Here is a 57671-nt window from a genome sequence, read left to right as displayed (position 1 = left end):
AGCCACGACGCGGTTGATCTCGGCGTCGTCGCGCACATGGCCGCCGTTGAAGTCGGTGGCGATGGCGCCGGGCGCCACGGTGTTGGCGGTGATGCGGCGCTGGCTGAGCTCCTTGGCGAGGTAGCGCGTGAACACCTCGATGCCGCCCTTCATCATCGCATAGGCGGCCGAGCCCGGAACCGAGAAGCGCGCCAGCCCGCTCGACACGTTGACGATGCGGCCGCCATCGTTGATCAGCGGCAGCAGCGCCTGGGTTAGGAAGAACACGCCTTTGAGATGGATGTTCATCAGCGTGTCGAATTCCTCTTCCGTGGTCTCGGCGATCGGCTTGCGCAGGCCGGTCCCGGCATTGTTGACGAGATAATCGAAGCGGTCGCGCTGCCAGGTTCCCTGAAGCGTCTTTCTCAATGCAGCGGCGAAAGCCGGGAAGGTGGCAACGGCGCCGGCGTCGAGCTCGAGTGCCGCGGCGCGGCCGCCGGCGGCCTCGATCTCGGCGATCGCCGCCTTCGCCTCGTCGGCGCGCGAGCGGTAGGTGAGGATGACGTCGACGCCTTTGCGGGCGAGGTTGAGCGCGGTGTTGCGGCCGAGGCCGCGGCTGCCGCCGGTGATGAGGGCAATGGGGCGAGTGGTCATGGCAAATCTCCTTTTGGCGATGGAGATCCATATACTCGCGCGAATGACCGATATAATCTGGCTCGGACTGCCAACTCTATTCAGGATTTGCGAACAATCAGCGATGGACAGGTTCGACAGCATGCGGCTCTTCACCCGCGTCGTGGAACGGCGCAGCTTCACGGCGGCCGCCGCCGATCTCGGCTTGCCGCGCTCCAGCGCCACCGCCGCGATCAAGCAGTTGGAGGAGCGGTTGGGCGTGCAGTTGCTTCGCCGCACCACGCGCCACGTCACCACCACGCTCGACGGTGAAGCCTATTACCAGCGTTGCATCGGCATCCTCGCCGACATCGAGGATGCCGAGGGCGGCTTCGGCGCGCATGAGGTGCGCGGACGCCTCAGCGTCGACGTCAACGGCCACATGGCGCGCACCTTCCTGCTGCCGGAACTGCCGGCGCTGCTCGCCAGATATCCGGGCCTGACCGTGCATATCGGCGAAGGAGACCGCCTCGTCGACCTCGTGCGTGAAGGCGTCGATTGCGTCATCCGGGCCGGCACGCTTCCCGACAGCGACATGATCGTGCGGCGTCTCGGCATCGCGCGCGAAATCACCGTCGCCAGCCCCGCCTATCTCGACCGCCACGGCGTGCCGCGCACGCCGGACGACTTGGCTGGCCACATGATGATCGGCTTCGTGTCGTCGCGCACGAGGCAAGTGATGCCGCTGGAATTCACCGTCGACGGCAAGGTTCGCGAGATCGTCCTGCCGTCGCGGGTCACGGTCGCCAGTTCGGACACGAGTGCTGCGCTGGTCCGGCTGGGTTTCGGGCTGTTCCAGGCGCCAAGGCTCCGATATGCGGACGACCTCGAGGCAGGGCGGCTGGTCGAAGTGCTTCCCGATTTTCCGCCGACGCCCACGCCGATCTCGGTGCTCTATCCGCCGAGCCGGCAGTTGTCGCCACGGGTCAGGGTGTTTGTCGATTGGCTGGTGGAGATCCTGGGGCCGAAGCTGGATGCGGGGTAAGTTGGCAATCGCGGAGGGGATCGTATCCAGCGGTCGTCATCCTAGGGCGGAGCAAGGAGCGAAGCGACGCGCGCAGACCCTAGGATCCATGCCGTGACGCCAAGGCGTTGCAAGGATTGCAGAATTCTGCGCCGTTGCGCTCTATAAGGGAGGTCACGGCATGGATCCTCGGGTCAAGCCCGAGGATGACGACCGTTAGGGCATGCCTACAAAAACAGCCGCAACTGCGCGTGGATGATCGACCGGTAATCCTCGATCGTGCGCCGGCCTTCCGCCTCGTCCTGCGTCAGCGCCAGCCGCACGACGCCGCCGGCGAGCTGAAAGATCAGGAACACCACGCGCCCGAACGCCTCGCGCTGTTTAGGCTTCAGCATCGGCGCCACACGGTCGCAGAACATCTTCGCCTGATGCCGCGTCTCGGCGATGTCGAGATGCTGCAGCGCCTTGTCGGCCTGGATCGCGTTCTGCAGATCCTGGATCGCCGGATCCGCCGCGACACGGCCGTAGTAATCGTCGAGCAGCCGATCGGCTGCAGTGGTCACGTCATCCACTCCCCGGATATCGGCGATGATCGCGCCGAAGCGAGCCCGGCTCTCCTCCGAGAAACGCTCGTAGAGCATCGCCAGGATCGCCGACTTGCTTGGAAAATAATGATAGACCGTGGCGATCGGTCCGCCGGCCAGCGCGCCGACTTCCTTCATCGTGACCGCATCTATGCCCTTCTCGCCGATCAGCCGCATGGTCGTGGCGAGGATCGCGTCGATACGCTCGCGGCTGCGCTCTTGCTTGGGCCTGCGTCTGGGTTCAGTCGCCGTTTGCCTTGCTTGCCTCATCTCGCGCGGGCGTCGTGGATTCTCGGTTGACAGGAAACTGATCAAGTATCAGTTTCGTGAATGCTGACAACTTGTCAGTTTTTTCACCGGGCTGCAAGGGAGGGCGCCTCGTGACTGCAACCGATGCCGCGCATGCGGAAAATGTCGACTGGCTGGTCGGCAATCCGACCGGCCTGCAACTCGCCGCGGCGCTCTGGATCGGCTCGGTCGGTCTGCTCATCCTGGGCTTGCAGCCGGTGCTGCTCGGCGCGCTCTACAGCGAAGGTCATGTCACCGGTGACGAGCTGGCACTGGTCGCCACCGCCGAGATGATCGCGATCGCCATCGGCTCGGCGATCGTGGCGATGCTCTTGCCGGCGCGCAACATGCGCTGGAAGAGCGCCGCGCTTTTGGTGCTGCTGGCGCTCGCCAATTTCTGGACCGCCTATACGATGAGCTCCAATGCGCTGATCGGCGCGCGCACCCTGGCAGGCCTCGCGGAGGGTGGCTTGGTCGCCGTGGCGACCGAATTGATCGCCCGCTCGCGCCGGGCCGAGCGCATCGGCGGCTATTTCGTCACGCTGCAGACCTTGGCGCAATGCGCGCTGGCGCTGCTGCTCGCGCTTTATGCCGTGCCTGCCGCGGGCGCGGCCGGCGGCTTCGTCGCGCTTGGCGTTGTCTGCCTGTTGTCGCTCGTCGTCGCGTGGATCGTGCCGGACGACTATGCCGACCTGCCGAAGGACGAGCATTTTGCCAATGTGCTCACCGTGCCGGCGATCACGGCGCTGCTGTCGATCTTCTGCTACTTCATGTTCTTCGGCGCCGTCTGGGCATTTCTGGAGCCGCTCGGCGCCGAGTTCGGCATAGACGGCCGCACCGTCGGCCTGATGGTCTCGGCAAGCCTCGCCGCGCAGGTCATGGGCGCCATGACCGCCACCGTCTTCGAAGCGCGCATCGACTACCGCTTCGCCATCACCGTCATCGGCACCATCGCGACGATCAGCTCGGTGCTGCTCGCTTCCGGCCCTGGGCTTTCGGTCTTCTGGTCGGTGGCGCTGGTGATGGGCTTCATCCTGCTCTTCATCGTGCCCTACCAGATCCGACTGGCGATCACCGCCGACGAGACGCGCAACGCGGTACTGCTTGTGCCGGCGGCGCAGCTCTTCGGCCTCGCTATCGGCCCGGTGGCCGCCTCGCTGCTGATCGACGGCCAAAATTTCCGGCCGGTGCCGGAATTCGCCGCGGCAAGCGCGTTGGCCAGCGTGGCGCTGCTCGGCGTCTTCGTGCTGGTTGCCGGGCGCCGCGTTCCAGCCTGAGCGGGAGGTGACCATGGCAAACGCCTGGAGCAACTGGTCGGGTTTCGTGAACGCCGCGCCGAAGCTGATCGCCACGCCAGCCGATGTCGGCGAGCTGGCCGATCTGGTGCGTTCCGCGCCCGGTCCGCTGCGCGTCGCCGGCGCCGGCCATTCCTTCACGCCGCTGGTGCAGTCCGACGGCACCATCATCTCGCTGGCGAAGATCGAAGGGCTGGTTTCGCATGACGCCGCAGCCAATCGGGCACGCGTGAGGGCAGGCACAAGGCTTGGCGCGCTGATGCACATCCTGCAGGACATCGGCCAGGGCCTGCCCAATATGGGCGACATCGACAAGCAAGCGATCGGCGGCGCGCTGGGCACCGCGACGCATGGTTCCGGCCCGACGCTCGGCGCCTATCATACGCAGCTCGAGACGGTGCAGTTCGTCGACGGGCAAGGCAAGCTGCGCGAATACAGCCGGGCGGGCGACCAGGATATGATCCATGCCACCGGCGTCGCGCTCGGCGCTTTCGGCGTGCTCACCGAAGTGACGATGAACAACATCCCGACCTACCGGCTGCGGCGCCGCAAATGGGTGTTGCCGATCGGCGAAATGCTGCGCGACTTCGAGACGATGATGGGCGCACACCGTTCAGCAGAGTTTTATTACATCCCGTTCTCCGGCCATGCGCAGTTCATCGCCAGCGATCTCAGCGACGCTCGGCCTTCGCCGCGGCCGACCGAGGATGACGAGGAGGGCCTGGCGACATTGCGCAAGCTGCGCATCGTGCTGCGCCGGCTGCCGGCGCTCCGCCGGGCGCTGATCAAGGGTGCGGTCAAGAAGGTACCGGCCGAGGATTATGTGCAGGACTGGCTCAACGTCTACGCCAGCGACCGTCGCACCAAATTCAACGAGATGGAGTATCACCTGCCTTACGAGGACGGTCCCAAGGCGCTGGCCGAGATCATCGCGCTGACCGAAAAGCACTTCCCGGAAGTCTATTTCCCGATGGAAGTGCGTTCGGTCGCCCCGGACGAATTCTGGCTCTCGCCCTTCCACCAGAGGCTGACCTGCTCGATCGCCATTCATCACGACGCGGCGAACGATCCGCTGCCCCTCATGCGCGCGGCCGAGCCGATCTTCCGCAAATATGGCGGGCGGCCGCATTGGGGGAAGATGCACAGCTTGACGGCGGCGGATTTCAAGAAACTCTATCCGCGCTGGGATGACGCAATGGCGGTGCGCCGCGACATCGATCCTGAGAACCGCTTCGTGTCGCCCTATATGGCCGGCCTGTTCGGCATCCAACAATGAGCGCCTATTTCGCCGAGCTGTCGAAGGCGCTCAAGGCCGCCGAAATCTTTCGGCCCTGCCTGGTGCTCGACCGCGACCGGCTGGACGCCAACATCGCGCTGGTGAAGCAGAGGCTGGCGCCGGGTCTTGCCGTGCGGTTGGTCGACAAGTCGCTGCCTTGCCTGCCGCTGCTTTTGCATATCTCCAAGTCGCTCGAAACCGGCCGCTTCATGACCTTCCATCCGCCGGTGACGCAGGCGGTGCTCGACGCCTTTCCCGCGGGCGATCTCCTCTATGGCAAGCCGATGCCGGTGGGTGCTGCGAAAGCGGCGCTGGCTCGAGGCGGCGCCGACTGGTGGTCGCGCGTCTGCTGGCTGATCGACACGCCGGAGCGCCTGTCCGAATACGGTGCGCTCGCCGCAGCGTTCGGCACCGAACTGCGCTTCGCCTTCGAGGTCGATGTCGGCCTGCATCGCGGCGGCTTTTCCAGCCCTGCCGAGATCGGGGCGCTGGCCATACCGAAGGGCCTGCGCTGCGAAGGCATCATGGCCTATGAAGCGCATGCGCCGGAAATTCCCGGGCTGTTCGGCGGCGCGGCCGGCGCGCTGAAAAAGGCCTCGGCGAAGGTTGCCGAGTTCGTCGCGGCCCTCGATGCGGACCAGCGCCGCATCCTCAACATCGGCGGTTCCAAGACGGCGCTGCTGCATGGCGGCGGCGTGGCCAACGAAGTGTCGATCGGCTCGGCCTTCGTGCTGCCCCGAGACTTCGACACGCCCGGCCTCGACGGCTTCCGGCCGGCCGCTTTCATTGCGACGCCGATCCTGAAGGCGCTCGATCCGGCGCTGCCCGGCCCGGCGGCTATCTCCCGCACGCTGCAGGCGCTCGGCCTCTTCCCGAAGAAGGCCTGCTATCTCTATGGCGGCAAGTGGATGGCCGAACCAGTGTTCCCCGCAGGCATGAAGCCGAACGGCCTGATCGGGCTGTCGTCCAACCAGCAGTTCATGGGGCTCCCGGCGGGCGCGGAGGTGAAGCCCGGTGACTACGCCTTCCTGCGGCCGACACAGAGCGAGGCGGTGCTGCAGCATTTCGGCTCGCTCGCGGTGTTTGCCGGTGGGCGGATTGTCGAGTTCTGGCCGGCGCTGCCGATGGGGTAAACGGGCGCGCCAACTGTCTTCGATCCTTCGCGCCCCCCTCTGTCCCGCCGGCCCAAAGAAGCTCGGCACAACCATGTTATTTGACTCAGTCAACTAAATGGTCGATCCTGTCCGCGACAGGAGGAACTCCCCATGACTATCCACGATCACCCCGGCAACAAGCGCATCGATGCCGTGCGCGCCTTCAACCGATTCTACACCCGCCAGATCGGCCTGCTCGACGAAGGCCTCCTGAAGAGCCCGTTCTCGCTGACCGAGGCGCGCGTGCTTTACGAGCTTGCCCATCGCGACGGGCTGGTCGCCAGCGACCTGGTGCGCGACCTCGGCCTCGACCCCGGCTATGTCAGCCGGCTGCTGAAAAAATTCGAGGAGCGCGGCCTGGTCGAACGCGCCGCCACGGAGGCCGACGCGCGGCGGTCCTCGATCGCGCTGACGCCCGCGGGCAGGGAGGCCTTCGCGCCGCTCAACCAGGATTCGCACGACCAGGTGCGCGCGCTGCTCGATCGCCTGGCGCCGACCGATCAGGAGCGGCTGGTCAAGGCGATGCGCACGGTGCAGGACCTGCTCGGCGACAAACCCGAACCCAAAATACCCTATATTCTGCGGCCGCTGCAGGTCGGCGACATCGGCTGGATCACGCATCGCCAGGGCCTCATCTACGCGCAGGACTATGGCTGGGACGCAACCTACGAGGCGCTGGTTGCCGAGATCCTCGGCGAGTTCGTCAAGAACTTCGTTCCGCAATGGGAGAGCAGCTGGATCGCCGAGCGCGAAGGCGAGGTGGTCGGCTCGGTTTTCGTCATGCGCAAGTCGCCCAAGGTGGCGAAGCTCAGGCTGCTCTATGTCGAGCCGTCGGCGCGCGGCCTCGGCATCGGCCGGCGGCTGGTCGACGAGTGCATCGCCTTCTCGCGCGCCAAGGGCTACAAGACGCTGACGCTGTGGACCAACGATATACTGGGCTCGGCCCGCCGCATCTACCAGGCGGTGGGCTTCAAGCTGGCCGAGGAAGAGCGCCACCATTCCTTCGGCAAGGATTTGGTCGGCCAGACGTGGAATTTGGAACTGTAGCGCCTTTTCCTTCTCCCTTGTGGGAGAAGGTGGATCGGCGCGCAGCGCCGAGACGGATGAGGGGTGTTCCAGGGAACGCCAAGCGTCTCACTCCGCTGGAACACTGCTCATCCATCGCCTTCGGCGAGACCTTCTCCCGCAAGGGAGAAGGAGAGGGGCAGCGTCTCAACCTTTGATCGGCACCCAGACCTCCAGTCCGCCATTGCCGCTGCGCGGATCGAATTCGGGGCCGTAACGCTCGAAGTCCGGGGCGTCGGCGATCTCATGTCCGGATGCAGGCAGCCACTTGTTCCAGATGGTGTTGACCGTGCGTCGGATGGTCGAGATGTGCTCGCGATGCGCAAACACGGCATATTTCTGCGCCGGCACTCGAACCCGGTAAAAATCGTTCGGCAGATCGGAGAACTCCGACACCTCGACGCCCGCGACATAGTCGAAATTGCCGGCATCGTCGGCATTGGTGCAAACGCCGTAGGCGACGCCGGGCACCTCGCCGGGAATGTTGCCGATATAGGGTCCGAAGCGCTGCCACAGCATTGGGATGCCGGCGCTGGTTTCGCAGCTGTAGCGCTCGCCGAGCCCGGCGATGAGGAACGGCCGGCTGGTCTCGAAGCGCGGCGGCTCGAGCGCGGTGAGAAGCGAACTGTCCATGAGGATGGGCTCCACGAGGTCGAGGTTTTGGGTCGAGCCTCCAGCGCGCACCAGTTCCGGCGTGGTGCCGAACTGGTCGCGGAAGGCCCGCGTGAAAGCCTCATGCGAGCCGTAGCCGGCATCGAGCGCGACCGCCAGGATGTCGCTCGCGCCGCCGGCGAGCTTGCGCGCCGCTTCGCTGAGCCGCCGCGCCCGCATATAGCCCATGACCGACCGGCCGGTGGCGGCGCCGAAGGCGCGCGTCACATGGAAGCGCGACACGCCGCTGCTTGCCGCGACATCGTCGAGCGAAATCGCATCCGGCAGATGGCTTTCGACAAACCACAGCGCTTTCTCGGTCGGGTTCATACGGCTCCTCTTCGCATTGGCCGGATCATGGTGCCGTCTCTCGGAGCACTCAGTTTGATCGAAATTGCGCATCCCGCAATCCATTCGCCGATCGACACGGTTTGCGCGTGGACCACGGCACAGGCGCTAAGCGCTTGCGTCGATTTGGAAAATTCCCCCCAATAATAGTCAGCTCGGCGTTCGATCGCTCAATTGACCGCCGCAAAGGCTGCGGCATAGGTAGCGGCTGCGCAAAAGGATCGGATAATCGGTGAGTGGCCGCTGCCACGAGCCAACCTCCTGATGTGCTGGGTTTGCAAGACGCTGCATCAATGCAGCGCCTTGGCGTCTGTGGGGCGCACAGCATCGAGAAGTTTGGGTTGCGCCAGGTCCAGGGACAGGCGTGGGGGTGACTTGTGACGTTCAATTTTGCCGAAACTGTTGCGCATTGTGCGCCGTCCCGAGGGCGTGCGTGCAAGGGATTGGCCATTCTGACCGCCAGGTTCTGCGTTGGGCTGCTGATCGGTCTGGCGCTTTGGGTGGCAACCGTAGTTGAAAGCCGCGCCCAGTCGAGCACTCCATCGATCACTGTCACCTCGCGCCCGGCCCAGTTCCGCTTCGTTGGACAGGTGATGAAGCTGACCTTCACAGCCTATTCCGGCAACAGGGTGTTCACGACCGCGACGGTCGACCCGCGTGGTCTCGGTCCGAATGTGCCGGACTGCGAGAGCCCGCCGCAGCAAACCGGCGCCACCTTCACCTGCACCTCGACCTATACCGTGACCCCGCTCAACATGGCGTCGGGTTCGTTTTCCGGCGCGCCGATCCTCAAATGGACCGCACCCAGCGGCAGCAGGACCGGCGCCAACTTCACCGTGCCGCTGGCCCCGCCGGACACCAACCCGCCGAACCTTATCCTGCCGTCCAACATCACCGTCGGCACAGACACCGGCAAGCCGACAGCCGTCGTCAACTACGCCGTCAGCGCTGTCGATCCCGAGGACGATGTCGCGGATCTGCTGTTGACCGGCGGGCTCGCCTCCGGCGGCACCTTTCCGCTCGGCGTCACCACGGTCAGTTACTCAGCGACCGATCCGTCCGGCAACGTCACCAACGGTTCCTTCACGGTCACCGTCGAGGATCGTGAAGCCCCGGTGGTGAGCCTTCCCACCGACATCAGCGACAACGCGCCAGCCGGTGCGACGGGCCAGGCCGTGACCTTCACGGCGACCGCCGCCGACAATGCCGACCCGAATCCGACCGTCTCTTGCGCGCCGGCCTCGGGCAGCACCTTCGCCATCGGGGAGACCACGGTGAGCTGCACGGCCAAGGACGTTGCGGGCAACACCAGCGCGGCCAAGACCTTCAAGATCACCATCAACGACGTGACCCCGCCTGCATTGAGCGTGCCTGCCGACATCGCTGCAAACACCGATCCCGGCAAGCCGACGGCAACGGTCACCTACAGCGCGACGGCCACCGATGCCGGCGATCCAGCGCCCGTTGTCAGCTGCCTGCCGGCCTCCGGGAGCGCCTTCGCCACGGGCGAAACCACCGTTTCCTGCACCGCCAGGGACGCCAGCAACAACATTGCCGGCCCAGCGACCTTCAAGGTGGCGGTCAGCGACCACGAAGCGCCGGTGGTGACACCGCCTGCGGACATCACCGTCGGCACCGATGCCGGCGTCGCGACCGCTGTCGTCACCTATCCCAATGCCACGGCCAAGGACAATGTCGACGGCGATGGCACCGTCACGCCGGTCGTCGCCTCGGGCAGCCTGCCTTCCGGCAGCATCTTCCCGCTGGGCACAACCACCGTCTTCTTCGATGCCACAGACGCCGCCGGCAACACCGGTACGGCAAGCTTCAAGATAACGGTCAACGACACGGAGGCGCCGACGCTGAGCCTGCCCGCCAACATTGTCGTCGCCACCGATCCCGGCAAGGCCGGCGCCATTGTGACCTACAGTGTGTCGGCGACCGACGTTGTTGATGGTGCCGTCACGCCCACCCAGACGAGCGGGCTTGCTTCCGGCGCCGAGTTTCCGGCCGGCACGACAACCGTCACCTTCACCGCCACCGACAAGCAAGGCAACACCAGCTCGGGATCGTTCACCGTCACCGTGCAGGACCGTGAGGCTCCGGTGGTGAATGTTCCCGCCAACGTCACCGTCAACACCGAGACCGGCAAGAACACCGCCACTGTGACCTACAACGTCTCGGCCACCGACGCCGCTGGTGGTGCTGTCACGCTCACCCAGACAGCGGGGCTGGCTTCCGGCGCCAGCTTTCCGGTCGGCACGACAACCGTCACCTGGACGGCCACCGACAGTACGGGCAATGTCGGTTCTGGGTCCTTCATCGTTACCGTCGTCGACGCCGAAGCACCGGAGCTGACAGTGCCGGCCAACATCGTCGTCGACAGCGATCCCGGCAAGGCCAGCGCCACCGTGACCTACAGCGTGTCGGCGACCGACGCGGTGGACGGCGCGGTGACACCCGTGCAGATTGCGGGGCTTGCTTCCGGCGCCAGCTTTCCGGTCGGCACGACAACGGTGACCTTCAGGGCGACCGACAGCCGGGGCAACGCCAGCGATCCGAAGTCTTTCACCGTCACGGTGACCGATAACCAGGCGCCGGCGCTGAACGTGCCAGCCAACATCAGCGTTTCCACCGATGCCGGCAAGCCGACAGCCAAGGTAACCTACAATGTGTCGGCGACAGATCTGGTCGGCGGCGACGTGCAGCCGCAACTGGTCGCTGGCCTTGCCTCCGGCAGCGATTTCCCGATAGGCACCACGACCGTGACCTACAGGGCCATTGACCAGCAAGGCAATGCGAGCGCCGAACGATCGTTCACCGTTACCGTCGCCGATGGCGAGCCGCCGGTGCTGACCGTGCCGACCAACATCACCGTCACGGTGGCCTATGGCGAGACCTCGGGCACGGCGAATTGGGCGCCGCCGACCGCCACCGACAATTCGCAGGGCACAGTCAGCACGACCCAGATTGCGGGCCTTGCCTCCGGCAGCAGCTTCCCGCTCGGCACCACGACCAACACCTTCGAGGCCAGGGACGCCGCCGGCAACACCGCCACGGCCTCGTTCACGGTGACTGTCAGCACAACGCAGCCCGGCAACGTCACCTTCCTGGTCAACTCGCCTGCCGACGGCAGCTTCGGTTTCTCCTCGCCCGAGCCGGCGCTCAATGTGGCGGTCAACAGCAGCGGCGGCCATGGCTCTTCCGGCGCCATCGCACTGGCGCCGGGCACCTACGCGTTCAGCTTCACGGCGCCGAACGGCGTCGACATCGCCTCGGCTCAGTGTTCGGACCCGGGCTCGGCCATCAACGCGGCCAGCAAGAGTGGCAAGCTGAAGGTGGTCCCGGGCGGCAACATAAGCTGCACGATCTCGACCAGCGATTCCGCCGACAAGGCGGTGGCGCTGATCGGCTCGTTCCTGGAAAGCAGGTCCGACATCATCATCGCCAACCAGCCCGACATCGACCGCCGCATCGAACGGCTGACCGGCGCTTATTCGGGCAATGGCGGCATGACCGCCTTCGGCATGCCGATCGGCGGCAGCCAGTTGCCGATCGGCCTGCAGATCGCTGCCGACCGCACCACCTTCGGCTACAGCCTGCAGCGGGCGCAGATGAGCGAGCAGGCCAATGAAGGCACAGACCAGACGAGCGCCGTGGAATCCGGAACCGGCGCGCCCGGCACGCAACTGCCGCTCAGCGCTTACTCCGGCCGATTGCCTTCGGCCAATGCGCCATTCCAGCATGCATTCGGTCCGGACACTGCCGGCTCTGTTGCTGGCACCGAGGCGCCGTCCGACCCGATGGCCCGGCGTTTCGATGTCTGGACGGAAGGCACGATCGGCCGTTTCAAGTCGGGCAGCGGCGACGGCAGCTTCGGCATCGCCCATGCCGGCGTCGACTATCTGCTGAGCCCGGCCGTGCTGGTCGGCCTCAGCCTTCAGGTCGACTGGCTGGACCAGGATCGCGAAGACGGCGCCGCCGTCACCGGCGTCGGCTATCTTGTCGGCCCCTATGCCACGGTGCGGCTCTCCGACCATTTCTATCTCGACGCGCGCGCCGGCTGGGGTCAATCGTTCAACCAGGTCTCGCCGCTTGGGACCTTCAATGACAAGTTCGACGGTAATCGCTGGCTGGCCACCGCAGCATTGATCGGCAGCTTCGACATCGAACGCTGGAAGATCAAGCCTGAAGCGCGGGTGACGATGTTCGAGGAAAAGACCGATGCCTATGTTGACGGTCTCGGCGTCGATGTGCCGTCTGTCGACGTGCGCACTGGCCAGTTCGCCTTCGGCCCCAGCATCAGCACGGACATGCAGTTGGAGGGCGGCCTGGTGATGACACCGTTCGTCGACCTGCAAGGCATCTGGACCTTCATGCAGAACAATACCGCGACAGCGGCGACGGAAACGCCCGGACTGGCCGAGACCGGCTTGCGCGGGCGGGCCGAAACCGGCGTCGCGCTTTCAGCGGGCAACGGCATGTCGATCAACGCCTCGGCCTTCTATGACGGCCTGGGCAGCAGCAGCTACAGCGCCTTGGGTGGCAAGCTGGGGCTGAGCCACAGGTTCTGAGGGCCGACGACCGGATCACTACAAGCCTCGATCAATCCCGACGCGGGCTTGCCCGTCAGGCAAACCGGATTGAATCCCGACCGGCAAATTCGAAAGCCTTGCGCCTGTTGCCGTGACTTGTCGCTTTGCATTTGGCGGGGCAGCGATCCACTGCGCTGGAAGCCGGTTTGATCGAAATTGCGCAGTGCGCAATAATAGCAACGTGCATGCCGGGTTGAGTGGGATCGACTTGGCATTAGCGGCACGCGGGAAGGGGTGTCCCGATGACGACGGCGACGGCCGATCAGGTCTTCCGGTTTGGCGGGTTCACGCTCGACCTCGCCAAGGGAACGCTGCGCGGCATCAACGAGCCGCTGTTCCTGCGGCCGAAAGCCTACGCGCTGCTTTCGCATCTCGCCCGCAATATGGGCCGCGTCGTGCCGAAGTCGGAGCTGATGGATGTCGTCTGGCCCGGCGTCTATGTCACCGAGGATTCGCTCACCCAGTCGGTGCGCGAGATCCGCAAGGTGCTGGGCGAGGACATGGTGCGCACCGTCTCCAAGCGCGGCTATATGCTTGCCGCGGAAGCCGAAGCGGCGCCCGAGATCAGCAGCCAGCCGATCGTGGCGGTGGTGCGCTTCCGCAACGAGAGCGGCGATCCGGCCGACGAGGCGATGGTCGACGGCTTTGCCGAGGATCTCATTAACGGCGTGGCGCGCTTTGGCACCGTGACGGTGCTGGCGCGCAATTCGAGTTTTTCCTTCGCCTCTTTCGGCCGCGCCGAATGGCCGCAGATCCGCGCCCGCATCGGCGCAGACTATCTGGTCGAAGGATCGCTGCGCCGCCAGGGCGAGCATGTCGTGGTGGCCGTCAGCCTCGTCGACATCGCGAGCGCCAGCCAGCTCTGGGGCGACCGCTACCAGTCGCAGGGCGCCGGCCTGTTCGAGATCGAGCGCGACATAGTCGAGCAGATCGTCAGCCGCCTGGTGACGCGGGTCACCAACGCCGGCCTCGAGCAGGCCTCGCGCAAGCCGGTGACCAGCCTTGCCGCCTACGAGCTCCTGCTGCGCGGCTTCGCGCTGCTGCGCGATCCCGCTCAGACCGACCAGCGCGGCGCCGAGGCCTTGTTCGAGGCGGCGATCGCAAAGGATCCGAATTACGGGCTTGCCTATTCCTATCTCGCTTTGGCGCGCTCCCTGGACGGCGAGTTCGGGCGCGCCAGCGATGCTGTCCTGGAAAATGCGCGCGACCTTGCCGACAAAGGGCTGGCGCTGTCGCCCGACCAGCCGACCGGCCACCGCGTGCAGTCGCTGATCCGCCTCTATATGCGCGATCACGAGGCGGCCGAGCATCACATGCGCATCGCCTTGCAGCTCAACCCTTATGACGCCGACAGCATCGAGCAGATGGGCATGCTGCTCACCATGCGCGGCCGGCCGCTCGAAGCGCTGACCTGGCTGGCGCGCGGCATCCGCATCGATCCGTTGCATCCGCACTGGTACCAGTTCGACCGCGCCCTGGCGCTTTACATGATGGGGGAGTACCGGCAGGCGGCGGAAGCGCTGGAGCTCGCGACGCGCCCGGCGCCCTGGATCAGGACGAGGCTGGCCGCCTGCTATGCCCAGATGGGCGACAGGGACAAGGCGCGGCGGCAGATCGCCCTCATCGAGGAGGGCGCTTCCTTCTCGCCGCTCGACTATGCGCTGCACGGCGTGCCGTTCGAAAATCCGGCCGATGCCGAGCATCTCTGCGAAGGCGTCAGGCTTGCCGTCGGCTAAAACATCTCGCCCCGGAAGTGTGCAGCGGTTCTGGGATATCAAAATAAAAACTTAAAGCGCGTCGCCTGAATCCTGTTCAGCGCGACGCGCATTGGGCTGTGCCCGAGCCGCCTCAATCGACGACGACCACGATGTAGCGGCCTTGATAGGGCCGGTAGTAGGTCCGGCCGCAGCGCCAGACGTCGAAGCCGTTGACCTTGGTGCGAACGCAGCCTGCCGGCAGCGTGGCGACCCAGGCGGTGGTGTGCCTCAGCACACGCCATGTCGTGGCGCGCCGGGCGACGCCCGCGGCGCTGTGCGGTGTCCAGGGCGCCCCGATGCGGGCTTCGGCGGTACCGACCAGCGACAGGGCCGGCACGGCCGTGCCGACGATCTCGACGGCGGCGAGGCCGATCCCGAGCAACGCAGCGGCCGAGCGCATTTTCCTGAAAGATTTCACAGGCATTTTCGTTTCTCCTGAGGTTGGTGTTCAGTTCTAGTGGGAGGATGAAGCGGCCAGCCGGGTCGAACCCGTCAGCGCCGCCAGGTGAGCAACCACGAACAGCCAGTGCGCCGCGGTTGTGACGTAGCCGACGACGAGCACGTCGGCAGCGATGAAGAACTGCCAGAACAGAAGGTTTGCCGTTCCGAGCAGCACATGCACGGCAGCCAGCACGGCGTGCCAGTTGCGGGAGTAGGCGATGCGCCAGAGCGTCACGCCGATGATCAGGGCCAGCCCGTGCGCCTCGATGAAGCCGATGCCGGTGCCGGGTGCGTTGTTGAGCAGCACGGCTTCAGCCCCGCGCCCGAAGAACGAGCCGGCAATGTCGGTGGCGAGCCCGCCTGCGGAAGCAAGGACCAGGAAGCCGGCATTCACGCGAACGAGAAGATTTCCAAAGAAGGGTGTCATGATCGTTCCTTTCCGTTTTGGGTGATAAAGGTCGCCACGGCGGCGTTTGGCCGCCGTGGCTGCTGGGAGGGGGCGGCGCTCAGGCCACCAGCGGCTGGGGCTCGGTGGCGGCCGCTGTCGGTTCGGCCGCGGGAGTGCTCTCGGCCGGCGCCTTGATCCCGAACCAGGTGACGTAGAGCGTCGGCAGGAAGACCAGCGTCAGCACGGTCGCCACCAAGAGGCCGCCCATCACCGCATAGGCCATCGGCCCCCAGAACACCGTCGGCGCGATCGGGATCATGCCGAGTATGGCGGCCGCCGCCGTCAGCAGGATCGGCCGCAACCGATGCGTGGTGGCGCTGATCACCGCGGCCCATGGTTCCTCGCCGGCGGCGATGTGCTGGTCGATCTGCGCGATCAGGATCACCGAGTTGCGGATCACCATGCCGATCAGCGACATCACGCCGAGGATCGCGACGAAGCCCATCGGCGCCCCCGAGAGGAGCAGCGCGCCGGCGACGCCGATGATCGCAAGCGGAGCGGTGAGCAGCACCAGCACCAGGCGCTGGAAGCTCATCAGCTGCACCATCAGCACGGTGGCCATGATGAACAGCATCAGCGGGAACACCACGAAGATGCTGGCCTGCGCCTTGGCGCTGTCCTCGATCACGCCGCCCTGCTCGACGCTGTAGCGCGCCGGCAGTTCCGCCTTGAAGGCGGCGATGGCGCTCTCCAGCCGCCGCGTGACCAGCGTGGCATTTTCGCCGGGCGCGACATCGGCCTGCACGGTCACGGTCGGCAGCCGGCCGCGGCGCCAGATCAGCGGCGGCTCGGTCTGGTAGGTGAGCTTCGCCACCTGTTCCAGCGGCACCCGCCGTCCGCCGGACGCGCTGATCGTCAGGCCGCGCAGCGTGTCGATGCTGGCGCGTTCGGTTTCCACCGCGCGGGCAACGATGTCGACGAGGTAGATGTCGTCGCGCATCTGCGTGATCTTCGAGCCGGAGAGCACCGCGTTGATCGTCTCCGACAGCTGCTGCGAGGAGATGCCCAGCGCGCGCGCCCGGTCCTGGTCGACGTCGACCTTGATCACCTTGGCCGGCTCGTTCCAGTCGTAGTTGATGTTGCGCACCGAGGCGTCGCTGCCCAGCACCTGCGCGAACTGCTGCGCCAGGCCGCGCGTCTTGTCCGGATCCGGACCGCTGACGCGGAACTTCAGCGGCCAGCCGACCGGCGGGCCGAGCTCCAGCGGCGTGACGCGCGCCATGACGTCGTCGAAGCCGGTCGACAGCTGCTTCTCCAGCCGGTCGATCACCGCCTGGCGCACGGCGTGGCCCTTGGTAACAACCACCGCCTGGGCGAAGAAGTCGTTGGCGAGCTGTGCGTCGAGCGGCAGGTAGAAGCGGACCGCGCCCTGGCCGACATAGAAGCTCCAGTGGTCGATATCTGGATCGGCGGCGAGCAGCTTCTCGACGCGCTCGACCACGGCATCCGTCGACTTGATCGAAGCGGTGCGCGGCAAGGTGAGGTCGAGCATGACCTCGGGCCGGTCGGACTTCGGGAAGAACTCCTGGCCGACGAAGCCCATCGCCACGACGGAGAGCGCGAACAGTCCGGCCGTCGCCGACAGCACCAGCCACTTCGCCCGCATCGCCATCTCGAGCAGCGCCTGGAAACCGCGGCCGATGCGCGAGGGCTGATGGCTGCCACCATGACCCTTGATGCGATCGGGCAGCAGGAAGACGCCGGTGAGCGGTGTGAACAGCACCGCGACCACCCAGGAGACGACGAGCGCGATCGCCACGACAGCGAACAGCGAGAAGCAGTATTCGCCGGCGCCGCTCTTGGCGAAGCCGACCGGCACGAAGCCGGCGATCGTCACCAGGGTGCCGGTGAGCATCGGGAAGGCGGTGGAGGTATAGGCATAGGTGGCGGCCGAGATCTTGTCGTAGCCTTCCTCCATGCGCGAGATCATCATCTCGACCGCGATCATCGCATCGTCGACCAGCAGGCCGAGCGCGATGATCAGCGCGCCGAGCGAGATGCGCTGCAGCGAGATGCCGAAATACTCCATGGTGACGAAGGTGATCGCCAGCACCAGCGGGATGGCGACCGCCACGACGACGCCGGGACGCCAGCCGAGCGCCAGCAGCGAGACGGCGAGCACGATGGCGATCGCCTCGCCGAGGCTCTTGGTGAACTCGCCGACGGATTCTTCCACCACATGCGACTGGTCGGCGACCAGGCCGAGCTCGGCGCCGAGCGGCAGCTCGGCCTGCATCTCATGCATCTTCTCCTTGACGGTCTCGCCCAGCGCCAGCGCGTCGCCGCCCGAAGTCATCGAGATGGCGATGCCGACCGCAGGCTTGCCGTTGAAGCGGAACATCGGCTGCGGCGGGTCGGAATAGGCGCGCTTGACCTCGGCGACGTCGCCCAGCCGGAAGTAATGGCCGTTGGCGTAGAAGTTGATCTCCTTGAGGCTTTCCTCGGAGGTGAAGCTGCCGGACACGCGGATGGCGATGCGCTCGGGGCCGGCATCGACCGTGCCGCTCGGCGTCAGCGCGTTCTGCGCCTGCAGCGCCTGCGACAGCGTGCCGACATCGAGGCCGAGCGCCGCCACCTTCTGCGTCGAGAATTCGAGATAGATCTTCTCGTCCTGCTGGCCGATGAGGTCGACCTTGGCCACGTCCTTCACCGTCAGCAGCCCGGCGCGCAGGCTGGTGCCGAGATCCTTCAACTCGCGATGGCTGAGGCTGTCGGAGGTGAGCGCGTAGATCAGCGAATAGGTGTCGCCGAACTCGTCATTGTAGAACGGGCCCTGCACGCCGGACGGCAGCGTCGGCTTGATGTCGTCGAGCTTCTTGCGCACCTGGTACCAGAGCGGCTGCACCTGGTCCGCGGCCACCGTGTCCTTGAGGTTGACGAAGACGACGGATTCGCCGGGCTTAGTGTAGCTCTTGACGTAGTCGAGGTCCGGCAGCTCCTCGAGCTTCTTCTCGATGCGATCGGTGATCTGCTCCACCGTGTCGCTGGTGCTGGCCCCCGGCCACATCGTCTTCACCACCATGGTCTTGATGGTGAAGGGCGGGTCCTCCTCGCGGCCGAGGCCGCCATAGGCGTAGAGGCCGGCAAGGGCGGCCGCGATCATCAGGTAGACGATGAAGCTGCGGTGCCGCAGCGCCCATTCGGAAAGATTGAAGCTGGTCATGATGTGGTTCCTTTTCAGGGCGCGCGCAAGCGCGCTCCGCCGGCGCCTGCCGGCTGGCCAAAACAAATGACGGTTTGGGTTCGGTCAGCGCCCGCCGCTTGGCGGGCACTGTCGCAATTCAGGCCAGGCTGTGCATGGTGCCCGGCACACGGTAAGGCGCGCGCTCGGCGGTTCTCGGCCTGATGGCGAGGCCCGCGAGATAGCGCTGGAAGGCGGCTGCCTCCTGGACTGGCGAGGCGAGCGCGACATGGCCGTCCGGCCTCACCAGATAGGCTGCGTCGCGCTGCAGGCCGGCTTTCCCGGCTGCGTCTGTCCAGGCGAAGGCATGCACTGCAATTCCTGTCGGTGCGAGCATCGCCCGGAAATCGCAATTGACCTCGCCATAGACATGGACCTGCCAGTCGAGCGAGCGCAGCGGCTCGAAATTGTCGCCGCCCGCGCCCATGACGTTGCCGGCGACATAGGGCAGACGATCGCCGCCGCTGACCTTGCCCGCCATGCCCGAGCTGATCGGCCCGGCGCGGTACTCGATCGCCGTCTGCGAGATCACGCCGAAGAATGCGCGCGACCCGAACGATGTGTGGAGCCCGATGTTCATGACCTTCGGCATCACGTAACGCCGGAACAGGCCGACCAGCCGCGAGCGGTTGGTGATGAAGCGGAACACCTTGTCGGTGCTTTCGATCAGCTTGTGAGCAAAGGCGATGCGCTCCGGCTCGTAGCTGTCGAGGAGGCGCGGATCGGCACGGCCCTGCACCACGGCGCCTAGCTTCCACGCGAGGTTCACAGCATCGCCCATGCCGGTGTTCATGCCCTGGCCGCCGGCCGGGCTATGGATGTGTCCGGCATCGCCGACGAGGAACACGCGGCCGGCGCGGAAGCGCTCGGCGACGCGATGATGGACGCGATAGGTCGAGAACCAGTTGACCTCCTCGACCGTGACGCCGGTGTCGCGCTCGACATCGGCGCGGATCGCCTCGAAGCTGATCGTCTCGTCGGCCTCATGCGCCTTCGGCACGATGCCAATGAGGCGCAGCGAGCCCGACTGCCGGACCGGCATCACGATAGCGAAGCCATAGGTGCTGATGGTCGTGTCCATGCCATTGCGGGTGACGTTGCCCGTGCCCTTCACGTCGGCGACGTAGAAGGCCTGCTCGTAGGTACCGCCCGGAAAGCCAATGTTCAGCCCATGGCGTACCGTGCTGCGGGCGCCGTCGCAGCCGGCGAGATAGGCTGCGCTGACGGTCTCCGTCTTGCCGTTCCGCGCAAGGGTCGCGATGACCGCGTCACCCTTGTCCTGGAAGGCGACGAGCTCCGTACCGCGCTCGACCTCGACGCCGGCGCGTTCCAGATGCGTGATCAGCACGCGTTCATGGATATCCTGCGGCAGCGCGAAGGCGAAGGAGTAGGGGCTGATGCCGCGGCCAAAATCGGAAAGCGGCAGCCGCGCTGCGACGCCGGCCGGCGTATGCAACGTAAGCCTTTCCAGCCGGATGCCCTCGGCAAGGATGTCCTCGACAATGCCGATCTGGCGATGGAACTCCAGCGTGCGCGCCTGGACGGCGAGCGCGCGCGAGGTTTCACCCGGACCGGTGGCCTTGTCGAAGATGCGGACCGGGACGCCGAGCCTGGTCAGCCAGAGAGCGAGCGTCAGCCCGGTCGGGCCGGCGCCGGCAATCAAGACCTTTGTCTTGGACATGGTCATTTTTCCTCTCCTTCAACGATACGCACTTTTTCGTGTTCCCGCAGCCGGTTCACGCCGGCGGTGACGACCAGGTCGCCTTTGGCGAGCCCGCCGCTGACCACGACACGGTCGGTCTCGTAGCGGGCGACCGTGACCGGCTTGAGCTCCACCGCCGACGAGGCGGACACGACCCACACGGCCGGCTTGCCGTCCTTGTCGAACAGCGCGCTGCCCGGCAGCACCATGACCGGCGCGCCGCCCATCTCGGCGCGGCCGGCGACGCTTGCGCCGAAGCGCATCTCGTTGGGCGCATTCTCGATCGAGACCTTTACCTGGAAGGTGCGGGTCGCGGCGTCGGCCATAGGCGCGATCTCGCGGATGCTGCCGACCGCGGTGATCGCCGGATTGCTGAGCAGCGAGACAGTCACTTTTGGCGGGTGCTTCGTATCGGGTGCGTTGGCGAAGACCGCTTCGGCGATCGAGAACACGGCGTCGCGGCTCTCCGGATCGGCAACCCGCACCACCATCTGTCCGACATTGACCGACTGGCCGGCTTCGGCTCCGGTGGCGGTGACGATGCCGTCGAATTCCGCATGCAGCTCGGTATAGCCGAGCTGGTCCTTGGCCATGTCGAAGGCGATGTTCGCCGACTTGAGCTTGGCCTGCGCCGAACGCAGATTCTTCAGTGTCGCGTCATAATTGGCGCGGGTGGTAAAACCCTTGGCGAGCAGGGCGCCGATGCGGGCCTCCGCGGCTTTTGCCTCGACAAGCACGGCCTGTGCCGCCGCGACCTCGGCCTCGGCGCTGGCGAGCCGGTTGCGATAGTCCTGGTCTTCGATGCGGGCGAGCACCTCGCCCTTCTTCACCGTCGAGCCGATCTCGGCGACGCGTTCGAGCAGCTTGCCCGATATGCGGAAGCCGAGGTCGCTTTCGAGCCTCGGCCGTATCTCGCCGATGGCGATACGGGTATCCGCGCTGAGCATCGGGACCGCCGCGACGGCCTTGACAAGCTTCGTCTCGGCCGCGGCCGGCTTCACGTTCGAGGCCTCGCTTCTGGCGCCGTGCCAGACCATGGCGCCGCCGCAGGCAAGAACGGCGATCGATCCGGCGACAAGGCGGCGCCGCAGCGGCCTGTTATGAAAAAGTGCAATCATGTTGTCTCCATGACCAAGGTTGCGGCCGCGCGGGGAGGATGCGGCGACCGGGAAATCAATTGGCTGGAGGAAATCGGGCTTCGCTGCCTGTCTTTCGCCAGCCCGATCTTCTTGGCGCTTCCGGCTCCGGAAATCCCGAACGGTTTCTGAAAATTTTCCGATGTTTGGGTGAGGCGGCCTTGGAATGGCGCAGGGAAGACGCCGATGCGCGGACGCTCAAACCGTCCAGAAATAGCGCACCAGATGGAAGAAGATCGGCGCGGCGAAGACCAGGCTGTCGGTGCGGTCGAGCATGCCGCCATGGCCCTCGATCAGATGCCCCCAATCCTTCACGCCCTGGTCGCGCTTGATTGCGGAAGCGACCAGCCCGCCGAGGAATCCCATCGTGCAGGCGACGAAGGCGACGGCCGAGGCCTGCAATGGCGAGAACGGCGTGATGAAGGCGAGCAGCGCGCCGAGCAGGCTCGAGGCGACGAGCCCGCCGATCAGCCCCTCCCAGGTCTTCGACGGCGAGACCTTTGGCGAGAAGCGGTGCTTTCCGAACAGCTTGCCGAAGATGTACTGCAGCACGTCGCTGCCCTGCACGACGATGATCAGGAAGGCGACGAGCAGCAGGTTGCGGCCCTCGAAGCCGGGCACGTTCAGCGTCAGCAGCGCAGGGACGTGGCTGACGCAATAGACCGCGATCATGATCGCCCATTGCTGCGCCGAGACGCGCTCCAGGAAGCGCTCGGTATCGCCGTGCAGCGCCGTGATCGCCGGCATCAGCAGGAAGCAGTAGACCGGGATGAAGATCACGAACAGCCCGTACCAGGCCGTCCACACCAGCCAGTATTGGACCGGAATGACGATGCCGAACATGCCGAGCAGAACCCAATGGTCGCTGCGGCGGCTGTGCGTCAAGGTCACGAACTCGCGCAGCGCCGCGAACGAGATCAGCGCGAACAGGATGGTCATGCCGTAGCGGCCGAAGAAGAAGGCGACCGTCATCAGCGCCACCATGACCCACCAGGCATTGATGCGCTGGGTGAGGTTGGTCAGCGTCGCGCTGAGCGGCTTCGGCGCCCGCGCCGACAGCACGGCGGCGGTGGCGCTGGCCGTGGTCAGCACCACGAAAAGGCCGATGATCAGGATGCTGATTTCGTGGCGCATCATTCGTCTCGATCAGGACGGGGATTGAGGGCCAGAAGTTCGGCCCGGGCGCGTTCGAGGAAGGCGCGGCGTTCCTCGCCCGGCGCTACCGCCACCGGCGCGCCGAAGACGACGCGGCAAAGCAGCGGCACCGGCAGGAACTGGCCCTTGGGCAACACGCGCGACATGTTCTCGATCCAGCACGGGATCAGCTCCACTTCCGGCCGCGCCATCGACAGATTGTAGAGCCCGGAGCGGAACGGCAGCAGCTCGTCGCTCATGTTGCGCGTGCCTTCCGGGAAGATGATCAGCGAATGACCCCGGTCGAGGACGGAAAGCATGACGGAGATCGGGTTCTCTTCCGGCCTCGTCCATTGCCGGCTGATCAGCACGGAGGACAGCATGTCCTCGGCGATGAAGCGGCGCAGCCGCGACTTTCGCCAATATTCGGCGGCGGCGACCGCATGTGTGGTGGCGCGTTCTCTTTCGCTGAGGCAGGCCGACAAAAGGATGAAATCGCCATGGCTGGTGTGGTTGGCGAAATAGATGCGCTGCCGGTCCGATGGCTGGCAACCGCTCCAGATCGGACGCACGCCGGTCACCGCCCGGGCCAGCGCCGACAGGCCGACCGAGGTCGCCGTCTGCAGCAGGGGGAAGGTCCGGAGCGACAGCCTGTTCATCCCGGCATCCAGAATCCGGCTGTCAGGAACGCGATGACGAAGATCGCGAAGGCGATGCGCTGCCGGGCAAGCAGGCGGCGCGTTCCGGCGATGCGGTCGTCGAGGGGGCGCGGAGACGAGGAGGCGGGCTTGAGCCGCATGCGCGCCAGGACGTCGTCGACAGCGGCGCATCCCGAACGCTCATCGTCATGGCTCGCCATCAGCCGGAACAGCAGCGCGTCGAAGGCGAGAAGCGCCGAAAACCCAAGCACCACGACGGCGCTTGCCGCCGCGACCAGCAGCGCCAGCACCGCGATCGGCGCCTGGAGCGCGCCGCGCGCCGAGGCGACCAAAGGCCAGAAGCCGTCGCAGACGAGCACGATCGCGGCCGGCCACGCGGCGTGCTTGATCAGCATGGCGGCAAAGGCGGCTGTCCGCTGCTGGTAGGTCTCGTCCGTCATGCCGGCTCATCCAGCCCGACGCGAAGATGCACCGGTCGTCCGGACGCGGCGAGCTGCTTGCGCGCGTGGGATGGCGTGTGCGAGCGGCCGGTCGCGACGAGCCATCCGGCGACGACGGTGGCGCTGCGCTGGAAGCCGAGCGCGCAGCAGACCAGCACCGTGCCATGCCGGCGCGCCGGCTCGATCGCGGCCACCGCTTGGTCGAGCGTATCCGCCGGCGGCGGCAGCAGATCGAGCATGCCGAAGCTTTGCCAGCGGCCCGGCGCGTCGCCCGGTCGCTCAAGCTCGGCGGCGAGATCGATCACCGTGCCGAAGCCGTCAGCCTCGGCGGCGTTCGGGAACCGCCCAAGGAAGACGCCGTCGCTGACCGCCACGACCGGCGGCAGCTTGCGCGTCCAGGCCCAGACATTGACCTTGGCGCCCAGACGATAGGGCCAAAGCAGGATGCGGCTTGCCAGCAACACACGGCCATCCGCGGTCTTCTGGAACACTTTCGCGCCGGCGCCGGCATAGGCGAAGGCGACGATGGCCAGCGCCAGCGAAGGCCATAGAAGCAACAAGGCGAGGGCGGAGAAGAAGGCGCCGGCCGCAGCGCCCGTTAGCGCCAGAGCGGCGCCCAGCGCGTAGTATAGCGCAAGCCGCAGTGCCTTGCCGTCGGTAGTCAGGCGGAAACCGGCGAACGGCAGCTCGCCCCGTGCCGGAAAGAGCCACAGGGCGAAGAAGCCGAGCAGCGCGCCGGTCGGGATGTCGATGAAATGATGCTGCCAGGTGGTCAGCACCGAGGCGCCGATCAGAAAGCACCAGCCGTGCCAGAGCCCCAGCAAAGGACCGGCGAGGCGCTGGCGCCAATGATCCCAGATGATCACCAACAGCGCGATATGCAGCGACGGCGCCTGGTTGAACGGCTTGTCGAAGCCGCCGAGCACCGCAAACAGGAAACCCGGCAGGCCGCTCGTTTCCGGCCGCACGAATGTGGCGGTCAGCGGAAACAGGATGAAGCAGGCGACGGCGATGATCTGCGCGGTGAGGTAGCGGCCGGCCAGCCGGTCGACGCCCTGGCGGCTGTCGTTGAGCAGGAGCGACAGTCCGTAGAACAGGTTGATCGACCAGTAGGGCACGATCGTCCAGGCGACGAACGGAACATGGTGTTCCCAGGAGAACACGATGCTGCCGACATGGTCGCGCGTCGAGGCGAGCCAATTGGCGAAGCCGTAGGTCGAATAGAAGAAAGGCGCAAGGCATGCGAGCCACAGCGCTGCGCGCAGGACGACACGCCCATAGGGCTCGGCGCTGGGTGAAAGTGGCGGGGGCTCGGCACTGGAAGGCATGCGGCGGTGGTCCTAAAGCCGCCTTGCCAGCGAGACGGTGAAGATGCCCCATTGGTCGATGCGCTGGTCGAGCTTCTCGAAGCCTGCCGCCTCGACCAGCTGATCCATCTCGCCTTGCGTGCGCCGCCGCATCACCCAGGCCTGGCCGCCGCGATGCGAGGTCAGGCTGCGCGCGATCATTTCGAGCTGCGGGTGCCAGGGCTGGTTGGTGTAAATGAGCAGGCTGCCCGGCTGCATGGCGCGGGCAAGGCCACCGAGCGAGCGCGCAATCAGCGCATTGTCGGAGAAGAGCTCGTAAAGGCCGGAGACGATGGCGAGGTCCGGCGCCGGATCGAGCGCGGCGAGCCCGTCGCCGTCGAAGGCGTCGGCGCGCTGGAACGATACGCTGGCCGGCAATTGCCGCTCGGCGATCAGCTTGCGGCCGCGCTCGACATTGAGGTCGGAATAGTCGCGCAGCCGAACGCTGGTCGGTTGCTCCCGGCTCATGTCGATCGCATCGAGGACGTAGCGACCGTGACCAGACGCAATGTCCAGGATGTTGGTCGGCCGCCCAGCGGCCTTCAGCATTGCCAGCGCCGAGCCGATCAGCTCTTCGATGTGAAGCTTGCGCTGGCGGATGCCGCGCCAGCCGATGGCGTCGAGGAAGGTCCGGTCGACCATGCGGCCGATCGGCCCCAGGCCGCGCGGCTCGTTCTCATAGACATAGTCGAGCGTCGAACCGGAATCGAAGCCGGTGGTGACGCCGACCTTCATGCCTTGCGAGAACCAGCTGCCGATGCGGATGAAGGCGCGGCTCATCGCCCAGTAGAGGCCCCTGGGCGAAAGCAGATCGAGCGGCGAGGCGAGGCGGTCGGCCTCGTCGCGCGTGTAGCCGGCGATGTCCGCCTGCTTCAGGTCGACAGCTTCCGCGGGTGCCGCGAACTGCGCTTCAAGGAACGGCCGGATCAGGTCGAGCGCCTTGGCGCGGTCGCGCTCGCCCAGCGTATCGTGGAAGAAGCCCGGCAGCACGTGGCGCTCCTTCGCGCGGCTGCCGAGATTGACGAAGAACTCGTGCTGCGGCGCGTGCCGCACCACCCAGTCGCTGCCCGACAGAAGAAGCTGCGTCGGCACGGTGATGGCGCGCGCATCGGCAACGATGCGCGCCGCGTGCTGATAGAGCTCGACCAGAATGTTCGAGGCGATCGGCCTTGTGATCAGCTTGTCGTTTTCGAAGGAAGCGATGCGCACAGGGTCATGAGTGAGAAGGTTCGCCTTGACGTAGGAATTGACGAAGAAGCGCCCCTTGATCTTTTGCCACAGCGCGATGCCTTCCTTGGCGAAAGGGACATAGAGTTTCACCGAGAAGGCGGGCGAGGCGAGCACCATGGCGCGCAGCTTGGGCGCATAGTCGTGCACCCACGCGGCCGCCAGCACCGCGCCGAAGGACTGCGCGATCAACGCGATGTCCTGCGCGGCAAAACCGTCCCTGGCGGCGATCTCGCGCATGAAACAGTCGATATCGCGCACCAGCGCGGCGAAAGACGGAGCGTAGCCGCGCTCGCCGGCGGAGCGGCCGTTGCCGCGCGCATCCCAGGCATAGAAGGCGTAGTCGGGCAGGCTGAGTTCGTCGACGAGATGCGCCATGCGGCCGCCATGCTCGTGCCCGCGATGGAAGAGCACGACCGCGCCCTTGGTCGTGGCCTGCATCGCCGGCCAGTAGCGGTAAAAGATCTGCGTGCCGTCATGGCTGCGGAAGGTGCGTTCCTGCGCCTGCCGCGCAAGTCCGTCCGCCGGCGCGCTGGCGACCTGTTCGTGAAGCATGGTGGTTCCCCCGGACGGCATGGCGAGTCTCGGTGCTCAGCCGGTGCTGCCAATAAGACCGGCGCGTATCCGGTTTATGGCGGTCAGCAGCGAAAGCGTAGCCATGGCCGGAAACACAAACGGCGCGATTGCCTCCGGCCAGAGCCCGGCCGCGGCGAGCACGGCGACCACGCCGAGCGCCAGCGCCCTGTCGCTCTTGCCGAACGGCCCGGCATAGTTTCGCCCGATCCCGGCGGCGATGCCGAGCACGCCGGCGAACTCGGTGAGCGCCGCGGCGATGGCAAAGGCGACGACGCCCCAGGCGCCGAATTGGGAGAGGGCGGCAAACGGCAGGATCAGCGCAAGGTCGGAGACGACATCGCAGATCTCGTTGAGGTACATGCCGAGCGTCGAAGCCTGGCCATGTTCCCGTGCCAGCATGCCGTCAATGGCGTTGAGCGCCATGCGCAGGAAAAGCACCAGGGGGATGAGGAAGAGCAGCGGGCTCCAATCGGGGAGGATCGCGATCGCCGATCCAGCCGCGATGGACAGCAGCGCAGCCGCGATCGTTATGCCGTTGGCGGTCATGCCCGATGCAGCCAACCTGTTGACCAGCGGCCGCAACCTGTCCTGGAAAGCCGGCTTCAGCGCATAGAGCGTCGGCATTGCGATGATCCCCCGATCCTCGCCGCCAGATGTATCACAAACATGCCGAACGGCACCAGCACAGCTGCTAAAACACATTGGATGCCAGGCGGTTGGCACTGTGCCATGCACCCATTGCCTGAAGACGACGCCGGAGCCGGCGCTCTGTGGCGCTCTCATGCCCGCCTTGGCGAGCTTCGACCATGCAGCCCTGGCATGGCCGCATGCGGTTGCCGGCTCCTGGAACAACGCATGCCACTTGAATAGTAAGCACGCTTATTATATATGCCGCTCATGGTTTCAGACGGCATCGACAGATTGGGATTTTTGATCCACGACGTGCAGCGCCTCATGCGCAAGCGCTTCGAGGCGCGCGCCAGCGGGTTGGGCCTTTCCTCGGCGCAATGGCGGCTTCTCGTCCGCGTCGCCAAGGAGGCCGGTGTCGCGCAGGCGCGGCTTGCCGAGCTGCTCGAGATCGAGCCGATCAGCGTCTCTCGCCTCGTCGACCGGATGGAGGAGGGCGGCTGGATCGAGCGTCGCGCCGACGCGGCCGACCGGCGTGTGCGCATGATCTTCCCGACCGAAAAGGCCAACGCAGCCTACGCCGATGTCAAAAGCCTTGCCGGCGAGGTCTATGAGGAATCGCTCATCGGCGTGTCGCCGGAAGACCGTCGCATCCTGATCCAGGTGCTTGACACCATCGTGCAGAATTTGACGGACGGCGAGACGTCGTCCCTCGAAAAGATCAAGAATTCGGAAGGGCGGGCAGCATGAACGCGGCAGCCAAGAAAGCAGACGACAACGTCACCAAGCTCGAGATGGAAGCGCCGACGAAGCCGGACGCTGCGCCAGTCTCCGCGGCAGCGGAGCCGCAGCCCGCACCGGCAGCACCGAGGAAGAAGCGCCGCACCGGCCGTTTCCTTTTGATGGTCGCCCTGCCGCTGGCGTTGCTCGCCGGCGGCGCCTATGTTTGGGTCACCGGCGGTCGCTACCAGGAGACCGAGAACGCCAACCTGCAGCAGGCCCGGATTTCGATCGCCTCCGACACGGCCGGCCGCATCGTCCAGGTCGGCATTGCCGACAACCAGACGGTCAAGGCGGGCGACCTTCTCTTCGTCATCGATCCCGAGCCTTACAAGATCGCGCTGGCCCAGGCCGACGCGGCTGTCGCCGCCGCGCGGCTCAATGTCGAGCAGCTGCGCGCCGCCTACAGCCAGGCGATGGCGCAGCAGAAGTCGGCCAAGAGCGAGGTCGACTATGCGCAGTCGCAATATGACCGCGCCGCCGATCTCGCTGAGAAGGGCATCAATGCCAAGTCGTCGCTGGACGAGGCCCGCAACGACCTCGACAAGGCCAAGCAGCAGCTTGCGGTCGCCGAGCAGGGCATCATCAGCGCCAAGGCGGCGCTTGGCGGCAACCCCGACATCGAGACCGACAAGCATCCGAGCGTGATGTCGGCGCTCGCCGCGCGCGACAAGGCCGCCTACAACCTCTCGCAGACCACGGTGAAGGCGCCATCGGACGGCATCGTCTACCAGGCCTCGTCCTTCAAGATCGGCCAGTATGTCTCCGTCGGCACGCCGCTGTTCGCGCTGGTCGAGACGGATGACACCTGGATCGACGCCAATTTCAAGGAAACCCAGCTGACCCATATGAAGCCGGGCCAGAAGGCCGAGATCGTAGTCGACACCTATCCGGGCCGGACCTTCGAGGCGACCGTCAAGGCGATCGGCGCCGGCACCGGCGCCGAGTTCTCGCTGTTGCCCGCCCAGAACGCCACCGGCAACTGGGTCAAGGTCACCCAGCGCATTCCCGTGCGCCTGGAACTGACCGACCCCGACGCCAAGATGGCGCTGCGCACCGGCATGAGCGCGACGGTCACCGTCGATACCGGCGTCGCGCGTGGCCTGCCGTCGATCTTCGGTCACGCCACGGCCGGCGAGCACGCGCAATAACGCAAGGTGAAGCCCGCGGGCATGAGCGGCCGCAAGGGAATGCTCTGAAGGGATGGAGGGAAAGCCAAGCGTTTGAGGCGAGCCGCGTCGCGGCTTTGATCGAAGTTGAAGCTTTCGACACCGACCTGTCGGTCCTCAGGTTTCCGGGCGGCAGGTATCCGCTCCAACAGAGACTTCCGGTCGATGTAACCCCCACATCGGTCCTCGCGTCCCACCGCGACGAGGGTCTCAAAGGAAGGCCTCGCCGCCCGGAAACCCAATGTACCCGTTTTTGTTACCTGCTGGAAGTTCAGCACCATGAGCACGCCCGAACCCTTCAAGGAAGTACCGCACCGCGGCCTGATCACGGTCGCGCTGATGCTGGCGACGGTCATGCAGGCGCTCGACACCACGATCGCCAATGTCGCGCTGCCGACCATGACCGGCGACCTCGGCGCCTCGCCCGACAACATCAACTGGGTGCTGACCTCCTATATCGTCGCCGCCGCCATCATGACGCCGGTCACCGGCTGGCTCGCCGACCGCCTCGGCCGCAAGGAGCTGTTCCTGGCCTCCGTCGTCGGCTTCACCATCTTCTCCATGCTTTGCGGCATGGCGTGGAGCCTCGAGACGATGGTGCTCTTCCGCCTGCTGCAGGGTGTGTTCGGAGCGGCGATCGTGCCGCTGTCGCAGACCTTCCTGCTCGATATCAATCCCCGCGAACGCCATGGCCAGGCCATGGCCATTTGGGGCGCCGGCATCATGCTGGGACCGATCCTCGGCCCGACGCTCGGCGGCTGGCTGACCGAGAATTTCAACTGGCGCTGGGTGTTCTTCATCAACCTGCCGGTCGGCATCCTCGCCTTCATCGGCATGGCCGCCTATCTGCCTGTCGTCGCCAAGCGCGTGCGCAGCTTCGATTTCTTCGGCTTCGCCATGATCTCGCTCGGCGTCGGCGCGCTGCAGCTGATGCTCGACCGCGGCGGCGAGGTCGACTGGTTCTCCTCGACAGAGATCTGGATCGAGCTTGCGCTGTCGATCACCGGCTTCTGGGTGTTCATCATCCACACGGTGACGTCCGAACGTCCCTTCATCGATCCAAAGATATTCCTCGACCGCAATTTCGTGACCGGGCTCGGCTTCATCTTCGTCATGGGCGTGCTGATCCTGGCTTCGATGTCGCTGCTGCCGCCGATGCTTGCCAACATCTTCGGCTACCCGACCGTCACCATCGGCGTGGTGCTCGGCCCGCGCGGTATCGGCACGATGATTTCGATGCTGTTCGTCGGCCGCATCATGCACAGGATCGACGCGCGTATTCTGGTCGCGATCGGCTTCCTGCTCACCGCGCAGTCGCTCTACACCATGGCGAGCTTCACGCCGCAGATGGACAACTGGCTGATCATCTCTTCGGGCGTCATCCAGGGTCTCGGCATGGGCATGGTGTTCGTGCCGCTCTCGGCCGTCGCCTTCGCCACGCTCGACGCGCGCTACCGCACCGACGCCACCTCGCTGTTCAGCCTTGTGCGCAATCTCGGCTCGTCGATCGGCGTGTCGGTGGTTGCGGCGCTGATGGTGCAGAACACGCAGGTCAACCACAGCGAGCTCGGGGCCTTCATCAACCCCTACAACCCCAACCTATGGGCAGCCTCGCCCGCGGCGGCGAGCGGTGATCCCATGGCCCTTTCGCAGGTCGACAGGCTGGTCAACGTTCAGGCGATGATGATCTCCTACATCAACGACTTCAAACTCCTGATGGTGATGACGCTGCTTGCCGTTCCGTTCGTCATCCTGCTGCGCAAGCCGAAGGCCGCGCCCGCGGGCGGCGCGCCGGCCGCGCATATGGATTGATGTTTTGGTGGCGGTCTCCGTGCCAGTCCCAATCACGCTGACATTGCGGCCATAAATGCAGCTCGGTTATGTCCGCCGAATTGATCGCTAAGCGGGCGGCGGCGAACGCAACTGGTTGTCGCTGAGTGTGCAATCGCTACATGCATTGCGGTCCGCAGAGGAGCGTTCCGCTCCTGGTGAAGCCGCTCTGAGGCCACGCCAACGATCGCCCGGCGACGCGCGCCGGCTGGTCAGAATGGATAGCCGCCGGGGTAACGTCCGGCCTGCGGATCAGTGTCCCTGGATGCAAAGAGCACGCGGGCTTTTCCGGAGGCGGCGCTTCAGTTTAACGGCCCAGCACCAGTGCCCAGTAGCGCAGGCTGGGATCGCGGCCGTCGCGCACGTAAGCCAACCCGAAGCGGCTGAAGTCCGGGTCGAGCATGTTGCGCCGGTGGCCGTCCGAATGCATCCAGATGTCGAACAGCTTTTGCAGGTCGAAACGTCCCTCGGCGATGTTTTCGCCCGCGGCGCCACGCACGCCGTTGCCCTTCATGCGCGAGGCGAAATCCTTGCCCCAGCCGGTCGTGTGGCTCATGCGGGCGCGCGACGCCATATAGCCGGCCTGCTGCAGCGCCGCCTGCTCGAGCTGTGCGTCCGGAATGAGCGCCGGCAGTCCGGCCGATGTGCGGATAGTGCTCAACGTGCCTGTGGCGGAAGACGACACGCCGGCGGCTTCGCCGGTCGGCAGCTGGACGCTGGTGCAGGCGGCAATGCCGCCGAGCGCCGCAAGGCCGACGGTCTTGAGCAATGTGCGTCTGTCGAGATGGGGGGAATCGGTGGTCAGGCTGGTCATCCGGCCTCTGATACCAGCGATCGTGGCTTTTGCCGGGCAGCCGATGAAAATCGCGTTATGCGGCGACATCCTCCGGGAGATCGGTTATCATCCCGGCGTTCTAGAAGTGGCAGCCACGGGCGGGCCACCCAGGCGGTGACCGCCCCCCGAGCGATACGGAGGACGGTTATGGCTGGTTTTCATGTCATGGCGGACGCGCAAGGGCTGCGTGTGCAGCCCACGGTGCGCCACATCACCACGTCGGATCTATGGGACGCGCTAAGGCTCGGCGCCGAGGATTTCTGGGCCAAGCCTTCGCACTACGTGTTCCTGTGCCTGATCTATCCGGTCGTCGGCCTGATCCTGACGCGGTGGACCTCCGGCTCGAGTGCAATCCAGCTCGTCTATCCGCTGATGTCGGGCTTCGCGTTGATCGGCCCCTTTGCGGCGATCGGCCTCTACGAGATCAGCCGCCGGCGCGAGCTCGGCATGAGCAGCCGCTGGCACCATGCGCTCGACGTGCGCCGTTCGCCGGCGCTGCCCTCGATCGCGGCGATCGGCGTCCTGCTTTTCGCGCTCTTCCTTCTGTGGCTGTTCACCGCGCAGTCGATCTACACCAGCCTGTTCGGCGCCGAGCCGCCGGCCTCCGTCGGAACCTTCCTGAGCGACGTGCTGACGACCGGCAAGGGCTGGACGCTGATCCTGCTCGGCAACGCTGCCGGCCTCGTCTTCGCGATCGTGGTGCTCGCCACCACCGTGATTGCCTTCCCGCTGCTGCTCGACCGCGATGTCGGCGCCGTCTCGGCGATCGAGACTTCGGCGCGCGCCGTAATAGTCAACCCGCTGCAGATGGCGCTCTGGGGCCTGACGGTCGCGGTGCTGCTGGTGATCGGCTCGATCCCGCTGTTTGCCGGCCTTGCCGTCGTCATGCCGGTCCTCGGCCACGCGACCTGGCATCTCTATCGCAAGGTAGTGGAGCCGCAGGATATCCGGCCCATCCGCCGGCCGATGTAGGCCGCGCCGGCTCGAACAAAGCAGACGTCCCGAAGCGGTTTACCGAGCCTGGTTCATGAAGATGTTCTTGAGGTCGCTCAAGGGGGCGGCTTTCGTGGCCGGGCTTTGGGTTGTCGGCTGCATTGATACTACGCGTGCCAACGCTGACGAGTTGGTGCATTTTGAAAGCGCGGCCGTGAAGCCGACGCCGTTTCAGGAGCGCATTGCGCAACAAAACGGGCGAGCGCTCCAGGCCATTCCTGGCACGCCATTGAATGGGTATCTGACGCGACCGCCGGGTGAGGGGCCGTTCCCGGCGGTCGTCGTTCTCCATGGATGTTCGGGCCTATTCCCAACTGTAGAGAAAACCTGGTCGCAGCGGCTGTCTTCCTGGGGTTACGTCGTACTCGTTGTCGACAGCTTCAGCACGCGCGGTATTCGCGAGACGTGTGATCACGGCCTGCTCACCGATGGCAGCCTGTTTGCTGATCGCGTTTATGACGCCTACGGCGCTTTGGAGTTCCTGTCCAAATTGAGTTTCGTCGACCCGCAGCGCACAGCGTTGATGGGGTTCTCCGCCGGTGGGATCGCAACGCTCGAGGCCGTGCAACTTGGCGGCGCCGAGCGGCTGATGGATCGCAAGTTCAAGGCGGCTGTCGCTTACTATCCGAATTGTTCGGCTACGAATGGCGACGTGGCGGTCCCGACATTGATCCTGATCGGCGAGCTCGACGATTGGACCCCCGCCAAAAATTGCCGGGAAATGATGGCGCAGCGCAGCGGCAAGGGCAGCGCCGTGCAGCTTGATGTCTTCAAGGGCGCTCGCCACGCCTTTGCCTCCCCGTCATTCAAGACGGGCACCGAGCAGTATGGCCACCGGGTGGAGTACAACGCAGCTGCGGCCGAAAAATCGGCAAGCGACGTCCACACGTTTTTGAAGCAGGCCTTCAGCGGATAACAGCCATAGCCCTGATCATCCGATCTCAGCGCTGCGCCTCGGTCGCCATCTTCAAAGCCAGCGCCGTCAGCACCGTGCCCATCATCCAGCGCTGGACGACCAGCCAGAACGGCCGTCCGGCGAGGAAGGTGGCGATCGAGCCCGCTGTCACCGCGATGATGGCGTTGACGGTCAGGCTGATCGAGATCTGCGTCACGCCGAGCACCAGAAGCTGCGACAGCACATGGCCCTTGGCCGGGTTGATGAACTGCGGCAAGAGCGACAGATAGAGCACCGCCACCTTCGGATTGAGCAGGTTGGTCATCAGCCCCATGACGAACAGCTTGCGCGGCCTGTCCTTCGGCAGCTCGCGCACCTGGAATGGCGAGCGGCCGCCGGGCCTTAGCGCCTGCCAGGCGAGCCACAGCAGGTAGAGCGCGCCGGCAAAGCGCAGCGCGTCATAGGCATAAGGCACGGCGAAGATCAGCGCGGTGATGCCAAAGGCCGCGGACACCACATAGAACAGGAAGCCCAGCGCCACGCCGCCCAGCGAGATCAGCCCGGCCCTCGGCCCTTGCGACAACGAGCGCGAGATCAGATAGATCATGTTCGGGCCGGGTGTGAGCACCATGCCGAGGCAGATCAGCGCGAAGGTCAGATGGTTGGCGGCGTCGGGCATGGCTTGATCTCCAGCACCTGCGGCAGAGAAGGTCCGATGCCGGCGGGTACGGACATGTGCCTTGTGCCGCGCACGAGCGCAAGGGACTTGCCGGCGCCGTTCGTTGCGCCAGGTCGGGCAGTGCCGCGGGCTTTGGTAGCCTCTCTACTCACCGACGATCGAGGCTGCCGGACGAGGCGAGGTTATAGGATCGGCATGACGAAGGACGATCTTCCACGCGCCTTTCTCCCGCCGAAATATAGTGGTGGTTCGAAGTGCGATCGGAATCAGCTTGTCGCTGCCGCCGACCTTGGATCGGACCCGCTCGATCTCGATGATGTAACCCAAGTCGGTCGTTGCGTACTCGGAAATTCGGTCGAAGCCGATAACCTCTCCGTCTCGGTAGTTGGTAGCGGCACGGTCCATCGTTTCGGCAGCCTTCTTCCATCCTTTTGCCGGCGGGCCGAATGGATTGGCGATGACGACGTCATCCCGTTGTGAGAAGAGACTTTTCAATGGTTCGGGATTGCCCTTGACGAAGGCATCCAAGGCTAAATGATCCTGCTCGATGAGTTTCGCGAGGTCTGACAGCATCTCAGCATCCTCCGATGAAGGGGAAAGAGAATACTATCTGAAATCAAGCCCCTGATCCTGCCTTTTCGCTTCTTGGCGCGCCGGCGTCAGTTTATGTCCCTTACCCCACCACGCGCAAATTCGATAGCTCGTTCGCAATCTCCTTGAAATTGTCGGACAGCGTCGCGCCGGTTGCATTCCAGAAAAGCTTGGCGGGCTTGCTGGGGTCGGCGGGATCCTTGCGGAAGCGGGAGTCGGATGAGCAGGTCTTCAGGGCGTCCATCGCCTGCTTGTCGCCGGCGTCGGTCGCGGACATGTCGAGCGCAACCGTCATCACCATGATGTTGGCCGCCTTGGCATGGTCGCAGAGCTTGGCCATCTGCTCGTTGAGCGCGTTGGTGTAGTTACCCGAGGAATAGTTGAACTGGCCGATGTCGCTGGAGGTGCCGCCGAACAGGCGGGTGACCGAGGTGCCTTTGTAGCCGACGCCGGTATAGCCGTAGGCCGCATAGGTCGATTTGTTGCCGGCCGGATCGGAGTTCACCGTCGAATAGGTGTTCTCGCCGTCGGTAAGCACGATGACGACCTTGTCGTTGCCGCGTTCGGTCTCCGGCCGCCCTTCGGTGAACGGCGCCCCGCTGGAAACGGTGCGCCAGCCCCAGGCCATGCCTTCCGGCACGTTGGTGTTGCCGTTGGGCTGCATCAGGTCGACAGCCGCCTTGATGGCCGCCAGCCCGTCCGCAGTGGTGACGTCGGTGAGCGGCGTGACCGGCGTCGTGGTGCAGCTATAGTTGGGACCGGCGCCCGTTGCCAGCACCGGCGCATTGATCGGCCGCGGCATGAAATATTTGGCCATGTTGGATTGGCGCGTCTTGCCGGTGGTGCTCGACGGATCGTCGTTCCACCAGCTGTTGGCGGCGCCGTAGGTCGCGGGGTTCGGCTCGTCGGGATCCTGCGTCACCTTCCAGTGGTTGCCGGGTTCGTCGGGCGCGAACATCGGCACGAACATGGTCGCCGGGTCGCCGACCCCGATGCCGGTGTTGTTCGGCCCGCCGGACGCAGGCGTATCGTCGACATTGTAAGGGTAGGGACGCACTTCGACGCAGCCCTGCCAGCTCGCGAACGGGCCGTAGGTGTCATTGTAGTCGTATTCGTTGTGGCTTCGCTTGCAGGTGTTGTTGGACCGGTATTCGTCGCAGACGACGCGCTTGCTGCCGACGATGCGCTCGTGGCTGGTGACCACCTTCATGTCGCGATAGAGCGAAAAGCGGGTCAGTGCCTGGCCTTCCTCGGTTCCCCAGCCGGTGCCGTTCTTGTACCAGATGCCGTTGATCTTCTGGGCGTTCTTGTCGGCGGCGTTGAGTGTCGACCAGTCGAAATTCTCGTTGGCGATCGGCGACAGCCCGTAGACATCCATCCAGGAGGCGTTGTCGTTGTCCGGCCCGACATTGACCGAAGCCGCGAAGGGCACCAGGCTGAACTGGACCGGCTTGTCGATCTGCTTGATCTGCGCCGCCTGCTGCGCAAGCGTGTCGACCAACTGCTTGGCGGCCTGTTTGAGCAGGTCGATGCGCTTCTGCCCCGTGCCGGATCCTTTCGTCGACATCGAGCCCGAATTGTCGAGCACCATCGCCACTTCCAGTGTGTTCTTCAAGCGCACCTGTGACTTCATCTCGAGCTCAACGGGCTTTTTCGCGTCGACTTCGTCGACGCCGACGAGCATTGCCGAAGCCGGATAGAAATAGGGATGGTAGGTAAGCGTGGCGCTCATTGTCAGCAAGCCGCCGCCGGCCTGGCTGGTGGGCAGGGTGATGTTGAGCGCTACGTCCGCGGGGTCGATGGTGTTGAGGTTGGCGTTGAAGAAGTCGACCGCATAGGCCTTGATCTGGTCGTCAGTGGCGCCCTCCGCCAACCGCCTCGCGGCGGCAAAGTTCGCCGCATCGAGCGCATTCAGCACCATCTGCTTTTGGCGGTTGAGTTCGGTGAAATCGACTGCGATTGCCAGGGCGCCCATCAGCGGCACCATGGCGATCGCCGTCACCAGGGCATAATTGCCACGCCGGTCGCGGCAAAAGCGAAGCCAGAATTCGCGCATCTTCGGCAAGCGGCCCTGCATGTGCTTCACTGCGTCATCACCGTCTCGGATGGCCGTTTGTTGAAGGCGCATTTGCCGGTCACGGTGTAGAAGAAGTCGGCATTGGAGACCGGCGCCGGCACCGCGTTGCCACCGTCCTCCCATGCCTGGTAGCTGGTCTCGCCGCAAGGCACGACGCTAAAGATGTCGACCTTCTGCCCGGTCGCGATCTCGGGCATATCGGTCTGGCTGGTGCCGATATAGAGCCGGTTCGAGGTGGTGGCATCATTCGACTGCAGCGTCTGCGGATTGCCCGAGGGCACCTTCATCTGCAGATAAAGCTGGTTCATCTGGCTGACGTCGATGGCGGCGCCAGGGCCATTGGCCGGGTAGGTGGTGGTCGTGCAGGTGGTGTTGAAGTAGATCGTCTTGTTGGTTCTGGTGTCCTTGGTGCTGCCGGGGATCGATCCCGCCACCGGATTGGTGAACGCGGTGGTCGAGCCTGTCGTCGTGCACGCCTGCTGCTGGACCTTCGTCTCTGTGCTTCCATTCACCGTGTAGACGGTAGTGGTTCCATAGCCCTTCGGCTCGCCCACCGTGTAGGTGTTTTTGCCGGATGTGTAGCTGAATTTGTAGTTGCTGTAGGTGTAGTCGATCCTCATCAGACTCTGTGCGTTCGTCTGGCCGAACTGGGTGCCGTAGAGATACATGGTCTTGTTCCAGTAGCCCGACACTTTCGACACCTTGAAATCGGCCTGCACCAGCGCTGGCGTCTTGCGCACCGAGGAGCCGACGCCGATCTGCACGGAATCGATCTTCGCTATTCCCATGAAAGTGGTCGGCATCGGATAGCTTGCTGTGGCGCTGAAGGCCGCCGTGCCGTCGGCGGCGACATCGACGCTCTTCAACGTCACTGTTCCCAGCCCGCTATTGGCCGCATAGGCATCCTGCAACGCCGCCTGGCGGGCTGCCTTCGTGGTCGTGGTGTCCATGGTGGTGATCGATAGGATCGCGGCGTCTAGCGCGCTTTGCATGTTGCTCCTAGTCGTCACCGCCGAGGTGTAGTCGACGGAGAAGCCGATTGCGAGCAGCAGCGACATCATTACCATGACAACGATAGGCATGAGTGAGCCGTCGCCGGAGCGAAGGAATTGCCTGATCGTTCCAGCGGCTCTGCGGGCCGGCGGGGCGTAGTTGCCCCGCTTGTCGCCTATAAATCTGCCGATCATTGCGCTCAGCCCCCGCAAAAGACCCATACCGGTATACGACCATGGTCCTAGTTCGGTGCTACCATGGTCATATATCCTTAAATTTCAGCTTGCTCGAAACGTTCAAGCACGCACCGCCATTTTGACGGCGCGTTAACCCTGCGCTTCCGAGCGGGCGTGCTCGCGGCTCGTCCCGGCGGTGATGGCGAAAGCTGGTGACAGGATGGAGCGCTTCGGTTATGCGGGACCGGCCATGGCGGCCTCCGAACCAAAAAGGATGGCTGTCGCGGCTTTGCCTAGACCAGTCTCAGGATAACGGCATGGCGGATTCGCCAAACATCATCGCTTCGCTCACCGATCTGACGGAAAACTACGCGGCCATCCTGTGCGACGTATGGGGCGTGGTGCACAATGGCGAATGGCACTTCCCCGTCGCCGCGGAGGCGCTTGCCCGGGCGCGCGCGGCAAAAGTGCCGGTAGTGCTGATCACCAATTCGCCGCGGCGCAGCGCCGACGTCGTTGCGCAGATGCATGCGATCGGCGTTCCGGCAGATGCCTATGACCGTGTCGTCACCTCGGGCGACGTCACGCGCGACTTGATCGCCGAGGGTCCGAGAAAGATCTTCCACATCGGGCCCGAGCGCGACTTCACCCTCTATGACGGCTTGGACGTCGAACTCGTGGAGGAATTCGAAGCGTCCGGCGTCGTCTGCACCGGGTTCTACGACGACGAGGTGGACAAGCCCGCCGAATACGCGGAACTGCTGCAGCGGCTGCGTGCCCGCAACCTGCCCTTCATCTGCGCCAACCCCGACATTCTGGTCGAGCGCGGCGAGCGCACCATCTGGTGTGCCGGCGCGCTGGCGCGCGACTACGCGCAGCTTGGCGGCCGCACGCTGATCGCCGGCAAGCCTTTCGCGCCGATCTACAACCTCGCCATGAAGGAGGTCGCCGGGCTGCTCGGCCGCGCGGTCGAGCGCAAACAGGTTCTCGCTATCGGCGATGGCATGATGACCGACGTCAAGGGTGCCGCCGACAACGGGTTCGACGTGCTCTATGTCTCGGGCGGTATTCATGCGCGCGACTATGGCGACCCGCTGCGGCCGGATCCCGAAAGGCTGGCGGGATTCCTCACGACGCACGGTTATCGCCCGGTCGCCGTCATCGCGCGGCTGCAATAGGCGGGAAGCCGGACCATGACGGGCGCCCCGACATCACGCAGGTCGACATGACGCACGATTTCGAACGCATTTCGGCGGTCACGCCGTTGCCCGGGCATCTGCGCGGCGGCGTCGTGGCGATCGGCAATTTCGACGGCGTCCACCGCGGCCATCTGTCGGTGCTGGAGCGGGCGCTGGCCGAAGCCGGCCGCCGCGGCGTGCCGGCCCTGGTGCTTACCTTCGAGCCGCATCCGCGCAAGGTGTTCAGACCGGACGTGCCGCTCTTCGTGCTGACGCCGCCGCCGATGAAGGCGCGGCTCCTGGCCAGGCTCGGCTTTGCCGCCCTCGTCGAGCAGCCGTTCACGCGCGACTTCGCCTCGCTCTCGGCCGAGGCATTTGTGACCGATGTGCTGGAAAACAGGCTGGGCGTCAGCCATGCCGTCACCGGTTTCGACTTCCACTTCGGCAAGGACCGCCAGGGCGGCCCGGCCTTCCTGATGGCGGCAGGCGAGCGCCACGGCTTCGGCGTCACGCTGGTCGACGCCTTCCGCGACGAAGGTGCCGAGGTGGTCTCGTCGAGCCGCATCCGCGCCCTGCTTTGCGAAGGCAAGGTCGGGGAAGCAGCCGGCCTGCTCGGCTATCGCTTCACCATCGAGAGCGAGGTGATCGCCGGCCAGCAGCTCGGCCGCACGCTTGGCTTTCCAACCGCCAATATGAAGCTTTCGCCGGAAGCCACTCTGAAGGAAGGCATTTACGCCGTCCGCTTGCGCCGCGCCGATGGCACGCTCCATGACGGCGTCGCCAGCTTCGGCCGCCGGCCGACCGTCGACGATAATGGCGCGCCGCTGCTCGAAACCTATGTCTTCGACTTCTCCGGCGATCTCTACGGCGAGATCTGCCAGGTGTCGTTCTTCAGCTATCTGCGCCCCGAGCTCAAATTCGATGGGCTCGATGCGCTGGTCGTGCAGATGAAGCGCGACGAGGCCGGGGCGAGGGCGCTGCTTGCAGGTGTGCGTCCGCTGTCGGAGCTGGACGCCGCCATCTGCTTCTGAGGTCTGGCAGGCGCGGTGGCGAAGAGAAGCCTCAAAGCGCCTGCGTCCGGCTAGCAGATTGCAAACCTTGGCGATTGGCGAAACGCCCTCTCATGTCGTCATCCCAGGGTCTTCGCGACGGAGCTTCGCTCCTGCTTCGCCCTGGGATGACGATGTTGGGCAGGCTTCGGCCGATCGCGAAGGTCGAGTACCCTACCGCTTGAGCGCCAGCCCGGTGGCAATGAAACTCCAGCCTTGGAAGATCAGGTCGACGGCCAGGAACATGCCGAGCACCCACAGGCTGTTGACCGGCCAGCCCATGGCGATGATCAGGCCAAGCAGGATGGTGATGATCGCGGCTGCCAGCAGCCATCCCCAGCCTTGCTGCGGCCGGTGGTTCCAGGCGACCCAGGCCCTCAGCAGCCCGGAAGCAATGAGCGCGACGGCGAGCAGAAACGTCAGCACTGCCGAGGCGAGAAGCGGGTTGTAGAAGGCGAAAAAGCCGGCGACGGCATAGAGCAGGCCGCTGAGCAACCAGTAGAAGAAGCGCCCCCAGGTCTTGACGCCGAAAGCATGGATGATCTCGATGACGCCCGCCATCAGCATCAGCCAGCCGACGACATAGACCGAAGCGACGGTGGCGATGAAGAGATTGCCGAAGGCGATGCCGCCGAAAATCAGCAGCAGCACGCCGAGCGCCACGAACCATCCCCATTTGTCGCGCGTGCGTCCGATCGCGTCTTCCAGGGTATTGCCTTGCAAGCTCATGGCTTCGTCTCCCTGCAGAGTTCGCCGCGCATCCTGCGGTTGAAGGAAGGTAATCCCGATGTGATCACCCGTCCAGCGCGGTGGCTATTGCCAAGATGCACCGAAGCTGGTGTCATTTGACTTTGCGCAATGGAGGTACGGCGATGAAGCGATCCTATGGGCTCGCCCTGTTTTCCTCGGCTCTCGCCCTGTCCACTGTCGCTTCGCCTCCCGCCTTCGCGGCGCAGCCCCGCGATCCGCCGGACGGCATCGCCAAGATAGAGACGGTGGTCGTCATCTTCGCCGAGAACCGCGCCTTCGATAATCTCTATGGCCATTTTCCGGGTGCCGAGGGCATCGACAAGGCGAGCAAGGAAAGCTTGCAGCAGCGCGACCGTGACGGCTCGGTCCTGTCAGAGCTGCCGCCGGTCTGGGACGGGCTGACCGCCAAGGGCGTCACGCCGCCGGTGACGCAGGCAATGACCGAGCACCTTCCGAACGAACCGTTCACGGTGAACGACCCAAAAGGGTTCAACGTGCCGCTCAGCGTCGTGACGCATGATCTGTGGCATCGCTTTTACCAGAACCAGATGCAGATCAACGGTGGCAAGAACGACATGTTCGTCGCCTGGGCCGATTCAGGCGCCATGCCGATGAGCAACTGGGACGCCTCCAAGACCGATATGTGGGCCATTGCGCAAAAATACGTGCTCGCTGACCATTTCTTCATGGGCGGCTTCGGCGGCTCCTTCTTCAATCACCAGTGGCTGATCTGCGCCTGCGCGCCGTACTACGCGAATGCCGACAAGAGCCCGGCCAAGCCGTCGATCGCGGTGACGGACGCTAGCGGCACAGCGCTGAAGATCGCCGACAATTCGCCGAAATCGGCGCGCGACGGGATCCCGAAATTCGTCTCCGACGGCAACCTGACGCCGGATTTCTACGCGGTGAACACCATGCAGCCGCCATACCAGCCGAGCGGCAACGATCCGGCGCCCGGCGGCGATCGGCTGCTCGCGGATCCTACCAAGCCCACCACGCTGCCGCCGCAGACGGAACCGACCATCGGCGACATGCTCAGCCTCAAGCACATAAACTGGGCGTGGTATTCCGGAGCCTGGCAGTACACGCTCGACCACGGCAACAAAACACCGATCCCGAACTTCCAATATCATCATCAGCCGTTCAACTATTACGCCAATTACGCTCCGGGCACCGAGGCCAGGCGCGAACATCTGCGCGACGCCGGGTTGGCTGGCGCGAGCTTCATCCAGGCCATCGACGACGGCGCCCTGCCGCAGGTCTCTTTCTATAAGCCGCAGGGCAATCTCAACGAGCACTCCGGCTATGCCGACATCCAGGCCGGCGACCGCCATATCGCCGACGTCGTGGCTCATCTGGAAAAGAGCCCGCAATGGCCGCACATGCTGGTCGTCGTCACCTATGATGAGAACGGCGGCATCTGGGATCACGTCGCACCGCCCAAGGGCGACCGCTGGGGACCGGGCACGCGCATTCCCGCGATCATCATTTCGCCTTTCGCCAAGCGCGGCTATGTCGATCATACCCCTTACGACACGACGTCGATCCTGCGCTTCATCACCGAGCGTTTCGAATTGCCGGTCCTGCACGGCATCGTGGTTCGCGACAAGGCCGTGGCCGCGCATGGCGAGCCGCCGCTCGGCGATCTTTCCGGCGGGCTCGACCTGAATTGAGGGCGCGTTTTCGGAGGACCAACATGGACGCCGACCGGATCGTCGCGCTGGTCACGGCTGCCGGCATCGAGCTCACCGACCGTCGCCGCAACGCCAAAGGTGATGGTTGGTCGCTTAGCTTCTCCAGCGGCGCCACCGTTGAGGTGGGTGACGACGGATCGGCACGCGTCGCGGGGAAGGGCTCGAAGGCCGTGGCCAAGCTGCTGGACATGTCGCACGCGCCGCGCGGCAGCTAAGCCGGGCGGCCGATCTCCATGCTGGCGGTCCGCGCCGTCTCTGTTACGGATCTTAAGTCAAAATTTACCGCACTGACGCCATGCCTTCTGCGCTGCCCGGTGTTCCTGCCGGCCTGTTTCGCGTAAGGGTTGACGATGCGTATTGTCGGGACGATTCCGCTGGTTCTCGCCTCTGGCCTGATGGCCGTCACCTGTGCCCAGGCCGACGAGGGGAGCTGGATTTCCGGCGACTGGTACCTGACGCTCGGCGCCACCGGTCTCGTTGCCCCGAATTTCGAGGGCGGCAAGAAATATATGCTGAGCGCCCAGCCCATCATCTCGCTCGGCAAGGCAGGGCCGGAGGCGCGTTTCACCTCGCGCAACGACAACATCTCGCTGGCGCTGATCGACGACGGCAGCGTGCGCGCCGGCTTGACCGGCAAGTTCCTGTTCTCGCGTTCCAGCAAGGACGAATTGCAAGGCCTTGATCCGGTGCGCTGGGGCGGCGAGGTCGGCGGCTTCTTCGAATTCTATCCGCTGGATTGGGTGCGGGCCCGGGCGGAGCTCAGACACGGCATCCGCTCCCACAACGGTTTCGTCGCCGACATCGCGGCCGACGCCTTCTACGACGTCACCCCGACCGTCCGCATATCCGGCGGCCCCCGTGTCTCCTTCGCCTCGGCCGGCTATTTCGACGCCTATTACGGCGTCAACGCCACGGAAGCTGCGGACTCGGGCCTCAGCGAATACCATCCGGGCGGCGGGCTGAAGTCGACCGGGCTCGGCGGCGCGATCACCTGGAAAGTGACCGAGCCGATGACGGCCAGCGTCTTCACCGAATATTCCCGCCTGATGGGGCCGGCGGCCGATTCCAGTCTGGTCAAGGAGCGCGGCGACCGCGATCAGTGGACCGTTGGCGTGTCGACCACCTACCGTTTCAATTTCTCGATGTAAGTCAAAATACAGGCGCTTTGGCTTGAAATCCGCGCTTTATTCCTGCCGCGGCATCCGCTAAAAGCCACGCCATGACGAGCTTTTCGCGCCTTTTTGCGATCGCGATACGAATTACGGGCCCGGTGTTCCGGGTGGCCTGAGCGCCGCCGGAGCCGCCGGGACTTTTGCGCGCGGCCCCCTCGCGCTTTTTCCAGATCATGATAGTTCAACGCCCGAGCTATTTTGCCAACGGGCAATGCACATGGCAGACCAATGACCGACACCCCCGTGACCGATACTGCTGAAACCATCGACTATTCCAAAACGCTTTACCTGCCGCAGACCAATTTCCCGATGCGCGCCGGCCTGCCCGAGAAGGAGCCCGGCCTGGTCAGGCGCTGGCAGGACATGGAGCTTTACCGCAAGCTGCGCGATGAAGCCGCCGGCCGAGAGAAATTCGTGCTGCATGACGGGCCGCCCTATGCCAATGGCAACATCCATATCGGCCACGCCCTGAACAAGATCCTCAAGGACGTCATCAACCGCTCCTTCCAGATGCGCGGCTACGACGCCAATTACGTGCCTGGCTGGGACTGCCATGGCCTGCCGATCGAGTGGAAGATCGAGGAACAGTACCGGGCCAAGGGCAAGAACAAGGACGAGGTGCCGGTCAACGAGTTCCGCAGGGAATGCCGCGATTTCGCCGCCCATTGGATCAAGGTGCAGGGCGACGAGTTCCAGCGGCTGGGCGTCATCGGCGATTTCGACAATCCCTATACGACCATGGCCTATCACGCCGAGGCGCGGATCGCCGGCGAGCTTTTGAAATTCGCCATGTCCGGCCAGCTCTATCGCGGCTCGAAGCCGGTGATGTGGAGCGTGGTCGAGCGCACCGCGCTCGCCGAGGCCGAGGTCGAATACCAGGACTATGAGAGCGACACGATCTGGGCGAAGTTCCCGGTGGCGAGCCTTGCCCGGCCGGTCGACGCCGCCGATGCCGCGCCGGCGCTGAATGGGACGGCACTCGACCTGCTGGAGGCGCATGTCGTCATCTGGACGACGACGCCCTGGACGCTGCCCGGCAATCGCGCTGTCAGCTTTTCGCCGCGCGTCGCCTATGGCCTCTACGAAGTGACCGCGGCCGAGAACAGCTTCGGGCCGCAGCCCGGCGAGAAGCTGATCTTCGCCGACGCGCTGGCGGAGGACGCCGCTTCCAAAGCCAAGGTCACCTTGAACCGGCTTCACAACGTCTCCCCTGAACAGCTTGCAAGTCTTACGCTTTCGCATCCTTTCAGAGGACTGGGCGGCGGCTACGAGTTCCCCGTGCCGATGATTGCCGGCGAGCATGTCACCGACGATGCCGGCACCGGCTTCGTGCACACCGCGCCCAGCCACGGCCGCGAGGACTTCGATGCCTGGACGGATGCGGTGGCCGAACTCATCAAGCGCGGCGTTGACACCTCGATCCCGTTCCCGGTCGACGATGCCGGCTTCTTCACCAAGGACGCGCCGGGCTTCGGCCCGGACCGCGAGGACGGCCCCGCGCGCGTCATCGACGACAACGGCAAGAAGGGCAACGCGAACCAGGCGGTGATCGAGGAGCTGATCAAGCGCACCGCGCTGTTCGCGCGCGGCCGGCTGAAGCACAGCTATCCGCATTCCTGGCGCTCGAAGAAGCCCGTCATCTTCCGCAACACGCCGCAATGGTTCGTCTATATGGACAAGGACCTCGGCGACGGCACGACGCTGCGCAGCCGCGCGCTGCAGGCGATCGACGACACGCGCTTCGTGCCGGCGGCCGGCCAGAACCGCATCCGCGCCATGATCGAGGAGCGCCCCGACTGGGTTCTGTCGCGCCAGCGTGCCTGGGGCGTGCCGATCGCCGTCTTCGCCGATGCCGACGGCAATGTGCTGAAGGACGAGGCGGTCAACCAGCGCATCATGGACGCCTTCGAGCAGGAGGGCGCCGACGCCTGGTTCGCGCCGGACGCCAAGGAGCGCTTCCTCGGCAACCACGACGCCTCGAAATGGCATCAGGTGACGGACATCCTCGACGTCTGGTTCGATTCCGGCTCGACGCATGTCTTCACGCTTGAGGATCGGCCCGACCTCAAATGGCCGGCCGACGTCTATCTCGAAGGCTCCGACCAGCATCGCGGCTGGTTCCACTCCTCGCTGCTCGAAAGCTGCGGGACGAGGGGCAGGGCGCCTTACGAGACGGTCATCACCCATGGCTTCACCATGGACGAGGAAGGCCGCAAGATGTCGAAGTCGCTCGGCAACACGGTCGTGCCGCAGGACGTGATAAAACAGTCCGGCGCCGATATCCTGCGGCTCTGGGTGGTGACAACCGACTATTGGGAAGACCAGCGGCTCGGCAAGAACGTGCTGCAGACCAATATTGATGCCTACCGCAAGCTGAGGAACACCATTCGCTGGATGCTGGGCACGCTCGCCCATGACGACGGCGAGGACGTGCCGCTGGACAAGATGCCGGAGCTGGAGCGGCTGATGCTGCACCGGCTGTCCGAACTCGACGAGGCGGTGCGCCAGGGCTACGACGCCTTCGAGTTCAAGCGCATCACCCGCGCGCTGCTCGACTTCATGGTGGTGGAGCTTTCGGCCTTCTATTTCGACATCCGCAAGGACGCGCTCTACTGCGACGCGCCGTCCAGCTTGCGCCGCAAGGCGGCAGTGCAGGTCGTGCGCCATCTCTTCGAATGCCTGGTGAAGTGGCTGGCACCGATGCTGCCTTTCACGATGGAAGAGGCCTGGCTCGACCGTCACCCCGAAGCCGCCTCGGTGCATCTCGACCAGTTCCCGGCCATTCCGGATAACTGGAAGAACGAGGCGCTGGCCGAGAAATGGCGCAAGGTCCGGCAGGTGCGCCGCGTCGTCACCGGCGCGCTCGAGATCGCGCGCGCCGATAAACTGATCGGCTCCTCGCTGGAAGCCGTGCCGGTGGTCACCATCGACGATGCGGCGCTGGAAGCAGCCATCGCCGATGTCGACATGGCCGAGATGGCGATCACCAGCGATCTGGTCATCAGGCATGGCAAGGCGCCGCAAGGCGCTTTCACGCTGGATGACGTCAAGGGCGTCGCGGTCGTCGTCGAGAAGGCCGAGGATCGCGGTCTGGTCAAATGCGCGCGCTCCTGGCGCTACACGGCCGATGTCGGGCAGGATCCGGAATTTCGCGATGTCTCGGCCCGCGATGCTGCCGTGCTGCGTGAACTGAGGGCGCTCGGGCGTTTGTAGGTGCATGCCGCCCAAAAGTGTGCAGCGGTTTTGGGCTAGCGATTTGCACCCATCAAATAAGTGCAAAAGTGCCACGCCGGGCGGCGCAAATTCGCCCGCGCGTTGCCCTTGACAAGCGGTTGAGGTAAACACGCGACACTCCGGCAGACAAATTGTCGCCGGATTTCCATCGCAAACGCGGGGAAGAAGGGGACCGCGCCCCTGTGGCCGGTGGCGACCGAAAGGCTTTAAAGTGGGACTTTTTGGCATGACCGAAAGAACGTTTGCGCGCGCCGCGCTGCTGGCGCCGCTTGTGGCATCGGCCATAGCCATGTCGGGCTGCGTCGGCTCTCCGACCTACGGAACCGACAAGACCGCCGCCGAGCAACTCGCCGACGACGTTTCGGGCGCCGTCGCGATCACGCCGAAGCGCCGCGATCCTATCGACTATAAGCCGCGCCCGGACCTGGTGAAGCCCGCGCCGGGACAGAAGGAAACTCTGCCGCCACCGCAGCAAAGCATCCAGACGGCGAGCGCCGACTGGCCCGAATCGCCCGAGGCGCGCCGCGCCCGCATTCGCGCCGACGCGACCGCCCACCAGAACGACCCGAACTACCAGCCGGAAGCGGTCGAGGACGTTCAGACCGACCCGGTGGCGGTGAAGAAGGCTTTGGCCGATTCTGCATCCAGCCATCCGCCGCGCTGGTCGCCGGACGATTCCAGCGCGACCCGAACCGCCGAGATCCAGCGCCGCCTAGCGGAGCAGAAGCAGGGCAATCCCAATGTCCGCAAGTATTTGAGCGAGCCGCCGCTTGCCTATCGTCAGGCCGCCGACACCGCGCCGCAAAACGAGCTCGGCGAGGACGAGTACAAGAAGGAGCGCCGGCTCAAGGCGCAGGCGGAAGGCAAGAAGGGCGGCGGCTGGTTCGACTGGCTGGGGCTGTAAGTGGCGAATAGCGAATAGCGAATAGCGAATAGCGAATAGGTCTCTGTTGCTCACTACTCACGACCTGCTTCTTTGCTACTCACTGCTTGCGTCAACCATTCACCATTCACTGCCATTCCGCCTCTCGCGAAAGAACTCCTTCAGGATGAGGGCCGCTTCGCTTTCGCCCAAGCCGGAATAGACGTCCGGCGCGTGGTGGCAGGTGGGCGAGGCGAAGAAGCGCACGCCGTTGACCACCGCGCCGCCCTTCTCGTCGGCCGCGCCGAAATAGAGCCGGCGGAGTCTCGCGAACGAAATGGCGCCGGCGCACATGGCGCAGGGCTCGAGCGTCACATAGAGATCGTGACCGGTAAGCCGCTCGCTGGCGAGTTGCCGGCAGGCTTCGCGGATCGCCAGCATCTCGGCATGCGCAGTCGGATCGGCCAGCTCGCGCGTGCGGTTGCCGGCCTTGGCCACGACAATGTTGCCGTTGGCGATCACCGCGCCGACCGGCACTTCGCCCCGGCTTGCGGCCGCTTCGGCTTCCTTGAGCGCCAAAGCCATGAAATCCGGCCGCTTCACGCGCTTTGCATTCCGATTACTCCTCGCCACCCGACGGTGATCCTGTTATCTAGCGCGTGACCCTGAAAACCGGAATCGGTTTTTGCCGCGCTGCTGCATGCGCAAATCAAGATGACACTGCTTGCATAACGCGTCCGACCTGGCGCGTGCGCCGCGGCAGTCCAAGAAGAGCAAGATCCATATGGACGACGACAAGAAATCATCACGCAAAGGGCCGGGCAAAGGCGGATCGAAACCGACGCCGCGCGGCGACAAGCCGTTCCGCCAGGGAGCGCGTTCGCAGGGCAAGCCCTTCGAGAAGCGCGATGGCGCGCGCAAGCCTTACACGCAGCGTGACGACAGGCCGATGGCCGCCGATGGCGAGCGCCCCGCGCGCGATTTCAAGCGCAGCTACAAGCCGCGCGCCGTCGAGGGCGCGGAACGCGGAGAACGACCGTTCCGCAAAGGACCGCGCCCCGAGGGAAAGCCGTTCGAAAAGCGCGATGGCGCCCGCAAGCCCTATACGCCACGTGGCGATCGGCCAGCGGCCGCGGAAGGCGAGCGCCGCGATTTCAAACGCAGCTACAAGCCTCGTGACGGGGGCGAAGGTGGAGAGCGTGGCGAACGACCGTTCCGCAAAGGTCCGCCGCGCGACGGCAAACCCTTCGACAAGCGCGAAGGCCGCAAGCCCTACACGCCGCGCGGCGACCGGCCGATGGCCGCCGAAGGCGAACGCGCCGAACGGCGCTTCGATCGCCCCAAGCGCGAGTTCGGCGATCGGCCCAAGCGGGATTTCGGCGATCGGCCCAAGCGCGACTTGGCCGACCGGCCGCAGCGCGAAGACGGAGGCGACTTCGCGCAGCGCCCGAAGCGGGATTTCGCCGATCGAGCGCCGCGCGACAGCGCCGCGAGAAAGCCGGAAGGCGGCTTCAAGCCGCGCCCGCGGCCCTCGGAAGCAGCGCCGGAGGCCGGCGAGCGCATCGCCAAGCGGCTGGCGCGCGCCGGCATCGCCTCGCGCCGCGACGCCGAGGAACTGATCGCCGCCGGCCGCGTCAAGGTCAACGGCAAGGTGCTGTCGTCGCCGGCCTTCAACGTCATGCCCGACGACGTCATCCATCTCGACGGCACGGAGATCCCGCCGATCGAGCGCACAAGGCTGTTCCTGTTCCACAAGCCGGCAGGCGTGGTCACCACCAACCGCGATCCGGAAGGCCGCAAGACCGTCTTCGACGTGCTGCCGGCCGATCTGCCGCGGCTGATGACCGTCGGCCGCCTCGACATCAACACCGAAGGGCTGCTGCTGCTGACCAATGACGGCGGGCTGTCGCGGGTGCTCGAACTGCCGGCCACCGGCTGGCTACGGCGCTATCGCGTGCGCGTCCACGGCAAGGTCGAGGAGAGCAAGCTCACCGCCTTGCGCGACGGCATTGCCGTCGACGGCGTCTTCTACGGCTCGGTCGAGGCCTCGCTCGACCGCGAGCAGGGCAGCAATGCCTGGCTGACGATCGGCCTGCGCGAAGGCAAGAACCGCGAGGTCAAGAACATCCTCGGCGCGTTGGGGCTGGAGGTGACGCGGCTGATCCGCATCTCCTACGGGCCGTTCCAGCTCAACGAGCTGCCCGAGGGCCACGTGCTGGAAATCAAGGGCCGCACGCTGCGCGAGCAGCTCGGCGAGCGGCTGGTTGAAGAGTCCGGCGCCAATTTCGACGCCGAGATCCAAAAACCGTTCTCCAACAAGCCGGTGCGACGCAGCGAGCCGCGCCGCGATGAGGACGAGCGGCCGAAATTCACGCGCGAGGGCGACCGCCGGCCGATCGGCGAGGGCGGGCTGATCAAGGCCCGCAAGCGCCGTGAGGGCAGCCGCGACGAGGCGCTGAGCAAGCTTTCGACGAAGCCCGAGCGAGCCTTCGGCGAACGCGGTCCCCAGTCTCGCTTCGACAAGTCTGGCTTCGACAAATCCGAGCGCGGCTTCGGCAAGTCCGAGCGGGGCTTCGGCGGCAAGGCCGGCGGCAAGAAAGGCGAACCGCGGCCGATCGAACCGCCCGGCCAGCGCAAGGCCAATGTCTGGATGGCGCCGGGCGCGCGTCCCATCGGCAAAGGCAGGGCGGAGGCCGACGCCGCGAAGGCCGCGGAAGCGAAGGCGCGGAAGGCGTCGTTCAGGCCGGGCGGCAAGGGCAAGCCGTTCGGCAAGCCAAGAGACGATCGGCCGGAGGGAAGCGGCGGCGAACGGCCGCGCGGTCCGAAGGGGCCGAGGGGTGGCAATGCGGATCGTCGGCGGTGAGTTTCGCGGGCGTCCGCTGGCGACGCCCCGTTCCAATGCCATCCGTCCGACCACCGATCGCACCCGCGAGGCGGTGTTCAACGTGCTGGCGCATCGCTATGCCGAAAAGCTCGAAGGCGGCCGTGTGCTCGATCTCTTCGCCGGCACCGGCGCGCTCGGGCTGGAGGCGCTGTCGCGCGGCGCCTCCTACTGCGTCTTCATCGAGGAATCGGCGGAAGGGCGCGGGCTGATCCGCGACAATGTCGAGGCCTTCGGGCTCACCGGCCGGACCAAAATCTTCCGCCGCGACGCGAGCCATTTGGGCGAAGCCGGCACGCTGTCGCCTTTCGGCCTGGTCTTTGCCGACCCGCCCTATGGCAAGGGCCTCGGCGAGCGCGCGCTGCGCTCGGCAAAGGCCGGCGGCTGGCTGCTGCCCGGCGCGCTCTGCGTGGTCGAGGAGGCGGCGTCCGCGCCGTTCGAACCGGGCGCCGGTTTTTCCGTGGTGGACGAGCGCGGCTATGGCGACACGGTGATCCGGTTTGTCGAGGTGGGGTGAGGGGCACGTCCCTTCTCCCGCAAGGGAAAAGGAAATGACGCACGCGCCTCGAAAATGACGAACAAATCACTTTGCCTCGCCATGGAACCTTTTCTATCGTCGCGCGACCGAAACCGGAGCATTTGATGACATTGAACACCAGAGGCCTGCGCGCAGCATTCCTTGCCGGCGCGCTGGCGTTCGCGGCGCAGGCTCCGGCACGCGCCGCCGACGAAGCCGCGGTCAAGGATTTCCTGCTCGAGAACGGCCTGGAAGTCGTCGTCATTCCGGACCATCGCGCCCCGATCGTCACTCATATGGTATGGTACAAGATCGGCAGCGCCGACGAGCCGCCCGGCAAATCCGGCATCGCGCATTTCTTTGAGCATCTGATGTTCAAGGCTACGAGCAACAACGCAGCCGGCGAGTTCGACCGCGCCGTGGCCGACATCGGCGGCTCGAACAACGCCTTCACCTCCTACGACTACACCGTCTTCCATGAGACGGTGCCGCCTTCGGCGCTCGAGGAGATGATGGGGTTCGAGGCCGACCGCATGCGCAACCTCGTCCTCACCGACGATGTCATCAAGACCGAGCGCGACGTTATCCTGGAAGAGCGCCGCTCGCGCATCGACAACGATCCGCAGGCAGTGCTGGACGAGGAGGTCGACGCGACGCTCTGGCAGAACCAGCCCTACCGCATTCCGGTGATCGGCTGGATGCAGGAGATGGAGCAATTGAACCGCGAGGATGCCAAGGCGTTCTACGACACCTACTACCGGCCGAACAACGCCGTGGTGATCGTCGCCGGCGACGTCGATCCGGACGCGGTGAAGGCAATGGCCGAAAGGACTTACGGAAAGGTGGCGCGCGGGCCGGACCTGCGGCCGCGCATCCGCCCGGTCGAGCCGGAGCAGAACACCAAGCGCACCGTGACGCTGACCGATGCGCGCGTCTCGGTGCCGAGCTTTTCCACGCAATGGGTGGTCCCGTCCTATCACACCGCCAAGCCCGGCGAGGCGGAGGCGCTCGATCTCCTGGCCGAAATCCTGGGCGGCGACAACCGCAGCCGCCTCTACCAGCAGCTGGTGGTGAAGCAGGGCATCGCCTCCGGGGCCGGCGCCTTCTTTCAGGGCACCATGCTCGACGCCACCAACTTCACCGTCTATGGCTCGCCGCGCGGCGACGCCAAGCTTTCCGAAGTCGAAGCGGCGGTCGATGCCGAGGTCGCGCGCATTGCCAAGGACGGCGTGACCGGTGACGAGCTGGAGCGGGCCAAGACCCGCTATGTCCGTTCGATGGTCTTTGCTCGCGACAAGCAGGACGACATGGCCAATATGTACGGCTCGACGCTCGCCACCGGCGGCAACGTGAAGGATGTCGAGGAATGGCCCGACCGCATCCGGAAGGTCACTGCCGCAGAGGTCAAGGCCGCGGCCGCCCGCTACCTGGTGCTCGACCGCTCGACGACCGGCTATCTCCTGCCGCAACAACAGGCGGGGAATTGATGATGAGCATGGAACGCGGACGAATGGGCGCTTCTTCCCTTCTCCCCTTGTGGGGTCCGAAGGACGGGGCGAGACCCGTGGCTCGCCCCCGGGCGGTGGACGCGAAGCGGCCGGATGAGGGGCGCCCCAGCTGGGCGATATGCTCCTCCGTCTCGGCGCTGTGCGCCGATCCACCTTCTCCCACAAGGGGAGAAGGGGGGGTCTACCGTATCGTCGCAACCCTCTGCTTTGCCCTATTCTTCCTGCTCTTGCCGGCGCTGGCCGCCCACGCGGAGATGAACATCCAGGAGGTGAAGTCGAAGAAAGGCATCACCGCCTGGCTGGTCGAAGACCATTCGATCCCGCTGGTTGCCATCCGCTTCGTCTTCGACGGCGGCACCGCGCAGGACCCCGCCGGCAAGGAAGGTCTGGTCAATCTGATGAGCGGCCTTTTCGACGAGGGCGCCGGCGACCTCGACAGCGAGGCCTTCCAGTCGAAGCTGGACGATGCCGGGGCCGAGATGAGTTTTCAGGCGGCACGCGACGGCCTTTATGGCTCGATGCGCATGCTGTCCGACCAGAAGGACGAGGCGTTCGGCCTGCTGAAGCTGGCGGTGAACAGCCCGCGCTTCGACCAGGCGCCGATCGACCGCATCCGCGCACAGATGCTCTCGGGCATTCTCGCCAACGAGCGCGACCCCAACACGATCGCCCAGCAGCGCTGGCTGCGCGCGATCTATGGCAAGCATCCCTATGCGCGGCCGGATGAGGGGACGAAGGAGAGCCTGGCCACTATAACGGCCGCCGACATCAAGGCCTTTCGCAAAGCGAGTTTCGCGCGCGCCGGCCTGCATGTGGCGGTGGTGGGCGACATCGACGCCGCCACGCTCTCCGGCAAGCTGGACGAGGTGTTCGGCGACCTGCCGCAGACGCAGACGCTGGCCCAGGTGGCGGACGTGTCGCTGAAGCTCGGCCAGCAGCTGGAAGTGAACTACGACCTGCCCCAGACCTCGCTGCAGCTCGCCTGGCCCGGCGTCAAACGGAGCGATCCCGATTTTTACGCGGCCGTGCTGATGAACGAGATCCTCGGCGGCTCGACTTTCACGTCGCGGCTTTACGAGGAGGTGCGCGAGAAGCGCGGCCTTGCCTATAGCGTCAGCTCCGATCTCGTCGATCACGCGCATTCCAATGCGCTGCTGGTGACGACGGCGACGCGTTCCGATCGCGCCGCCGAGACGCTCGCCATCGTGCGTCAGGTGGTGAAGGAGATGGCCGAGAACGGCCCGACCGAGGAGGAGCTCGCGGCGACCAAGAAATACATGATCGGCGCCTACGCCATCAATAATTTGGACTCCTCCAGTTCCATTGCCGCGACGCTGGTCGAGCTGCAGCTCGACAATCTCGGCATTGACTACATCAAGCGCCGCGCCGCGCTGATCAATGCGGTGACGCTTGCAGACGTCAAGGCCGCGGCAAGGAAGCTTCTGTCGGCCGACCCGGCGATAATGGTGATCGGACCGCCGCTGGTGCAGGTGGCGGGAGCCCGCAAGGGATGAGCCCGACCTTCGCGGTTGCCTTCGGCGGCGGCGGCGCGCGCGGGCTGGCGCATATTCACGCCATCGAGGCGCTGGACGAGCTAGGGATCAAACCGGTGGCGATCGCCGGCTCCTCGATCGGCGCCATCATGGGCGCCGGCATGGCCGCCGGCATGCGAGGGGCGGAGATCCACGAGTACAGCCGCTTGATCCTCGGCAGCCGCGCCGAGGTGGCCGCGCGCATGTGGCGCTCGCGGCCGGGCACGATCGCCGAGGCCATGCAGGGCGGCATCCGCGTCGGCCAGTTCAATATCGAGCGCATCCTGAAGGCCTTCCTGCCTGACGCCATTCCGGCGACCTTCGAAGAGCTGAAGATTCCGCTCAAGGTGACGGCGACCGACTATTTCGGCCACAAGCTCGCGGTGTTCTCGCAGGGCGATTTGCAATCGGCGCTGGCGGCCTCGGCCGCCATTCCGGCGGTGTTCCGCCCGGTGATGCGCGACGACCGATTGCTGATCGATGGTGGCATCTACAACCCGGTGCCCTTCGACTTGGTCGAGAAGGATGCCGACATCATCATCGCCATCGACGTGGTCGGGGCGCCGAGCGACGTCGAACGCAAGCATCCGACCACGGTCGACCTCATGTATGGCGCCACGCAGCTGATGATGCAGTCGATCATCGCCAACAAGCTGCGGCAGCACCCGCCGGATATTCTTATCCGCCCGGCCGTCTCGAAATACCGCGTCCTCGATTTCCTGAAGATCGAGACGCTGATGGCCGACACCGTCGAGATCAAGGACGAGCTGAAGCGCGCCGTCGAGAAGGCGGTCGCCGAGCGCGGCGGCAAGCTGGGCAAGGCGGTGTGAGCGGTGGGACAGGCCTGATCCGCTACGTGGAAGACGAATTTCTATTTGCCCGTGCGATGCAGTTTTATCCACCCTGTGCGTACAAGTACGCATTTTGTCATTAACTCTTCTTCGAATTCGACATTGACGCGCGCTGCGGTAGAGTTAATAATATCCTAATATATAGGGTAGCGCGAATTACCTCCCGACCGGCAACAACGAGTACGGCGCTACTGGGGTAGGGGAAAAGCAACGCGGCGATCATCGCCGTCGTAGCCATCACCATCGAGCCACCACCTGTCTGTGAATCGCCTTTTGGGCTGGCCGTTCACGGGCCGGACCGTCGGGTTGCGCCTGGTTGCATGGCACTCTGATCCTTTCCTCTCCCCGTCAGACTGGGCGCCGATTCGTCGGCATGGGGTAGTCAGCCGTCTCGGACGGCCAACGAGCAGGCGCGGAGCGCGTCTGCCAGGGGGATGAAAGATGGCCACAACCGTTGGCACGAGCAGCAACGACAATCTGGTTGGCGGCAGCGGAGATGACATTCTGTCCGGGGGCGCCGGAAGCGACCGTCTGAATGGCGGGTCGGGCGCGGATACGCTCGACGGAGGCTCGGGCTTCGATACGGTCCTCGGCGGTTCCGGAGCGGATAAGCTCATCTATCGAGCGTGGGAAAATCAGTACAAGATTGGCGGCCAGGTTTACGGCACGGGCACAACGACCGGGCAAACGACCTTTTCCGGCTACGATGTCTATGACGGCGGCAACGGAAGCGCTGCCAAAGGCACAGCCGAAATCGATACGCTTTTCATCTACCTGAGCAATGACCAGCTCAACAACACCGCGTTTATGGCGACGCTTAACAACGAGATCGCTCAGTTTCGCGCTTTTATCAGCGCAAATTCGAACACCAATACCGGCCAGGCGGGGCAGGCAGAATTCACCTTCACCAGCATCAATTTGAAAGCCTCCGCGATCGAGCAAGTTTTCGTCGCCCGTGACCCAAGCTCGCCTGTCGGAGTTAACGACACCAACGCCGCGGATCCGGTGCGCGAGGCCGGTGTTGGCCCGGGAAATACACCTGTAGCGGGCGATCCCACAGCCGCGGGCAACGTGCTGTCTAACGATACGGATGCGGACGATGGCCAGGCGTCCTTGGTTGTCTCGGCGGTCCGGACAGGTCCGGAATCAGGATCTGGAAATGGCGGGACCGTCGGATCTCCGTTGGTGGGCACCTATGGCTCACTTGTTCTGAATGCGAACGGAACCTACACCTACACGCTCAACAACGGTGATGTGGACACGAACGCGCTGGCGGAGGGCGTCACAGTCACCGAGGTGTTTACATACACCGTCCGTGACCCGGATGGGTTGACGGATACGGCGCAGCTGACCATCACCATCACTGGAACGAATGACATTGTCTCGATCACCAGCGGCGCACAGAACGGTGCGGTCGTTGAGGATGCCAACACGACACCTTCGGCGACTGACTCGCTCAACGCTGCCGGCACGATCACCTTCAACGACGTCGACCTCAGCGATGGCCACACTGCGTCGTTCACGCCGACCGCCGGTGAGACTGCGCTCGGCACCTTCTCGCTTGACCCTGTCAGTGAAGCCGCGAACGCCGCCAACGGCTCGGTGCAATGGCACTACGCCCTCAACAACGCCGCCGCCCAGTACCTGGCTGACGGCCAGAGCGTGGTCGAGCACTACACCGTAACGGTCAACGACGGCCATGGCTCGGCGGCAACGCAGGTCGTAACCGTCACCATCACCGGCACCAACGACGCGGCGACGGTGAGCTCGGACTCGAAGTCCGTGACCGAGGGCAACACGGCAGCGGCGCTGAACGCCAGCGGCCAGCTGACGATCACCGACCCCGACACGGGTGAAGCGCATGTGGTGGCGCAGACCAA

General features: G+C 65.2%; 47 protein-coding genes (1 of these 47 running past the window's edge). 25 read left to right on the top strand and 22 right to left on the bottom strand.

Annotated features, from left to right (window positions below; translation table 11 throughout):
• Positions 1-633, bottom strand: partial view of an SDR family oxidoreductase gene (locus CK224_RS28360; protein ID WP_095778351.1) — the 5' portion only. It extends 129 nt beyond the left edge of the window; 633 of the gene's 762 nt are visible here — the first part of the coding sequence; its start codon is at positions 631-633; the stop codon falls past the left edge of the window.
• A gap of 103 nt (positions 634-736) precedes the next feature.
• Between CK224_RS28360 and CK224_RS28355 the strand changes: the two genes are divergently transcribed.
• Positions 737-1636 (top strand): LysR family transcriptional regulator, encoded by a 900-nt coding sequence (locus tag CK224_RS28355; RefSeq protein ID WP_095784080.1) that lies wholly within the window; start codon positions 737-739, stop codon positions 1634-1636.
• Between the two features lie 206 nt (positions 1637-1842).
• On the opposite strand, the gene CK224_RS28350 is transcribed toward CK224_RS28355, so the two are convergent.
• Complete coding sequence (locus tag CK224_RS28350; RefSeq protein ID WP_095778353.1) at positions 1843-2469, bottom strand: TetR/AcrR family transcriptional regulator; 627 nt, start codon at positions 2467-2469, stop codon at positions 1843-1845.
• Between the two features lie 110 nt (positions 2470-2579).
• Here CK224_RS28350 and CK224_RS28345 point away from each other — a divergent pair, with 110 nt between their 5' ends.
• From CK224_RS28345 to CK224_RS28330, 4 genes are all read left to right on the top strand, one after another.
• The gene (locus CK224_RS28345; protein ID WP_095784079.1) at positions 2580-3764 is read left to right on the top strand and encodes an MFS transporter; all 1185 of its coding nucleotides are present in this window, start codon (positions 2580-2582) and stop codon (positions 3762-3764) included.
• Positions 3765-3777: 13 nt separating this feature from the next.
• Entirely contained in the window at positions 3778-5058 is a 1281-nt protein-coding gene (locus CK224_RS28340; RefSeq protein WP_095784078.1) for a D-arabinono-1,4-lactone oxidase, read from the top strand.
• Positions 5055-6191 (top strand): alanine racemase, encoded by a 1137-nt coding sequence (locus CK224_RS28335; protein ID WP_095784077.1) that lies wholly within the window; start codon positions 5055-5057, stop codon positions 6189-6191. The genes CK224_RS28340 and CK224_RS28335 overlap by 4 nt, the downstream gene beginning before the upstream one ends.
• A 132-nt stretch (positions 6192-6323) precedes the next feature.
• Positions 6324-7259 (top strand): bifunctional helix-turn-helix transcriptional regulator/GNAT family N-acetyltransferase, encoded by a 936-nt coding sequence (locus tag CK224_RS28330; RefSeq protein ID WP_095784076.1) that lies wholly within the window; start codon positions 6324-6326, stop codon positions 7257-7259.
• A gap of 165 nt (positions 7260-7424) precedes the next feature.
• Here the strand turns inward: CK224_RS28330 and CK224_RS28325 are convergent, their stop codons facing one another.
• Entirely contained in the window at positions 7425-8258 is an 834-nt protein-coding gene (locus CK224_RS28325; protein ID WP_095784075.1) for an AraC family transcriptional regulator, read from the bottom strand.
• Between the two features lie 518 nt (positions 8259-8776).
• Here CK224_RS28325 and CK224_RS28320 point away from each other — a divergent pair.
• Positions 8777-12850, top strand: a complete 4074-nt coding sequence (locus CK224_RS28320; protein ID WP_141245888.1) for an HYR domain-containing protein — start codon at positions 8777-8779, stop codon at positions 12848-12850.
• A gap of 263 nt (positions 12851-13113) precedes the next feature.
• A complete protein-coding gene (locus CK224_RS28315) occupies positions 13114-14607 on the top strand; it encodes a winged helix-turn-helix domain-containing protein (RefSeq protein ID WP_095784073.1) in 1494 nt (497 codons plus the stop codon).
• Positions 14608-14719: 112 nt separating this feature from the next.
• On the opposite strand, the gene CK224_RS28310 is transcribed toward CK224_RS28315, so the two are convergent.
• The 11 genes from CK224_RS28310 to CK224_RS28260 form a co-directional block, all read right to left on the bottom strand.
• Positions 14720-15052, bottom strand: a complete 333-nt coding sequence (locus tag CK224_RS28310; RefSeq protein WP_095784072.1) for a hypothetical protein — start codon at positions 15050-15052, stop codon at positions 14720-14722.
• Positions 15053-15082: 30 nt separating this feature from the next.
• Positions 15083-15496 (bottom strand): hypothetical protein, encoded by a 414-nt coding sequence (locus tag CK224_RS28305; protein ID WP_067324856.1) that lies wholly within the window; start codon positions 15494-15496, stop codon positions 15083-15085.
• A 79-nt stretch (positions 15497-15575) separates the two neighbouring features.
• On the bottom strand, positions 15576-18680 hold the full coding sequence (locus CK224_RS28300; protein ID WP_095784071.1) for an efflux RND transporter permease subunit: 3105 nt from the start codon (positions 18678-18680) through the stop codon (positions 15576-15578).
• A gap of 118 nt (positions 18681-18798) precedes the next feature.
• Entirely contained in the window at positions 18799-20379 is a 1581-nt protein-coding gene (locus tag CK224_RS28295) for an FAD-dependent monooxygenase (RefSeq protein WP_176478042.1), read from the bottom strand.
• Positions 20380-20381: 2 nt separating this feature from the next.
• Positions 20382-21518, bottom strand: coding sequence for an efflux RND transporter periplasmic adaptor subunit (locus tag CK224_RS28290; protein ID WP_245426288.1), 1137 nt, complete (start codon positions 21516-21518; stop codon positions 20382-20384).
• A gap of 216 nt (positions 21519-21734) precedes the next feature.
• Positions 21735-22670: a phosphatidate cytidylyltransferase gene (locus tag CK224_RS28285; RefSeq protein ID WP_095784069.1), complete on the bottom strand. Its 936-nt coding sequence runs from the start codon at positions 22668-22670 to the stop codon at positions 21735-21737.
• Positions 22670-23329: a lysophospholipid acyltransferase family protein gene (locus CK224_RS28280; protein WP_095784068.1), complete on the bottom strand. Its 660-nt coding sequence runs from the start codon at positions 23327-23329 to the stop codon at positions 22670-22672. The genes CK224_RS28285 and CK224_RS28280 overlap by 1 nt, the downstream gene beginning before the upstream one ends.
• Complete coding sequence (locus CK224_RS28275; RefSeq protein ID WP_095784067.1) at positions 23326-23769, bottom strand: hypothetical protein; 444 nt, start codon at positions 23767-23769, stop codon at positions 23326-23328. Before CK224_RS28275 ends, CK224_RS28280 begins: the two co-directional genes overlap by 4 nt.
• Entirely contained in the window at positions 23766-25097 is a 1332-nt protein-coding gene (locus tag CK224_RS28270; protein WP_095784066.1) for a phosphatase PAP2/dual specificity phosphatase family protein, read from the bottom strand. Before CK224_RS28270 ends, CK224_RS28275 begins: the two co-directional genes overlap by 4 nt.
• A 12-nt stretch (positions 25098-25109) precedes the next feature.
• A complete protein-coding gene (locus CK224_RS28265; protein WP_245426286.1) occupies positions 25110-26897 on the bottom strand; it encodes a bifunctional alpha/beta hydrolase/class I SAM-dependent methyltransferase in 1788 nt (595 codons plus the stop codon).
• Between the two features lie 36 nt (positions 26898-26933).
• Positions 26934-27542, bottom strand: coding sequence for a CDP-alcohol phosphatidyltransferase family protein (locus tag CK224_RS28260; protein ID WP_095784064.1), 609 nt, complete (start codon positions 27540-27542; stop codon positions 26934-26936).
• Between the two features lie 273 nt (positions 27543-27815).
• On the opposite strand from CK224_RS28260, the gene CK224_RS28255 reads away from it, so the two are divergent.
• From CK224_RS28255 to CK224_RS28240, 3 genes are all read left to right on the top strand, one after another.
• Entirely contained in the window at positions 27816-28295 is a 480-nt protein-coding gene (locus CK224_RS28255; protein WP_095778406.1) for a MarR family transcriptional regulator, read from the top strand.
• Complete coding sequence (locus CK224_RS28250) at positions 28292-29476, top strand: HlyD family secretion protein (protein ID WP_095784063.1); 1185 nt, start codon at positions 28292-28294, stop codon at positions 29474-29476. The genes CK224_RS28255 and CK224_RS28250 overlap by 4 nt, the downstream gene beginning before the upstream one ends.
• A 297-nt stretch (positions 29477-29773) precedes the next feature.
• Entirely contained in the window at positions 29774-31306 is a 1533-nt protein-coding gene (locus tag CK224_RS28240; RefSeq protein ID WP_095784061.1) for a DHA2 family efflux MFS transporter permease subunit, read from the top strand.
• 325 nt (positions 31307-31631) lie between these two features.
• Here CK224_RS28240 and CK224_RS28235 read toward each other — a convergent pair whose 3' ends face one another.
• On the bottom strand, positions 31632-32138 hold the full coding sequence (locus CK224_RS28235; RefSeq protein ID WP_095784129.1) for a CAP domain-containing protein: 507 nt from the start codon (positions 32136-32138) through the stop codon (positions 31632-31634).
• A gap of 168 nt (positions 32139-32306) precedes the next feature.
• On the opposite strand from CK224_RS28235, the gene CK224_RS28230 reads away from it, so the two are divergent.
• Both CK224_RS28230 and CK224_RS28225 read left to right on the top strand, forming a co-directional pair.
• Entirely contained in the window at positions 32307-33131 is an 825-nt protein-coding gene (locus tag CK224_RS28230) for a DUF2189 domain-containing protein (RefSeq protein ID WP_095784060.1), read from the top strand.
• 55 nt (positions 33132-33186) lie between these two features.
• Positions 33187-34068 carry a dienelactone hydrolase family protein gene (locus CK224_RS28225; protein WP_245426284.1) on the top strand — a complete coding sequence of 294 codons (882 nt, stop codon included), beginning with the start codon at positions 33187-33189 and terminating at the stop codon, positions 34066-34068.
• Between the two features lie 25 nt (positions 34069-34093).
• Here the strand turns inward: CK224_RS28225 and CK224_RS28220 are convergent, their stop codons facing one another.
• The 4 genes from CK224_RS28220 to CK224_RS28205 form a co-directional block, all read right to left on the bottom strand.
• Positions 34094-34726: a LysE family translocator gene (locus tag CK224_RS28220; RefSeq protein ID WP_095778371.1), complete on the bottom strand. Its 633-nt coding sequence runs from the start codon at positions 34724-34726 to the stop codon at positions 34094-34096.
• Between the two features lie 144 nt (positions 34727-34870).
• Positions 34871-35299 (bottom strand): DUF4440 domain-containing protein, encoded by a 429-nt coding sequence (locus CK224_RS28215; protein ID WP_095784059.1) that lies wholly within the window; start codon positions 35297-35299, stop codon positions 34871-34873.
• Positions 35300-35399: 100 nt separating this feature from the next.
• Positions 35400-37373, bottom strand: a complete 1974-nt coding sequence (locus CK224_RS28210; RefSeq protein ID WP_176478045.1) for a pilus assembly protein — start codon at positions 37371-37373, stop codon at positions 35400-35402.
• 26 nt (positions 37374-37399) lie between these two features.
• Positions 37400-38476, bottom strand: coding sequence for a pilus assembly protein TadG-related protein (locus CK224_RS28205; RefSeq protein ID WP_245426282.1), 1077 nt, complete (start codon positions 38474-38476; stop codon positions 37400-37402).
• 404 nt (positions 38477-38880) lie between these two features.
• Here CK224_RS28205 and CK224_RS28200 point away from each other — a divergent pair, with 404 nt between their 5' ends.
• Both CK224_RS28200 and CK224_RS28195 read left to right on the top strand, forming a co-directional pair.
• A complete protein-coding gene (locus tag CK224_RS28200; protein WP_095784057.1) occupies positions 38881-39741 on the top strand; it encodes a TIGR01459 family HAD-type hydrolase in 861 nt (286 codons plus the stop codon).
• Between the two features lie 47 nt (positions 39742-39788).
• Positions 39789-40772: a bifunctional riboflavin kinase/FAD synthetase gene (locus CK224_RS28195; protein ID WP_095784056.1), complete on the top strand. Its 984-nt coding sequence runs from the start codon at positions 39789-39791 to the stop codon at positions 40770-40772.
• 192 nt (positions 40773-40964) lie between these two features.
• Here the strand turns inward: CK224_RS28195 and CK224_RS28190 are convergent, their stop codons facing one another.
• Positions 40965-41519 carry an HdeD family acid-resistance protein gene (locus tag CK224_RS28190; RefSeq protein WP_095784055.1) on the bottom strand — a complete coding sequence of 185 codons (555 nt, stop codon included), beginning with the start codon at positions 41517-41519 and terminating at the stop codon, positions 40965-40967.
• A gap of 143 nt (positions 41520-41662) precedes the next feature.
• On the opposite strand from CK224_RS28190, the gene CK224_RS28185 reads away from it, so the two are divergent.
• From CK224_RS28185 to CK224_RS28175, 3 genes are all read left to right on the top strand, one after another.
• Positions 41663-43213 carry an acid phosphatase gene (locus CK224_RS28185; protein ID WP_245426280.1) on the top strand — a complete coding sequence of 517 codons (1551 nt, stop codon included), beginning with the start codon at positions 41663-41665 and terminating at the stop codon, positions 43211-43213.
• A gap of 23 nt (positions 43214-43236) precedes the next feature.
• Complete coding sequence (locus tag CK224_RS28180) at positions 43237-43449, top strand: hypothetical protein (RefSeq protein ID WP_066996644.1); 213 nt, start codon at positions 43237-43239, stop codon at positions 43447-43449.
• A gap of 135 nt (positions 43450-43584) precedes the next feature.
• Positions 43585-44382 carry a MipA/OmpV family protein gene (locus tag CK224_RS28175; RefSeq protein ID WP_095784053.1) on the top strand — a complete coding sequence of 266 codons (798 nt, stop codon included), beginning with the start codon at positions 43585-43587 and terminating at the stop codon, positions 44380-44382.
• A gap of 1 nt (position 44383) precedes the next feature.
• Here the strand turns inward: CK224_RS28175 and CK224_RS28170 are convergent, their stop codons facing one another.
• Complete coding sequence (locus tag CK224_RS28170) at positions 44384-44581, bottom strand: hypothetical protein (RefSeq protein WP_067325119.1); 198 nt, start codon at positions 44579-44581, stop codon at positions 44384-44386.
• 53 nt (positions 44582-44634) lie between these two features.
• Here CK224_RS28170 and ileS point away from each other — a divergent pair, with 53 nt between their 5' ends.
• Positions 44635-47619: an isoleucine--tRNA ligase gene (gene ileS, locus CK224_RS28165; protein WP_176478041.1), complete on the top strand. Its 2985-nt coding sequence runs from the start codon at positions 44635-44637 to the stop codon at positions 47617-47619.
• Between the two features lie 247 nt (positions 47620-47866).
• Complete coding sequence (locus tag CK224_RS28160; RefSeq protein WP_095784052.1) at positions 47867-48544, top strand: hypothetical protein; 678 nt, start codon at positions 47867-47869, stop codon at positions 48542-48544.
• A gap of 99 nt (positions 48545-48643) precedes the next feature.
• On the opposite strand, the gene CK224_RS28155 is transcribed toward CK224_RS28160, so the two are convergent.
• Positions 48644-49105 (bottom strand): nucleoside deaminase, encoded by a 462-nt coding sequence (locus CK224_RS28155; protein ID WP_066996659.1) that lies wholly within the window; start codon positions 49103-49105, stop codon positions 48644-48646.
• 181 nt (positions 49106-49286) lie between these two features.
• Between CK224_RS28155 and CK224_RS28150 the strand changes: the two genes are divergently transcribed.
• The 6 genes from CK224_RS28150 to CK224_RS28120 form a co-directional block, all read left to right on the top strand.
• Positions 49287-51365, top strand: a complete 2079-nt coding sequence (locus tag CK224_RS28150; protein WP_095784125.1) for a pseudouridine synthase — start codon at positions 49287-49289, stop codon at positions 51363-51365.
• Positions 51346-51900, top strand: coding sequence for a 16S rRNA (guanine(966)-N(2))-methyltransferase RsmD (rsmD, locus tag CK224_RS28145; RefSeq protein ID WP_095784051.1), 555 nt, complete (start codon positions 51346-51348; stop codon positions 51898-51900). Before CK224_RS28150 ends, rsmD begins: the two co-directional genes overlap by 20 nt.
• Positions 51901-52025: 125 nt before the next feature.
• The gene (locus CK224_RS28140) at positions 52026-53387 is read left to right on the top strand and encodes a pitrilysin family protein (protein WP_095784050.1); all 1362 of its coding nucleotides are present in this window, start codon (positions 52026-52028) and stop codon (positions 53385-53387) included.
• Between the two features lie 209 nt (positions 53388-53596).
• Positions 53597-54922, top strand: coding sequence for a pitrilysin family protein (locus CK224_RS28135; protein WP_245426296.1), 1326 nt, complete (start codon positions 53597-53599; stop codon positions 54920-54922).
• Positions 54919-55770: a patatin-like phospholipase family protein gene (locus CK224_RS28130; RefSeq protein WP_067325128.1), complete on the top strand. Its 852-nt coding sequence runs from the start codon at positions 54919-54921 to the stop codon at positions 55768-55770. The genes CK224_RS28135 and CK224_RS28130 overlap by 4 nt, the downstream gene beginning before the upstream one ends.
• A 462-nt stretch (positions 55771-56232) precedes the next feature.
• The coding region (locus CK224_RS28120) for a VCBS domain-containing protein (RefSeq protein ID WP_210199682.1) at positions 56233-57671 on the top strand (1439 nt) is incomplete at its 3' end.

This window comes from Mesorhizobium sp. WSM3862 (genome assembly GCF_002294985.1).
Classification (GTDB): Bacteria; Pseudomonadota; Alphaproteobacteria; order Rhizobiales; family Rhizobiaceae; genus Mesorhizobium.
This window is presented reverse-complemented; position numbering and strand designations above follow the sequence as displayed.

Excerpts from the sequence above, each read along its gene's own strand:
- CK224_RS28190 (WP_095784055.1), bottom strand. The coding sequence starts at position 41,519 with ATGAGCTTGCAAGGCAATACCCTGGAAGACGCGATCGGACGCACGCGC.
- CK224_RS28335 (WP_095784077.1), top strand. The coding sequence starts at position 5,055 with ATGAGCGCCTATTTCGCCGAGCTGTCGAAGGCGCTCAAGGCCGCCGAA.
- CK224_RS28355 (WP_095784080.1), top strand. The coding sequence starts at position 737 with ATGGACAGGTTCGACAGCATGCGGCTCTTCACCCGCGTCGTGGAACGG.
- CK224_RS28255 (WP_095778406.1), top strand. The coding sequence starts at position 27,816 with ATGGTTTCAGACGGCATCGACAGATTGGGATTTTTGATCCACGACGTG.
- CK224_RS28270 (WP_095784066.1), bottom strand. The coding sequence starts at position 25,097 with ATGCCTTCCAGTGCCGAGCCCCCGCCACTTTCACCCAGCGCCGAGCCC.
- CK224_RS28315 (WP_095784073.1), top strand. The coding sequence starts at position 13,114 with ATGACGACGGCGACGGCCGATCAGGTCTTCCGGTTTGGCGGGTTCACG.
- CK224_RS28195 (WP_095784056.1), top strand. The coding sequence starts at position 39,789 with ATGACGCACGATTTCGAACGCATTTCGGCGGTCACGCCGTTGCCCGGG.
- CK224_RS28200 (WP_095784057.1), top strand. The coding sequence starts at position 38,881 with ATGGCGGATTCGCCAAACATCATCGCTTCGCTCACCGATCTGACGGAA.
- CK224_RS28140 (WP_095784050.1), top strand. The coding sequence starts at position 52,026 with ATGACATTGAACACCAGAGGCCTGCGCGCAGCATTCCTTGCCGGCGCG.
- CK224_RS28260 (WP_095784064.1), bottom strand. The coding sequence starts at position 27,542 with ATGCCGACGCTCTATGCGCTGAAGCCGGCTTTCCAGGACAGGTTGCGG.
- CK224_RS28300 (WP_095784071.1), bottom strand. The coding sequence starts at position 18,680 with ATGACCAGCTTCAATCTTTCCGAATGGGCGCTGCGGCACCGCAGCTTC.
- CK224_RS28285 (WP_095784069.1), bottom strand. The coding sequence starts at position 22,670 with ATGCGCCACGAAATCAGCATCCTGATCATCGGCCTTTTCGTGGTGCTG.
- ileS (WP_176478041.1), top strand. The coding sequence starts at position 44,635 with ATGACCGACACCCCCGTGACCGATACTGCTGAAACCATCGACTATTCC.
- CK224_RS28310 (WP_095784072.1), bottom strand. The coding sequence starts at position 15,052 with ATGCCTGTGAAATCTTTCAGGAAAATGCGCTCGGCCGCTGCGTTGCTC.
- CK224_RS28170 (WP_067325119.1), bottom strand. The coding sequence starts at position 44,581 with ATGATCTGGAAAAAGCGCGAGGGGGCCGCGCGCAAAAGTCCCGGCGGC.
- CK224_RS28305 (WP_067324856.1), bottom strand. The coding sequence starts at position 15,496 with ATGACACCCTTCTTTGGAAATCTTCTCGTTCGCGTGAATGCCGGCTTC.
- CK224_RS28240 (WP_095784061.1), top strand. The coding sequence starts at position 29,774 with ATGAGCACGCCCGAACCCTTCAAGGAAGTACCGCACCGCGGCCTGATC.
- CK224_RS28340 (WP_095784078.1), top strand. The coding sequence starts at position 3,778 with ATGGCAAACGCCTGGAGCAACTGGTCGGGTTTCGTGAACGCCGCGCCG.
- CK224_RS28160 (WP_095784052.1), top strand. The coding sequence starts at position 47,867 with ATGACCGAAAGAACGTTTGCGCGCGCCGCGCTGCTGGCGCCGCTTGTG.
- CK224_RS28295 (WP_176478042.1), bottom strand. The coding sequence starts at position 20,379 with ATGTCCAAGACAAAGGTCTTGATTGCCGGCGCCGGCCCGACCGGGCTG.
- CK224_RS28175 (WP_095784053.1), top strand. The coding sequence starts at position 43,585 with ATGCGTATTGTCGGGACGATTCCGCTGGTTCTCGCCTCTGGCCTGATG.
- CK224_RS28180 (WP_066996644.1), top strand. The coding sequence starts at position 43,237 with ATGGACGCCGACCGGATCGTCGCGCTGGTCACGGCTGCCGGCATCGAG.
- CK224_RS28185 (WP_245426280.1), top strand. The coding sequence starts at position 41,663 with ATGAAGCGATCCTATGGGCTCGCCCTGTTTTCCTCGGCTCTCGCCCTG.
- CK224_RS28225 (WP_245426284.1), top strand. The coding sequence starts at position 33,187 with ATGAAGATGTTCTTGAGGTCGCTCAAGGGGGCGGCTTTCGTGGCCGGG.
- CK224_RS28250 (WP_095784063.1), top strand. The coding sequence starts at position 28,292 with ATGAACGCGGCAGCCAAGAAAGCAGACGACAACGTCACCAAGCTCGAG.
- CK224_RS28215 (WP_095784059.1), bottom strand. The coding sequence starts at position 35,299 with ATGCTGTCAGACCTCGCGAAACTCATCGAGCAGGATCATTTAGCCTTG.
- CK224_RS28205 (WP_245426282.1), bottom strand. The coding sequence starts at position 38,476 with ATGCCTATCGTTGTCATGGTAATGATGTCGCTGCTGCTCGCAATCGGC.
- CK224_RS28220 (WP_095778371.1), bottom strand. The coding sequence starts at position 34,726 with ATGCCCGACGCCGCCAACCATCTGACCTTCGCGCTGATCTGCCTCGGC.
- CK224_RS28280 (WP_095784068.1), bottom strand. The coding sequence starts at position 23,329 with ATGAACAGGCTGTCGCTCCGGACCTTCCCCCTGCTGCAGACGGCGACC.
- CK224_RS28235 (WP_095784129.1), bottom strand. The coding sequence starts at position 32,138 with ATGACCAGCCTGACCACCGATTCCCCCCATCTCGACAGACGCACATTG.
- CK224_RS28130 (WP_067325128.1), top strand. The coding sequence starts at position 54,919 with ATGAGCCCGACCTTCGCGGTTGCCTTCGGCGGCGGCGGCGCGCGCGGG.
- rsmD (WP_095784051.1), top strand. The coding sequence starts at position 51,346 with ATGCGGATCGTCGGCGGTGAGTTTCGCGGGCGTCCGCTGGCGACGCCC.
- CK224_RS28230 (WP_095784060.1), top strand. The coding sequence starts at position 32,307 with ATGGCTGGTTTTCATGTCATGGCGGACGCGCAAGGGCTGCGTGTGCAG.
- CK224_RS28350 (WP_095778353.1), bottom strand. The coding sequence starts at position 2,469 with ATGAGGCAAGCAAGGCAAACGGCGACTGAACCCAGACGCAGGCCCAAG.
- CK224_RS28265 (WP_245426286.1), bottom strand. The coding sequence starts at position 26,897 with ATGCTTCACGAACAGGTCGCCAGCGCGCCGGCGGACGGACTTGCGCGG.
- CK224_RS28290 (WP_245426288.1), bottom strand. The coding sequence starts at position 21,518 with ATGATTGCACTTTTTCATAACAGGCCGCTGCGGCGCCGCCTTGTCGCC.
- CK224_RS28330 (WP_095784076.1), top strand. The coding sequence starts at position 6,324 with ATGACTATCCACGATCACCCCGGCAACAAGCGCATCGATGCCGTGCGC.
- CK224_RS28210 (WP_176478045.1), bottom strand. The coding sequence starts at position 37,373 with ATGCGCGAATTCTGGCTTCGCTTTTGCCGCGACCGGCGTGGCAATTAT.
- CK224_RS28150 (WP_095784125.1), top strand. The coding sequence starts at position 49,287 with ATGGACGACGACAAGAAATCATCACGCAAAGGGCCGGGCAAAGGCGGA.
- CK224_RS28275 (WP_095784067.1), bottom strand. The coding sequence starts at position 23,769 with ATGACGGACGAGACCTACCAGCAGCGGACAGCCGCCTTTGCCGCCATG.
- CK224_RS28325 (WP_095784075.1), bottom strand. The coding sequence starts at position 8,258 with ATGAACCCGACCGAGAAAGCGCTGTGGTTTGTCGAAAGCCATCTGCCG.